We start from the raw sequence: 55,172 nt of genomic DNA on the forward strand, positions 1-55,172 counted from the left end.
CACATATGACCTTGATTCCTTCCCAGCTGATTCGCTGGCAATCTCTGGCCCCTTTTCTTGCTTGAAAAGTTCATCCATTACCGCACAAGTGGCCATCTTAACGGGATCTGTGACATCCTCTGTGATTCTACCCTGGGTTACCTGGTTAATATAGGCCGTAGCCATGGAGGAAAGCCGGATGAAATCATCAGAATTTACCAGTTTTCCTCCATATGTGGCCGTGTAGTAAGTGGAATCTACATAGGCCATGATCTTAACCTAAGATACGAACAGCCAGCTCCTGATACATGGTTTTGTAACCATAGAGCACGTCCATGGAGATCGTTTCTTTCTTATATTTGATGTCGTATCCCTTAACAACACGCATTGAAACGCCGTTGTAAGAAACTACATAAGCTTCAACCCCAGAAGGCAATGTCAGCGGACGGGTAACAAATGCAAAAGCCTGTGGCGCAAAACCGAGGTTTGCAGTATGGCTTGCAGCCACGGTGATGACATCAGTCACAGCCAGTGCTGGGAGAGCTGGGTAAACAGTAACAGCCAATTCATCTGATGCAGCTGTCCCGCCAGTTACGACAGTGTAAGTTTTCCCTTTAATTGTCAGGATATCGCCTTTGACCAGGGTCCCGGTTAAAGTTGGGCTGGTTCCACCGGTTACCGCCAGGGTCAGGCCGGTAGCTCCTTCAGCGACGATGGCTTTAGGAACAATCTTAGGAGTCGTTCCACCGCCAACTGCTAAAGTTCCCGCGGTGTGGGTTTTGATCCCCTGTGCCATAAAGTTATTGAATGAATACAGACGGCCTAATTCACCTTCGCGAAGGGCATCTGTGCTTGCTGATTTTTCAGCATGGGCAACCGCATCCAAAGTGCTTAGTGATGCTTCTGCCTCTGGGTCCCACACAGCAACGCGCCCAGCCAGCGGCACCTTATTGATATTCAATGCTTTTCGCGCGTCGGCGATCACACTCAGTGAGGCAGGGGTTGTCCCGGCAGCGCCAGCGATGTAAGGGATATCCTTGTACAGGAATAAACCATCACTATTGATCTTTTCAGCGAGCGCCACCGCCGAAGGTTCGATAAACAACCGGTTAAGATCGTCAATGCTGGTTGCTCCTGCGATTGCTCCCCATTCTGCATCGACCGTGGCCAGCTTATCCAGGGTTACTTCTACACTGGACTCTTTAATGTCCTGTGCGGTAACGCCGTTTGTTTCGTCGAAATCTTTCGCTTCCAAAACTACTGGCTTTTTAACCTGGATCTTTGCACCTTTACCGGGTTGGAAATCGTTCGAGAAGTCTCGATAGATCAGGTTTGGAAATACCATGTTTTCAATTAACCGCTGCAAGGTTAGTCTTGCGATTACTTTTACATCTAAAAATTCATTTGCCATTTTTTATTTCTCCTTATAAATTTAAAATTATTTTTTTGCGAATGCCATTTCAAAGAACTGATCATCTGAGATAGCATTGTGATCGACGGTTCTAATGCCACCGCCATGGGTGCCACCGGTGTTTACAACAACACCCGGGGGCTCTGGTTCGGGTGCTTTGTCAGCTACAAACGCCGCTGGATTACTTGCTTTAAGGGATGTGATATAATCATCAGCCCCTAAGAACTTTCCTTCTTCCAGCTTGAAGCCTTTGTCTTTGAACTCTGAGAACACTGCTTTCTTTGCCAGTTCTGAACTAAACTCAACGCCACCTAAAAACTTATCTACTGCAAATTCATACTCTTTTGTAGACATTTGTGTTTTAAGGGCTTCGGTGTCCTGTTCGTATTTCGTTTTCCATTCTTCAGCTGCTTTTTTAATCCCTTCAACATCCAATTCTTCAAAGCCTTTAATCGCCGTGTTGGCTTCTCCTAGTTGGGTTTTCACGCCTTCCAGTTCTTCCTTGGCTTTAATTACTTCCTGTTTCTGCTTTTCAACGTCCGTTTTGTACTTCTCGATATCGGTTCCATTAAGCGCAAATACGCTCTTAATCTGGTCTTCTGACAACCCCAGTGCTGTTAAGTCTTCGGTTTTCATGGTTCTTATCCTTTCCCACTAAGCGTTTTAGGTGGTCGCTGTCACCCATGGTCCTGCTTTCATAGGCTTGCAGGATAGCCGATATTTAGGTACTAAAAATAGACCGTTTAACGACTTATCCAGGTCGCACCTTAACCCCGGCGCGGGGAGATTATCGACCACTTCCTTTACTCAAGATTTTGGGCAATAAAAAAGCACCGGTTAGGGTGCGGTGCTACTTCTTGATGAACAGAAATTCCTCAATGAAAATCGGGACGCCGATCATTTTAAGATCATCATCATACTTCCCGCACACGTAATCAACTTTGTTCTTCACGTTATCGTTAATGATCATTTCTTTAGTTCCGTCGGGCATTCTGATCCCTAAGATAACCTTACAATTCTCTGCACCATTTGCGGCGTTTACAAACAATTCTTTTAATGTCATGTTATTAATCTCCTTTCAAAGTTCTGCCCAGTTGTTTTTCTTTTTCAACTTGTATCCGTTCCGCCATATCATTGACGTCAAAAATACGTTTTAAGAAATTCAAACTCATCTCCACATTTACCATCTTTTCGATAAGATCATCAGCCATCTTAGTTTCTCTTTGAATTTTATTTATCAGAATAATAAGCTCCGCAAGATTTCCAATAGCCTCATCAACTCTTGGCACCATTCCTTCAACTTCAAGAACTTCTGAATACATCCTCTTTTGAGATCCAGTCATATTATTTTTCTCCTTCTCTCTGGCAAAAGCCATTCTCGCTACTAAACTTTCATAAAAATCTTACCGCCACGATCAATAAACTCGGGTTCACCATATCCCATTCGGATATCGACGCCATCTGCTTGAATTGTTTCGCCATCCGTCAAATTAATGAAACCAATCACTTCGCCTGTATCGCTATCGGTAACAGCAACATAATTTAATCCAACATCAGCCATTTTAAACCTCCTATGGAATCACTATCTTTCGCTGCAACAAGCAAAAGCTCCAATTTAACAAATTAATCTGAACCCACGCAACCGCATAATGCACGCCGTCTTCCCAGTATTTTGTAATGTAATGATGCATCTTATCCCCTCCTTATACTTTTTTGACTTATACTTTGTCCAAACCCTACCACCTGGTGCCGCTCATTCTGCAACGCCAACCCGGTTTCCTTGCTAAACTCTTTATAAAACTGCTTTTGTCGCTGAAGCTTTATACTGGCAATTGTAAAGGCCTCTTTATCGCCCATCGCATCATAACCGATTAATTCGTTTTTGCTTTGTCGTATGGCTGTTTCAATCTGCCGTTGCTTTTGGGTGGCTTCGTAATGGTTATAAGACTTGCCTTCATACTCGAATGGATCCGGGTCAATGCTTTGCAGCTCTTTTTCGGAATATGTCGGGGTTGATATCCCAGGGAAGAACGCATAGTAATTATGCCTGCAATTCCAACCGCAAAGACCGGGACCGGTGCCAAGTCCCGTTGTCGCTGCCAGATTCGGATATCCTTTTGCACTGCCATGAATCTTAAACACCTTGCCCTGCCATTCAGCATGATCAGGCCTTGCCCCTGAATGAGCCGTTACTTCCACATAATCAGCGTCCAGATCTTTTGCAACCTGGTCATTCATCTTACTCGACATCTGATTAACGCCGGTCATCACCGCCCGTCTGGCAGCCACATCAACCCGGTTATGCCAGCCAGATTCATAATCTACCCAGCGTAAACCACTTTGAGCGATCTGCTTAACCGCATTCCGGGTAGCGGTATCGTAATCAAGAACACCAGTCGACACCTGAAATTGTGCTAGATCTAAAGCTTTGTTGTAAAACTCAAACATAGGAAGATATTCGACTTTCCCGGCGACCTTTCTGGCAAAGCCCAGCGACTTCGTCATATTAAATAGTTCACCTTTGGTTTGCTCAGTTGCGGCTGCTATGTAACTCTGCAGCGTGACTGATTTTTCGATGTTTGGTAGCTTCTTCCCCATCTGCTCAAAGATCGGCGCATCGTTGTTAAGAGACAATTCCGCGACGCTATGCATCAATGCGTCAATTTCGCTCTGAGACAGCTCCGTGACCCGTTTTATTTCTTTTTCGAGTTCAGATAAGGAGGCGCCAATTTCTTTGGCCCTGAGTGCCTGCCATTTGGCTGTTGCGGTAATTTTTCCAGCTTTGGCAACCCGCCGGGCAAAGTCTTTAATAACAAATGCTTCCAGATCTTGGTAAAGGCCGACCATACCGTCAGGTATTATCTTTAATTGTTCCGGGGTTAACATTATTCAGCACCCTCAATGATTTTTTTAGCTTCTTCTTTACTAATTCCAATAGCTACAGATATGACATTAATTGCTTGCCCTATCGTTAATTCACCAGCCGCATACTGCGATAAGATCGCAATTAATGACTGTGTTTGAGCTCCGTTTAAAGACTTCCCGGCGACATCCTCAACAGTGTCTACTACTTCTGATGTGCTTGCTTTAGGGGCCCCTTCCGTAGATACGGCATCAAGCGGGTTTGTCTCAAATAGCGAACTTGCAGCCGGCATCATCTTAAGCGCTTCTTCTTCCGTAACGCCGTATTTCTTGGCAATGTAAATTTCAGGTTTAATCAGCCCGCTGGCAACGTCTTGTTGCATGGCCAATAGTTCCGACTCCTTATCAACAATATAGCTATCATCAAAGATTACCTTTATTTCCGGTTCTTCATCCAGCGCAATCCCACAAATGTTTTTACCAGCCCACATGATCGATCTGACCAATGTTTTCAGCGACCGCTCAACGACGATATAATTCTTGCTGGCATTTTGCATCAGCTCCTGCTTATCCCCGACATACTGAGTCGCCGTGATAATGGCCCCGGCATTGAACTGATAATGCTTTGTACCAAACCCACACTTGAAACTCAGGTAATCCAATTGGGCCTGTAATCCATCGATGTTTTCCTGGACTCTTAGCGACGGGTTAAACTCTTGAATCAGCTTATTGCTACCGTTCTTATCAAGGAAGTCATCGCCGAACTGAATGAACAGCTGTTGGGCCGTATCATCCGGGGTGATTTTCTCCCCGCTGTCGGTTGTTGTCACCAACGAATCATTGATGAACACTTTCTTCCCGCCCAGCTTAAAGTCCCGATTGAAGTTGTTGTAGCACAGATCCACACCCTGCAGGTTGTCGATTGAGTTTGCGAATACCGACATCCCCAACCCATTGGCACCATCGATAGCATTGACAATGTTCGGCTTCATGATCGAAAATAACGGGATGTCTGACTGGGTCGAGAACCCTTCAATCATCCCCTCAGGTAGCGGGATCGGGTCTAATGTTCCGGCATCTTCTTTAAAATATCGGTTCGTTACCTCATATCCGTTTTCAGTCAGGATGTGAGTCTCGACATAGACATAGTTCTTGCCGCCCAGCATCACATCCGAAACAAAGGCTACATCTACAATATTTCCATATCGGATCGATAAGGGGATGATGTTTAAGGCATTTAGAAATTCAATGCGGATCTCTGTATTCTTGTCACCGATTGCTTTTTCTCCAACCAGCTTAAGGTTTTCAAAACGTAAAACAAAAGCGCCGGTGCCTGAGTAGAATGTTTTCTCAATTAACTCATTCGCCGCTTGCCAGAAATTATTGAGTTCAAAAACAGAATCAACAAAATCGTTGTTCTTATTCTTATCAACCACTATCTCAGTTTTCTCATTAAGCAGAATACTGGCCCAATCTTCACAGACTTTCTTTGCCATTTTCAATGAATAGATCTGGCGCTTTTTCGTTTTGCCGCTGTAACCAGTCTCGGTAAAATCATGGAACGGTTTATAGTACCCCTTCCACCAGTCTTCCCACTCTTGAATGTAGGTATAATAGCTGGTCGGCACGTCATAGCCGTTCGCTTTATTTAAATAATCTACTACTGCGTTTATGTTCACGGTTAACCTCCAATCAACTTATTCATAAATTTTTCGTATGAGTATTCAAAGGCGTCCAAAATGTCTATATCTGTACTAAAGTTATCCAGCCGCACGTCTTTGCCAGCATCGCTGGCTTTTTTATCCCAGACCGCCGATGACAGCCCACCGATTAAGGCAGTGCAGCAACTTAAGATCTTAATTCGTTCCCGGTTCAATAAAGTGTTGCAACATCGAATCCGCTCAACAATCTTGATCTTAGCACTGTCTCCGATCTTAATCGGCAACCCTGCATTCTTGCACGCCTTATACAATCCATTAATCAAATACTGAGCTTCATTATCGGCAAAACAATATCGGATTGGAACGCCTGGGAAAAGCTGCTCTAATTCCCGGTAAAACGTAATGAATTCTTGATTGACCACATCGCTGTCGATGTCGCCCTTCTGGCCTTTTATCGCATGATCAGCCAAAACATAGACCGATCTAAAGTTATGAGTAAAGCCAGAGGCCACGAAAGTTGTCAGGGATCTGTTCCCCCCAAAGTCCATGCCAATTGATATAAACTCTAGATCGCGCCTTAATTGCTCTTTTAATTCGTCAGTTAGTTCAATGATGTACTTACTGGGGTTGTCGGCAAATTGTCGGTATATGACACCCTCAGCTGCTTTCCATAGGCCGAGTATAAACCGTTCATAAAAAACACCGCTGTACATTGAGCGGTATCTGGCTTTTATCTTTTCAGTTAGGCTAAGATTATCATCCATTGTGAAATGGAGATAAAGATACTGCTTTTCGTCTTTCTTATCGATCCAATTGATCTTAAACCAGTGCCGCGGATTGCTCGGATTGCAGTTGAACCAGAATTTCGATCCATCCACCGAACAGCGCCCGGTAGCCTGATTGACAAACGATTCCGGCATCAGTGCCACTTCATCAAAAAAGATCCCGGCCAGTGTTATCCCCTGGATGAGATCCTGCGATCGTTCATCTTTCCCGCCGAATATATAAAAATAGTTTGTGACATCACCCCGATTTACCGTGACTAGATTATCGGCCCGATGATCCTGGACTTTATAGCCCCTGGACTTGAGCATTAGTTTCAGCCAAAACAAAACATTCCGCCGGAACGAACCAATCGTCTTTCCGCACATCCCGAAGTTTTGGTTGTTAAATGACGTCATGGCCCATATCACGAAAGATAATGACATCGACAGGGTTTTGCCCGACCGAATGGCTCCATCGGCAATGATGCCTTCTTTATCGTGCATCGGACTCTCTGGTATCCACCAAGTCAAGACCTTCATCTGTTTTTTCGAGAATGCTTTAAACTTGAAGATGGCTTGTTTTATTCGGCTTCCCATACTTCACCAATCTTTCCAGATAAAGCGTCAAGGAACCCGTCATCTTCGTATGATTCTTCTTCACCATTTATTTTTGCCACATCAGCTTTTAGTTTATCAATTCTTGCTCGCTGCTCTTCGGTAACTAGATCTGATCTGGTCAGCCCATCATACTGCTTGATCATAGATTCCAGTGTCTTCATGGCTCGCGATTGTGCCTGCATGAAATTGGAATGCTTATCCCATGCTTGCTGGATATCGTAGGAAGTCGCTAAACCATCACAGCTGATTTCCTTGGTCATATCTTCCTGATCTCTAACATACATCAGGTTTTGCGCCCGGATGATGGCGGCGTATTGCAACTGGATATTGTCCCAGAGAAGATCAATGGGGCTTGATCGCTCAATGCAATTCATGATCTCCATGGTTTCAGCGGGCAGCCATTTGGAAAAGAAGCCGTGGCGCTCTGCGTTTTTGTTTTCTTCAGGCGTGCTTGGCTTGTGTCCAACTGAATTTTTGTTTCCTGGTTGTCCGCCTTTTTTATTTGCAACGTTGCGCTTTTTTGTTTGCAACGTTGCATCCCACTGATATCTTTTTTTCCAGCTGCGAACAGTCCCTTCCGGAATGCTGAGAGCAACTGAGATTTCCACCATTTTGCAGCCTTTGTCAAATAATTCTTTTGCTTTTTCAATTTTTTCATTCGGTGCTCTTGGCAATCTCACCACCTCTCATTCGTTTCGTTTTGGAATTCCTACTTCAGCAAATACCACTCACTCTCAAAAACCCCGGGATGCCTGGTTGATAAACTCCCATCGCCTTCCCGGACAATATAATCGCCATCGTTGATCTGGTACGCTTCTTCCCCATCTGGGTTATTTAGAAACAACCTCCGCCCGGTAAAAACAAGATTGTCTCCACCCATAATCGCATCATACAACCATTCCGGCATTTTCTGGGTTACATCACCATTCCATTGATACGCTTCAATCGTTTGTGGTTTTCTCGCATAACTAGCCATGGTTTACCTCCACTTAATTTTGAACAGCATGCATTCCGGCACGGTACAAAACCATTTATGGTCATTGATCTTTCGGCACCATTTGCACTTTTTGCAGTATCGGTTTCTGAATTCACTTTCTTTCATGGCTGACCACTTTCCCCGAATACAGGATACATCCTGTTTGCTTGTAAGGATCTCTCAGACTCGCGTCTAAACACCGGCCGTCACGACAATAATTACACGCTGTGCAGTTGCACTTGGTATCCATGGCTTCTCCTTAAATTTTAAGTATAAAAAAGACGCCCTCTCGGACGCCTCTATATTTTCGGATAAATGCGGCTTAATTAGGAAACCTCCGCATTATAAATTATAGATTAGACTTTTCTATATTAACAGCAAGTCTTTAAATGTTAATTTGCTCTAAAGCCCGATTAAGCAATTCCCTTACCCATTGAGTAGAGTTATAATGCATTCTGTCCATGATTTCTTCCTGTGTGATCCGTTCAATATATGTCAACTGCAACACCGTCCGCAATTTCGGCATTGTCACTTGATTTAGATAGCTCGTGATCTCAGCCCGAACCTTGACAGATTCAACTACTTCGGCTTCAATCTGCTCTTGAAGGGGCGCCCATTTCGCCACCCAGTCGCCAACATCCAGACCGTCACCTCCCCGTGGCATGTCTGTGATGACGCTGGTGGTTTTAGTGGCCCTCGCAATTAATTCTTCCAGCTCGTTTTCCAAGCTGTGCGCCAGCTCCATCTGATACTCATATCCCCTGAGTATTTCATCTTTCCGCTTATCTTTCGGCCGACAAACCGCTTTATTTGACATCCGCTTCCCCCTCTGATAAAATAAATTTGCAGAGTATTCTATCGGGGCGAAAGCCCTTTTTTTATGCACTATTTCCCGATCCATAGGGTCTGCCTGGATTCAAGGCATACCCTGAAGCACCCGCAAATGATTATGCCGTTGATTGCACTTTCATTTCTTTTGCATGTTGCGCATCTATTTCTGTTCATTTTTAAAACCTCCTAAAATTCCCTCTATTCCCAACACAAAACATCCTTTTTCTGTAGTTTTGCTTGTAACCATAGTTCTTCATATTACTTTTCATTCGGTATTCAGCCTGATAGATTTTCTTTTTCTCCGGAAGATGATCGTCAAAGTATTCGAAAGCTATTTTATTCACAAACTCAATCGTTGGAGTTAGCGCTTTTGAAACTCTTCCCCATGCTTGGGCCACCGCTTCTGCCACTTCTTTTAATGCTTCACTTATCGAAGACGTGTCTATCTCGACTTTCCAGTCAGACCACCCAACGTCTTTCACATACGCTCGATACCACAAACAGATCATGCACTCAACCTCAAAAATCCATTATCTTTCAGCACATTCTGAACTTCACTATCTTTCCGGCATCGTTCGTAGTTCTTTTCGCCCTGGAAATTGTTGATCGCTTCTTTTTCATCCGGGGTTAGATTGTAGTATTCCTTCTTCCCGTACGCCGGCGGCAACCAGTTCCGCTTCTTGGCGACAAAGATGTTTAATAACTCAATAGCCTTTTCATTAGTGAACTCAATATGGCAGGTGCCCTTCTTGTAAAATGTGAGGTTAAAATACTCAAACTCAATATTTTTCGTCTGGCCGCCGTCTCTGGCATCCCTTAGTTTTTGTCTAATCCCAGAATCCGCGACAGTCTTTTTGCCTTTGCTCAGGTAACTCAAAACCTTCTCCATTTCAATTACTTTCTGATCCGCCTTGTAATCTGGATCAAATTGGCCACTCCACGAATCATAAGCATTCAACCAGATAATTGCTTTCTTCCCGATCTTCCAGGCCTTGTTTGTCTTCCAGGCGTCATAATAAAGTGTATTTTTCCCGTCATATGCTTTGGTGGTTACGTCGTCAAAGAACGATTCTATGCCAGCTTCGATGTTACCGCTCAAACTCTGATATAGCTGTTGCTGCAATTGCCGGATATTGAACAGCGTCACATCGTATTCTGAAAATTTTTCAATCTTGCTGTTGATGTCATAATAAGCATCGGTTGTCACAATTTCGGTAATCGCCTTTAAATTAAAGATTGTTTTCCAATACTTGTGCCGGGTCCGCTTGATGAACTTATTAATCGTCGTGGCCCGATCATCCTCAAAAGCTGGCCGCCCGTTTTCTTTTCCGACCGACAGGAGGATAAAGCACTCCTTGTTCTGAATCTCGTCCCCTGATAATAGAACCGGTGAAATTCTGAAATATTCCTCGATAAATTCAACGCCGACTTTTATTTCATATTCATACGAATCAATAATGCCCATTACTGGATCGCCGCTGATTAGAGAAGCATAATCTTTAACCAGGTCTTCATACTTCTCGGCCTTTTTCATTTTATCCAAAATCAGACTTGTGTCAGTTTTGATGATTTCAGGGAAGGTCACACTTATCAGCGCAACCTCAACCCCTGTTTTCCTTTCGGCATCGACAAAACCATCTTCGATAAAATCAATTTCAGCTTTATATTCCTCAAGCGTTCGGATTATCTTTTTTCTTAAGAAGCTATGCGGGTTTCGGATGGTTTCGGCATTTAAGATGCAAATCACTTGGCCGCCCCGTCGTTGCTGGATCTCAATAGCCTTCATGAGGTGCTTATCGCCGCATGAAAACGGCGGGTTCATCATAATGCAGTCGTAGCTTTTGAACGTCTCAAATGTCAGGAAGTCATCGTGGATCACTTTAATGTTCTCTCCCCGCAAAATATGCTGAAACTCCGTTTCCACCTCAATTGCATCGATGGTCATTGTTTTGCATCCATTTCTTGATTCGGATAACTTTTGAACTTCCTTGACGATATGACCTTTCCCGGCTGACGGTTCTAAGATAGTTAGGTATCTCTGAACTTTATTTATTTTGTGATACATTTCTTTAACCAAGTGGCTAGGCGTTGGGTAATATTCATTCATTCCTGCCCCTCCCATACTTAAACCACTCAACCAGACCAAGCCCGGCCAATGCAACCCCAGCAATCACAGCTGTGACCACTGATCCAATGGCGATGATTGTAAATGCGCCTAATGCTAAATCAGTCATTCTTTCCCTCCCGATACTTCCGCCCATACCATCCCCAAACCGAACCTGTGATAAATGCTAGGATTATGGTCATTACTTCAATTGGCATTCTCGCACCTCTCAAACTCAATCACCCAGACCCATGGGTTAGCATCCCATCTGAACTCATCAAGGTCTTTTTTCTTGATGGTGGAGTCCCATACGCCAATAAATCGTTCTTTCATTGCTATAGATATGTTTTCAGTTTCTTTATTTCTCATTCCTTCTTTGTCGTAGCTACTCCAAAACTTATCTATATCCTGCAACCGCTCCACCCGAACGTCCGTGACTTTCAGGAATATTCTGGCCGCTTCTTTCGGCATGTGGATGGGTGGTCGCCACTTTTCAACTTGCCCAGTGTTTTCAAATACTATTTTATTTTTATCTTCATCAGCTTTGTACATGTAACCATTATTCCAAGGGCCAAAACTATCTGTTAGAAGCCACGTCTCCCGCACCCAAAGAATATCGCCGACTTGATATGGCGCTTCTTTTGTCACGCCTTTTTTAGTGCAAATTGCTCCATTGTAGATTAATGCGTTCCCAAATGATTCAGGTTTTGGCTTTATCACCCGCCGCGTCACCGTCTTCCGCCCATCCAGAATAGCCTGGACCATCGCCGTATTAAACAAAATCGGCTTACTCTTCACATCTCCTTGCATGATTCCTCCTAAAATAGACTTAACTGTTCGAATTTTTCTGGTTTTACTTGCGTTTTAACCTCGGGCAAAGTTCTTTTACACCCTGCCTTTGCTATCCATTTCTCTATTTCCTTTATCAAGAGCTCTTCGGTTTTATATCGTTCATGGCTCAATGAGGTACTCCGCCCCAACGTTGGCAACGAAACATACATGCTGTACAAATTCGCATTTGCGCTATAATCAATATCGAACCTGATTTTCTCAAATGGGGCAAATGACTTTTTGGCTTTAAGGCACACATCCAAACTAACTGAAACCACTTCTTTCCATTCCTTGAGAATATGATCTTTTTCAATCTCGCTATTTGGCCGATAAAAGAAAACTCCTCCTCGGTATGGTGATAAACGCATTTCTGGATATATGCCTGGGAAAGTCGCTTCGCATCCGTACTCTTTTAATAATTTGTGGGTGTTTTGAAGTCCGTTCATATTGCCTCCTATGAAGCCATAGTTCTTTCTACTTCCACAACATTGGCCAGCACCAGTTCTCTGGCGAATACCGGTGGTACTGCATTCCCGCACCGTTTAACCTGTTCTGTCTTGGTGATCTTTTTTCCGTCAGAATCATAATCAATGATGTAATCCGGTGGAAAACCATTTGCGGTGAATAATTCCCGGGGATCCAGCATCCTCATACCGATGTCAATTATTTGATAATCCGTTCCATGGACCGTCACCAATCCAAAGCGATCATGACTTACAACTGTTCCGCATGGCTCCTTTAGATCCTGGCCGATCCCCTGACCGTAATATTTTATTAAGAACGCTCTGACTTCTCCTAGATGACCGGGGCCGGCAACAATGGTATTTACTGGATCTCTGGAATCAGTGCCGATCATGTGGTTATTCATCTGGATGATGTGTGAAGTAACCAAAGCATTATGATCAATTGCGGTGACAGTAGAAAGTGGTTCGATTAAATCCGTTCCGGCGCCCGTATAATTACCGCCGTAATGCTTACAAATAAAAGCTTGAATTAACCCATATCTAGGGCTGCCATCAATTGTCATGATCGGTTCGTCAGTATTTTGTCCTCTGACCTCATTTTTACCTGTTTCCGTATGATATTGCGCCAATATTGGAGCTATCATCATATGCTCGTTTTTAGAAACAATTGTTGTTAAAGGATCTTTCATACTTTTCGACCGATCCTGAGTGAACCCAGTATGACCAATTTGAGCAATGTATGGCGCTTCAACTCCAAATTCTTGTGATTTGATAATAAAAGGATCATCATTCTCTATTACAAACTTCTGCAAACCCCTTGCTATTCGGATCATCGTATTTTCTGCCAGCGGCCGTACTGTTCGCAACCCATGTTTTTCCATAATCTCATCCTTTGTGTCAAAAATCGATGGACACGGTTTTGAAAAATCCAGCACATCTGATACCGGTGTATAAGGTCTTAAAATCCCCATTGCCACCTCTTTGCTGTTCCTGGGTCCGTGGCTTTTCGCTGGCCATGATATCGGCAACCCATCGCACCGGGAAACCATAAAGAATCGTTTTCGTTTGGTTGGTGCCCCATAATCTGCTGCTATCAATTCCCGAAATTCTACCTGGTACCCAATTATTTTTAACTGTTCGACAAAACTATTAAAAGTCTCACCGGTTTTGTTTTTATCCGGCTGGTCGTCGTCGCCCAGCGGTCCCCATGTTTTAAATTCCTCAACGTTTTCCAAAATAATGACCGTTGGTCGAACCTGCATCGCCCATTTGACAGCTACCCATGCCAGCCCCCGAATGTTTTTATCTTTCGGTTTACCGCCCTTGGCTTTTGAAAAGTGAGTACAATCCGGCGAAAACCACGCCAAATCAACCGGCTTCCCTTCACAAGCTTTAATTGGATCCACATCCCAAACACTTTCACAATAATGCTTAGTATATGGATGATTTACTTTATGCATTGCAATTGCTCCGGGATCGTGGTTGATAGCTATATCCACTGGCCGCCCCATGGCTTGTTCAATTCCTTCGGAGGCACCGCCTCCACCTGCAAAGTTGTCAATAATCAACCCCATGTATTACCCCTCATTTTTCCTCCATCAGGCACTTAAACATACAAATTCTTATGTCCCCCGTATAATTCGAACATTCCTGGCAAATTAGTATCATCACAACCCCATACTTTCCCGCATCGTTGTGCTTTGAGCCAGTCGTTCGGTAGTGCCAAGCTGTCCATAACTAACGCCTTGTGACCTGGCTTTATTTTCCCGCTCTGCGAAACTCACTGATGGCTTTTTAACCTTCGCTTTTCTCCCAAAACGCTGGGCTTCTGTTTGACTGGAAACAGTCCGTTCCCGATGCGACTTTACCCACGCAACACTGGTATTATTGGTATTGATCCGCGAACACTCAACCGAGCATGTTTCAACTTTGTTATTTATTGGCAAGAATTTATTCCCGCAAATTTTGCAATTTTTGTACTCGTAGAATTGTTTAAATTCATCTCCAAATTTCTTTACAAACTTGCTGATCGTGTTATTTCCAACCCGCTTATCATTCACAATCCTGCTCATAGTTGCCGGATCGGTTCCAACCATCTTGGAAAGCTCAACATAAGTGATATTTTTTTCTTCAATGATTTCTATTACTTTTTCTTGTAATGTCACTTCTCATCCCTCCTGTAAATTTCTATCACATTTAAAGCCTCTTTAAAGAGTTTTTCAAGCTGACCCATATTCCCGGTCAAAACTCCGTCGTTCTTCGTCGTGATAGCCATCTCGTCCTCAAATATGATATATCTCGCGATACCTTCGAACTCTTTCGATTCAATTGGCAGCCCTTCGGCTCTGTCATTGTTATAAAATTTCTTGTTGTGGATCTTTCTGAGCCCTTTGATCATTGTCCACCTCCACGATTGTCACCAATACCCCTGGCTCTTTCTTATTCAGGCACATTCCCAGTTTCGAATTGGTTCTTTCCATTTCTCTATCTCCAAATATTTTTTCTTATCAATCAAGATAAGTTTTCCGTATTCGCCAGGATAATATTTTTTAAAGCTTTCAAGTTTCTTGATGCTTTTTTCGTTCATCCAGCCTTTAACTTCAATCCAAATATCAAACTCAGGCAGATAAAAATCAGGCGTGTATGATATGCAACCTTTTGTGAATTCATCGAAAACAAATTCATATTTTTCGTACTCCCACCTAATTTTTAAAAAGTTCATATATCTGGCAATATTTGCTTCCCACGAGCTTCTAAATAAAACGTTGCCAAGATCTTCACGCTCGCCGGCAATCCCCCTTGAGTATCGCGCTATTTTACTTTTTGTAGTATTAAGTGTTCCATTCTCAATTTTTGTTTGAATCATTTTTCTATATCTTTTATCAGCCATTTCTGGTGTAATTTCATCCCAATATTTTTTAACCCTTATCGATGTTTTAGCGGAAAATTCCGGGCTATGATGTTTCCCCAACATACCTTTTGGATGCTCATTTTTTGAGTTCCATTCCTTAAACCGCTTTGATATTCTCGCAGATTTTTGCTCTGGTTTTTCTCTGGTCCATCCATTTTTATGCCAAACGCCAGATTCATCAACAAACCCTTTTGTCGTTTCTTTTTTCTTGCAAGTCCTCTCGATCCCGAGTTGCTTTGCCAATCTACAGATGCTTGTTTTTTCTCGTCCAAGCTTATCGGACAGCTCTTTAAGATTGTGGCTTTTATAATTTTCTAGAATGAACTTTTTCTCTTCCTCGGTAAATTCATTGGTATTGGTGATCCCCAATCTCCATGCTTTGTTTCGTATTGATCCAGGCGACCTTTGAAGTATTTCAGCAATTTCACCAACAGTTTTCGCTTCTGAATAAAGATTTTTCAACTTATCCAATTCAATTTGTGACCATTTCCCCATTTCTCACCTGCTACTTTCTTTTTTCTGTCACGACCACTCTTGTCTCCTTTATGCCTTTTTTATATTCAGCCGATAAAACCAAATCAATATTGCTGAAGCTGTCATCTGAGATAACTCCAAACTGCACAAGCGGATCAAGAATCATTTTCCCTGAATAATTATCCGGATCCCGGCGTGTTTTTGTTGGAAATATATAGTGGATATGGATTTTTGCTTTTAACATCGGTCTGTCGGGGATCATTACCATCCCTGATCGCATCAGCATTGCCCACTCTTTTTTATATTTTTGATAATTCCAGCGATTCTCCCGGCCCATGAATTTATTATTGGACGGCGGCGTATCCGGCACGACAATAGTGATGCTCATCCCGCAATTCCTCCTTCAAATAAAATTCCGTACACATCAGCACCTCGGCGTTGATGCTCACACCTTGGCAGTTCCCGCCGTTATCGGAATGGTTTTCGCAGTTATGGCAGTTAACCCTATTCATGCGGTTGTCAATCAATGCCATCACTTCACCAGCTTTCTCCCGCACATTGGGCAGTAGTTTATTTTCAATTTGCCATTGTGATAGGATTCATCGCACCTCATAAGCAATTCCCCGTCGTTTAACTGCACTGAATAATCATCAAAATACTCAACATCTTCACCCCTGCAAAACTCGCACCCTTCTTTTGGCTTTGGAGCCAATCCCATGTTGCTGATGCCAGTCATCCATTTCCCCATCTTGTCATTGGCGTTTTCTTTTTTGCTCATTGTCTATCCTCCAACTCCTTCGGGAACTCCCGCCGCATATTTTCTTCGCCAATGATCGGCACCAGGATATCTTTCATGAAAACGGGGGTCTTGGTTTTATCGCATTGCTCAACAATTTCTTCAATCCATTCTTTTTCCGGCACTACCTTTTCTTTTCGATTGCCGGTTTCGGCCCCGATAATAACCCATTGTGTATTTTCAAACTCACCATACGGGTTGATATCCCACTTTTCAGTTAACGGTTCGATGCTAATAAACGTATTATATTTAGCGTTATCTTGTGCAAGCCTTACAAACCGCTTCATTCGACTGCTTGTCGCCGTACTCCCGTACCACATATTAGGTGCACTAATTATTAAGCCAGCATTTATTAATTCTGCATATCTTTCTGGATTCTTCGTCAAAAACAAATAGTTGTGCTGTGGCGCATTCGCACATGCTTTCATGACTTCATTAATCCATTCATCCGGCACCCAGTCACCAAATAGATCGGCCATGGAGCAGACGAAAATGTTTCGCCCCTTCTTCCAGTTATTGGGAATCACCAACCGTTCATTGTAAAACGTTGGTTTAAAACCAAATGGGAAAGCGCATCGATAGGTACCTTCGTATATCCCACTGGAGATCATTTCGCTGTACTCCACTTTATTTGCGAAAACTTCTGTGCTACATTTAAAACGATTTGCAATCTTTCTCGCATAGCAGTATTCACAATCGTGCAAACAGCCCGTTACTGGATTCCATGTGCTGTCGCACCATTCTATTTTTGTTTTATTCATTTCATTTCCTCCATCCTCTCAAATTTAATCTGAATCCCCATAGCACCCATAATCTTTCCAAGTGTCATCATCTGCGGATCCCGCTCATCATTTTCATAATGACTGATGCTCCGGCTTGAAACCCCGGATTTTTCAGAAAGCTGTTCCTGGGTTAATCCGCATTGTTCACGCTCTGTTTTTATTAATTCGCCGATTGTCATTCCGCCTCCAAATCCGGCCACAAATCAACAGCTGCCGTCACTTCCATTTCCTCATACGCTTTTTGGCGCTCAGGCGATGTTTCGGGCATGGTGGATTTTGCTTTGCCATTTTCGTTATTGACGTAATTACCTTCCATGATTTTTACGAAGTTCTCAGGTTTCATCACCCAGTCAAACCCCGCTTTCCACTCCTTGACCCTGCCGCAAAGAAAATCACTAGCCTCAGCTTTGTGAAATACTTCAACGATCTTCTCCATGCCAAAATCTTTAAGCCGCAATGTGATATTTTTCTTTCGTGTCGCTGTTAGGCTTTTTACTTTAGGCATACTTGGAACAATGGTATTAAATAGGTCGACAACATCTTGAATTTTGTCCGTTTTTTTTACAGGATCGCTTGACGTATCGTCATACGATTCGTTACACGATTCGTGGGGCGTATCGGTATACGATTCTTCATTCTCATTATCATTCTCATTCTCATTATCATTTATATTTAATTTAGTATAGAGGATTTCTTCAATGACTTTTACAACGGTCAGGTTGAGGTTCTTATAGTCCTTGATATGCTCAAAAACTTTTCCGATCAAATCCTTATTTTTAATTTCCCCAATCTCCCGGATCAGCAAATCTTCAACCGGCTTTCCGCCTTTTATGATCGAATATCTCAAATAATTGAGAATTGCAATCTCACTGGTTTCTTCAGATATGACCACGACATGATACTTATCTTGAAACCTATCAAGCAATACCGATACCGCCTCAACGCTGTATCCCAGTTCAAAGGCCATGATCCGCTTATTGAACTTGTAAATTCCCAATTGCGATGAATGTGGGTTTGTCATCAGATAGAGCATGAAATAACGATCTTCTGGTGTAAACTCATCAACGACTTTGTCATCCGTCCAGAATCCGGTATCGACAATTCTTTTTATTGCCATTTCATTTTAGAACCCTTACGGGGTCTTGCGACCCCGCCCTTTCGCTGGATTAATAGAATACTGGTCTTTTATATGTAAAATTTATAAAAGCTTAGAAAAGTTCATCATCGCCATCTGCCATGAGGTGAAAATCTTCGTCCAGGCCCATTGTCGACATAGGTTCGCTGTTGCTTTGCTGCTGGGTGTTGGCACTATTGCCGCCGTCCTTCTTGCTGCTCAAAAACTGGATCTCATCCGCCACAACCTCCGTCACATACCGGCGCTGGCCATCCTGTGCATCGTAACTTCTGACTTGCAGTCTCCCAGATACACCGATCTGGTTACCTTTTGATAAATACTGTCCGGCGAATTCTGCCTGTTTTCCCCATACCACGATTGGCACAAAGTCTGCTTCCTTCTGGCCATCCTTGTTTTTAAAGCGGCGGTCGACGGCCAATGTGAAGCTGGCCACTGCTTTGCCTGTTGTGGTGTTTTTGACGTCGGGATCGCGTGTTAGGCGGCCGACAAGGATGACTTTATTCATTGCTACACCTCATCATAAAAGTCGTCATCCTCATGAGCCGGGAAGGGATCAGGTTCGTCTGCGAATGGAGGAAGTTTGTCAGTGACTGGTTCATCATCGGGGATTGGGTCATTATCGACGTATTGATATCCCGTTTCCGTAATAACAGCCATATCTCTTTCGTGAGCTGTTTGCATTTCAATTGACATAATCCCCCACTTTGAAATCAGCTGTCTAAGCATCGTCTTGTACGCCATCCCGTCGAAATCCTTGTACCAAAACGATGAGTATAGCCACAAATCGCTATCTTTAACATTCCCGGCTTCAAAATCAGCGTATGACACTTTGTTATATCTAGGGTCTCTTGCTTTGACGGGGTCTTTACTAAAAGCCTGGCTGTATTTGTCGGCGTGAGCAATCATTTTAGCTTTACTCCAATACATTGCTTTTTTAAATCCATTCTCATACTCAAACATCGCGTAATATCCAATTGTCGGGGTGTTTTCGCGGTCTTCTTCATCTTCAATGAGTTGGACTTCAATTTCTTCTTCAAGGGGGTTAAAACTGATTAATTCGCCCTCTTTGATGGATAACACATTGAGTTTTCGATAATACCCTGATCGGATCGCTAACTGGATATAGCCCTTATATCCTAATAAAAACTGGGCCGTTACACTGGCGACTTTTCCGCTTTTGTCTTTCTTTTTAAATGGCACCATATAATACTGCCCCAGTTGAGGGCTAGGGGATAATTTAAGGCTTTCCCCCAACATCGCAGCCGATAAAATCGAACCCTGGTCACACTCTGCCAGTGCCGGATTCGTACTGACGGCCGATATAATTGAGGTGATAAACCGTTGCCCATCTTTCCCCCCGACAACCTCATTTATTTTCCGCTTCACACCCTCGCCGGTCATGAAATTTGAAAATGTATCGCTTGTCGGTTTTTTCGCTATACTGTTATTAACTGCCATGATTAGACTCTCCCAACTTTAATTTTATTTTCAACAAAGAACGCTCTTAGTGCTTTTTTCTGTTCTGGTGTAACTGCAACTTTAAAGATCAAAACTTCCAGCTCTGGTTCTGGATCGATAACTTGCCGGGGTGGTTCGGTTGCGGCTTCGGTTGTGTGATCACCCTGTGCAATAATCGTTACTTGATCCGGAATTACTGCTTCGGTTTCTGCATCAACCGCCGCCGCTTTAACCTGTTCTAATACGATTTTTTTGGCTTCTTCCTGTTGCTTCTTTAATTCCTGCTGTTTTTCATATTCCAGCATTTTTTCAATTTGATCTTCCCACCGTTTTTTCTCAGCCATGGCTTCGGATAAAGAAAAATTAACCAGGTATTTGTCAAGCATCTGCTGTTCACATTCCATTTCGAGGTCTTTAATAACTTTAATGTCGTTCTGAATTGTTTCGATGATTGCGGAAATTTCTTTCTTGATCGCTGATAATCGTTCGCTGGAATTCAACCACTTTTCGACGTGAATTTTGTCATAAGGAACAAGTTTTTTTAGATCGCCAATGGTTTCATCAAAATACAACTTGATTTCAGCTGCTTTCTTGTCTTTAATGGCCTGTTCATATGCCTTAACCTGCTTGTCGATTGTCTGGATCGGTTCGTCAATCATTCCGATCAGAACTTTTACTTTATCCTCAAATTCGACATACGGTTTATTCCAGTCTTTTTTGATCTCTTTTCGCTTACCGTCAATAGTATTTTTTAAGGCGTTTAGTTTCGCCCGGTCTTCTTTCGCTTCCTTGGTTGAATCCTCGGTAACGACCATGTTCTGATATTTAGTCAGGCTGATTTCTAATTCTTGCTTTAACTGGTCGAAATTAAACCCGACTGCCGCTGGTACTATGTCTTTAACTTCTTTTTCTAATATAAACTCCATTTATTTCTCCTTATATGGCCGGTAATATTAAACTTGGCCTAACTTTATTTTTAACCTGGTCCCAGAACTTAATTTCTTTTTCGATAAGATAAACCATGTCTTCCATAACGTCGTTTTTCTCGATTGTATAATGTCTCGTCGTTAACTTCACGTCTTCAAATCCGTGCTTAATTTGAGCTTTTAGGATCACGAAATCATATCCGGTTGCGATGAGCTGATGGAGACATTGAATGTAATATTGATCCGGGATACCGTCTTTCCACTTGCTCCACTGCATTGGGTTCATGATCTGTGTTGTCTTGATTTCCAGAACACCCATTCTTTCACCCTCAATCCATCCGTCAAGGGTTGCAAACATAAACGGGTATACTTTATTGCGGAACATCTTGAATTCGTCGTATTTAACCGAATGCTGAGGAAAATCGAGTATAAACAACTCTCTCAAGAGCGATTCGGCATCATTTCCGTATTTGACGACTGGTTTATTTCCTATATCCTCTGGTTCGACTTCTCCGGTCTTTTCTTGCCACAATTGAATGTTGGTCTTCCATGGGTTCATTCCCAGAATAGCGGCGGCGTCTGATGCTCCAATCCCTGATTTTCGCTCTTCTAGCCATTGCTGGCGCTTTGTATTCATACTAGAAGATCTTATCGATCAGTTCCGAAACAACCATTGCATTTAATTCAAACCCCGGGTCGTCATCCTGTCGTCGTTGAATTGCGCTGATGAACATATCGAAATACGAGCTATCAACTCCGGTAAGTTGCTCTTTTAAAACTTCGATGTTTTTCAGATCGAGATCATTTAACTGCATCGCCATTTTGACATATTGCCCGGCATTAATTGACCATCCACGCTTAATGAATTTTCTGGTTCGGATTATAGAGCATAGCGGGTATTTGCTTCCTTGGTATAAAAGTTCCTTTGCTAATATAGATTCTAATGCTCCGATATTTAGGTGTAAATCTCTATCAGAACTCAACCAATAATTTGTACAATGCACAAAATCATAATTTTTGTGAATCTCTACTGGGTCTCCATAAAAGCGAATAACAAGCTGTATTTTTCCCGTCAAGGTAATTGCGTTAGATGTAAAATATATAGCTTTGTACGAATCTTCTTCATTGCTTTCATCAGGGGTAGAATTTTTAACATCTTCATCATCGCCAACTTCACCGGTCGATGAAATGAAGCACGTAATCCTGCCAAACTCATCTTCTCTTGCATCAACTTGATTTTTGCCTTTGTGCGTACTACTAAATTGATTTGCATAATAGTTCGCAACAGCTAGGCAAGTTTCTTTGTTAGTGAAATAATAGTCATAATCATTAACTTCTTCACCGGTCAACAGGCTTGTTATCGCTCCCCCAGTGATTATTGAGTTTTTATTTACTAATTCTTTAACCGTCTCATCTTTAATTGACTCAACGAAATTTCTGTGAGTTTTTGCCAAAATTGATTTAATTGCTTTTCTATTCATTTACTTACATCCTTTCATGCTGATTCTCGTTCTTTATATTCGTCATAACGGCGATCTGGGTCAGGGTCTGAGCTCTTATCTTCCTCGGCCTGCCATTCCCATGCGTTCACCGAACTAACACAATGCTCGCACCCCAAAATGTCACCATCGCAAGAATAATAGATGGTTTCACATTCTGAGTCGCATAGTGGACAAATCGGATAGTTGGGATCTGGTGGATCTGGGCCATATAGATTCCCAAAGCTCACTTCGCACCTGCCATTCTCATTGCTTGATATACATCATGATAATGATCGTTGCCCACATAAAAAACGTGGTTACCGCCGAATGTTTCCCGGAATGTGATTTCCTTGGTTCCTGGACGATTGCAGTAATGCATATGGCCAGCCTGCCGGATATCATCAAAGCAGTATTGCTCAAGAATCTCAATCACATACTGAGTCGAATACCGCGGTTTCGCCATCTGAATAATTTGCTTTGCTTCCAGTTTTTCTGCTAATTCCATCATCTCTTAATCCTCCACAAATGTTTTCCGTGCCTGCTCGAGGCACCGAATCTCGGACTGGACGCCTTTGAGCCAGCCCTTCCAGAACCCGCCAACGACATACCATTTATCCGTTACTTTTTTAAGAACCGATTCCTGGCCAAGCAGGACAGCAATTCGCAACTCAACCTCTTTCTGATCCATTATTCTCTACCGGGCTATTCCAGCATTCACCACATATTTCCATCAGTGACCTCTCCTCGTCATCCTGACACTCATCGCATAATGGAGGGTTATAGCCATAATTAAACGGGCAGTATCTGAAGATTACACTTTCTCGATCTAAGTCAGGTTGTTTTTCAATCAAATCATCAATAATTGATTTTGCCATCATGCTGCCTCTTCCAGCACCTTGTCCTTGAGTTTTTCAAGGTATCTGACGCACTTCACAAGCTTAGCCACATCGGTATCGCTGATGTATTCGTCGAATACATAATCCGGTTTCTTGTCATAGCTCCTGCCTGTGTAATAAACATTGACCATCAGCCCGTTTACGTGGCCAGCGAAATAAATCGTCACACACGGCTTTCCGCCGATGGCAAACCGATCTTCTTCGACTCCGTTAATTTCGATGCTTAACCGCATGATCTCTTGAACTGCTTCTAATTTATCCATTTGGTTCTCCTTGTTATTCTTGATTTACGCTGTCTGCTGTGGTAAAATTTTTGTATAGTAATTTCATATTTATTTTTGAAGGCATCCGCTGTAACGGGTGTCTTTCTTTTTTTATGCACTTTTGTTTCTCTTTTCCTGTTCTTTCATAGCTGTCAAGTTTCTGCTTACCGGTGTTGTAAACGCCCTGGTGTAAAATGGTTTGTGGAACTCCTCCATCAATTGAGCGACTGTGTAGATGCCGTATCCGGCCAGTGTTTCCTTTTTAATATCGCTAATGTTTAAATCAGCGACAAGCTGCTGACAGTCTTTCTGTTTCATATATTGAAGCCCTCCTTTCATTCATGATCGAACCTTTCTTAAGGTGTAATTTCTTTTGTACTTTTGGAGGTATCGCCGTTCTATCCATAGCCGATACAGCAAAATCGATGTTAGCAAAGGTGCTTTCAAGTAATTCTTTAAGAAAAGCCCCGGCAACCTCGGTTTCGTGATCGTCAATCTGATCGTCGATAATCACCCGCCGCATTTGCCTTTCCATGCTTTGCACGTCTTCAAGCTCTGATTGGTAGTTGATGAATGCTTCGGGCAGATTTCGCGATTTCACTCCACAGAAAATGTTGCCAAAGATTTGATTGGTCTCGCAAAGATACATGATCCCCATGTAAAACTGTCGCATTTTCCGGCGGGCCGGATCGGGGTCGGTAATGTAGAGATCCATCATTTCTAATATAATCTCCTCGGGCGGCATGTTTTTCCGTGAATAATTTGAATAGGTTTCATAGTTGTAAAGGGTATGAATCGATATACTTAGTGCGCTAGCCGCTTCTTCTTGGCTGATTCCGGCACGAAGTCTGAACATTTTAAGGATATTCTTGCAATTATCGTTCATTCTTTAATATCTCCTTTCGTTGTATAATTTTAGTAAGGAAAGTTTCCGCAAGCTTTCACTTTTAACCAAATCCAACCTTCTTGCTGCTTTCTATCCGCAGAATTCTAACTCCTCTTCTCCCTCCTATAATTGTGCCGATGATGCGATTGTTATCCCCACTAACTCGCATCAGGCATTTCTATTGAATCCAACAAATGTTTCAGTTCCACGCCCAATGCATTTGCCAGCGACAGACAAATTGTGACTTTGGGGATGTACTTATTTTGCTCTACGTCGCTGATGCTCGTTTGTGGTATCCCGGTGATTTTGCTTAAATCTGCCTGGGACATATTTCTCTCAAGTCGTAGTTTTTTTAATTCAGTTCCTAACATATCTCGCTCCTTTATTAACGTTTTATCGTTAATTAATTATATATCGTTAATTTCGATAAGTCAACTATATATCGTTAATTTTTATTAAAATAATATGTTATCCTTTAGATAACGATGTTTCGGTAAGGTGGTAATTTTATGACAATTCGTGAAGCTGTAGCTAAAAGAATATTGCTCCTCTGTGATGAACAAAACATCACGATCAACAAGCTTTCTACCAAGGCTGGGGTAACCCAATCAACGGTTGACAGCATCCTCAAGGGGAAGAGCAAAAACCCTGGCGTATGTACGATTAAAAAATTGTGCGACGCTTCCGACATTACGATCATTGACTTTTTTGACCACCCTTTATTCGTGAATCTAGACATCGATTTGAATTAAAGGGAGAAACCAAATGAACCCAATTCAGTTTTTGATCTGCTTTATCGTTGTTATAATTTATAAAGCGTTTTCTAATACCTATTACTATTTTCAAAGCATCAAGCTTTCTAATGATTACAGTGATTTTCTAAAAAATGAAAGTTCAAGTGTCTTTTCTAAAAAACAAGATATCCAAAAGCTTTTTTCAAGAGCTCACATCAAAAATTCATATGTACCAGTCACTCAACCAGTAGGCTATGGTTATCTTCAGGCCGCAAATTACCCAATTATTGACAATATGTTTGTAAAGGATCAGCGTGTTGTAAGTGCTATCATTGGTATGCTTGAAGAAGCAACTGGTGTATATCGACGCCGAATATTTGAATCATTCAACCCTATTTTCTGGGTAGAAACAATTATTTATTTACCGAGATCAATCATTGCTTACCTCGGGTTATCAACGGACGTGATCGCAGTTAAGATCATCCAGGTGATCTGGTGGATCATCGCCCCGATGGCCATCATCTATCGAAATAGCCTCATTTCTGTTTTTCAAAACCTTTTCAATTAGTCTTAACAATACCTTACTCAAATAAGCATACTTTTTAGGGTCGGTTCCTTCTTCAATGCCCATCAACCGATGTGCTTCGATCATGTTTTGAAGCACTTCCTCTTTTTTAGCTTGTGCGACATTGATTACAATTTGTTCGTTCATATCGCTTTCCCTTCCAAATCTCGCTCAATCAATGGCAATATCCCCTGTTCCCTCAATTCCTCATAAAGGAACATCCGCCCGGCCTGGGTCCACTTGGTATGCATGGTGCTGTCCGACCTGCCATCGCTTCGTTTGAACGAAATTGTTTCGCTATGGACATATCCGAAGGGCTTGTACTCCCGGTATAAAATCCACTGGCCGTTGCCGCCTTTATATTGGATATGCAATTCATGAAGTATTTTGTTTAACTTTTGAGCTGACATGCCGTAATCCTGCGCGATTTGCTCAACCGTGACCAGAGATTTGTTGTTGAGGATTGTTTTGACGTAAGCTGCCAGGGGCTTGAGTTCTTCGATTTGCTTTTCTTGCATTTTGATAACACCATCTTTAAACTCGAGTTTTTTGTTGGCCATTATCAGCGCTCTGGCTATCACCTTTTCTGGCGAGTTCCAATCTTTCTCAATTTGGAGAAAATACTGCCGGGCGAGCTTCCCTTTTTCTGAACGCTGGATCATAGCAATTTCTTTTGCCATATCGAGCTTTAGGATGTGATCGGTACATGGTTGCTTGTTCTGGGGGTGCTCAAAAATGAGCGGGGTATAATCTTCGGGCTCATCGAATCCGTATTCCTTCATTCTCGGGAACCAATCTTTATATGCTGTCCCAATTTCCAAAAACGCATGTAGCTCTCTGCCACTCATTGTTGGTTCCTGATTTTCGTTTACTACTATCTTGATTAAATCGTTCATAGTTCTCCTTTCTAACTGGCTTCTGGTTTTTTTGCTTTCTTTGATTTGATACGTTTTGTATCGCTAGGTAGCAAAAAAATATCAGGGAATAATTCATCAAGAGTTTTGCCGTAATAAATTGACAATGTCTTAGCTGTTTTTACGCTTGGGTTTCGCTTGTTTTCCTCGATTTTTCTAATCGTTATCTCTGCAAGCCCAACATCATCGGAAACTTCCCTTCTGGTAAGGTTCCTTCTTTTTCTTTCTTCAATTAAAGTCATTCTCACAATATCACCTCCATTCGATACGTTTTGTATCACTTGTTGAATTGATTATACTTGATACAATATGTATCGTCAAGTGTTTTTTGATATATTTTGTATCATTACTCTTTTGTGATACTTTTTGTATCTGATTTATGGTAAAATTTGAGTGTTTAAAACAAAAGTGAGGTAGTAAAAATGTACGGTTACAGACTAAAGGAACTAAGAAAAAATTTAGATATAACGCAGGAAGAAGTCGCTACTGAATTAGGAGTAACTCGTGGCGCTTATTCCCATTTTGAAAACAATCGCAATGAGCCAGATTCTGAAACGCTTCGTAAACTAGCCGATTACTTCCTCGTCTCCACCGATTACCTCTTAGGCCGCACCGACGATCCTAACTCGACTTATTATGCCGTAGAAACCGGCAAAAGAATAAAGGAATTAAGAGACAAAAGAAATATGTTTCAAGCTCAACTAGCTAAAGCTGTTGGATTAGATGCCACTACTATTTCCAACTACGAACGGGGAGAAAATTTTCCAAGCGAAAGATCCCTGCGTGACATCTCGGAATTCTTCAATGTGTCAATCACCTACCTTTGTGGGCTTACTGACGATCCGACTCCAAACACCTCAGCCAGCCAAAAGCCCCGTCCCTACACCCTCGCTGACTGGCCTACCTTCCTGGCGCAACTCCCAGAAAACGATGCTATGCTCTACCAGAACCAAGACTACCCAGACGATCAAAAAATAGCCATCATGGAAGAAGCTGAGAAAGCAAAACATAAGAAAATGAAAAAAATAGAAAAATTCATGCAATATCCAGTTGAGGTAATCGACGATGCACTCATTTATGCAGCGTTTGATGCCGAACAAAGAAAGAAAATGAACGATGAAAATTAACAGGCTTTATTAAGGTCTGTTTTTTATTTTGTCTGCTTTCGTTGAAAGTTTGACATATGTCAAAATATTAAATCTACAGGAGGAAAACATGAGTTTTGAAGAGAAGTTGAGAGAGTTTATTGAGCGAGTAAAAAAGACAAAGGACAGCATAGCAACGGAGGAGGCCACTAAGACTTCTATAGTAATGCCGTTCTTCCAAATTCTCGGTTATGATGTATTCAACCCGACGGAATTTATACCTGAATACACGGCTGACGTTGGCATTAAAAAAGGCGAAAAAGTGGATTATGCAATCCTCTTAAATGGAGAACTCACCTTACTCATTGAAGCTAAATCGATCAATGAACAACTAGAAAAACACGATTCCCAGTTGTTCCGCTACTTTGGGACAACAGCTGCAAAGTTTGCGATATTAACGAATGGTTTGGTTTATCGTTTTTACAGCGACCTGGACGAACAAAACAAAATGGACAGCTCCCCGTTTTTTGAAATTAATTTACTTGATATTAGCGATAGTGAAATAATTGAGCTCAAGAAGTTCTGCAAAGAAAATTTTGATCTCAGCATGATTTTGGATACTGCTTCAGAGCTCAAGTACCTCGGTTTAATCAAGAAGGTCTTGAAAGATGAGTTTGCAAATCCCTCCGATGATTTTATCCGTTTCATTTTAACCCAGGGTGTATACGACGGCATGAAGACCCAAAATACTGTCGACAAATACCGACCCACTGTGAAGAAATCAATATCCCAGTATATTAATGAACTGGTCAATGACAAAATCCAGAATGCATTAAAAAGCGATGAATCATTCGAGCCCAAGGCCATTCAACAGTTTGAAGAAGTTGATGAATCTGCTCTTATCGCAAGCGTTTCCAACATCATTACTACTGATGAAGAAATCGAGTGCTTTTTCATTGTAAAGTCGATCCTGCATAATACTGTTGATTTAAACCGGATCGGTTATAAAGATACGGCCAGTTATTTTTCGATCATTATTGATGGGAAAGTTACTAAGTGGATTTGTCGCATTTTCTTAAAAGAGAATACAAAATATATTATCATTCCGAATGGTGACGCCAATGAAAAGATTGTCTTAGATAAACTAGACGATATATATGCCTATACTGATCAGCTGGTCGCACGCCTAAACAACCTGATCGGTTGATTAAAACATCGTGAATTTAAGATATTCAATATTTCACGCGCGCCATACTTTTGATGCGTTTTAATAAATCATGAGGATCATCCCTGAATTTTGCACGATATATCGATTTACAGTTCTCGGGAAACCGGTATATACTTTAAGTAAATACTATTAGGAGGAACAAATGAAAAGAAATCTACCTCTTATTTTGATGTCGGTCTTGGTTGTGATTATGCTGGCTGGATGCAGCAGTGGAGGTGGCGGATCCGCCGCAACTGAGACAAGCCCGAAAGTTGACATCGCAAAAATGTCTGCCGAGGAAATTGTCCAAACATTTCAGGATGCCGGATTCCCGATCGAGAACATTCAAGTTCTAACGGCCGAAACCGATAAGGGCGAACTGTTGGGACGTCCCAACCAGTATACAAGCAAAGTGATATTTGAAGATGCTCGATCCGACAGCCCAGCCGCTGGTTCAGCAACAGAAGGAACGGCCGGCGGGTCGGTTGAGGTCTTCGACAACGCCAAAGATGCACAAGCGAGGTATGACTATATCCAGCCAATAACTGAAAATGCAATGTTTTCACAATATCTTTACCTATATGAGAATGTATTCCTGAGAATTGATGGAGCCTTAACCCCAGATCAAGCCGCCCAATACGAGGCTGCGTTTATATCATTACAAAATGGCGTTCTTCCAGAACAATTTTCTGAAACTGCAAAGTAATACTTAACATCAGCTAGCAATAACCATATTTTACCCGGGGAGATTCACCACTCCCCTTCTTCCATTAACGATCTTCGCAAAAATTTACACTTAATTATTCATCCGTCAATCCTACATTCGTGCTAGAATAGAACAAATGTACTATTTATAGGAGGGCTGATGTATCATTTCGAATTAAAACAATCCAATACAATTCACAAAAAATATAGAATAGACTCATTCCCTATCCAACTATGGCAAATCGAACAAGTTATCATAGATCGTGGTTATGATATCATTATTTCTAAGAAAATAAGTTCAACTTCCGTTTTGGGGCGGACTATCTACTTGCCTGTTGTCTGCGATTCACACGCACGGGTTTATCTATCGCATGAATTGGGGCACATTTTAAGCCACAGTTTTAACTCATACACTGCGAAAAACATTAATATATCCAAATGTGAATGCCAGGCGAATGCCTTTTCAGCCTACTTCTTGATGCCTCATGTACTTTTTGAAAGCGATGCACAACATCTCGATGCATGGGAATTATCAGAAAAGTATGGCGTTCCTGTCGAATGGGTGCATAAGCGGTTTAACCTTTGCCAGTTAGGAGGGCTTAGAAATGTCCAATAAAAAAGCAGCACTCTACATCCGGGTATCTACTGTAATGCAGGCGGATCGGGACAGCCTGCCCTTGCAGCGAAGTGATTTGGCAAATTATGCAAAGCTCGTACTTAATGTTGATGATTACGAGATTTTTGAAGACGCTGGTTTCTCTGCCAAGAACACCGACCGGCCAAAGTACCAGGAAATGATGACCAGGGTCCGTAATCGTGAATTTTCTCACATCCTCGTCTGGAAGATTGATCGGATCAGCCGGAACCTGATTGACTTTTGCGAAATGTATGAGGAAATTAAGAAGTATGATACCGCCTTTATTTCGAAGAATGAACAATTCGATACCAGCAGCGCCATGGGCGAAGCCATGCTTAAAATCATCCTGGTGTTTGCGGAGTTAGAAAGAAAACTGACTGGTGAACGGGTCTTATCTGTTATGATCGACCGGGCATCTAAAGGTCTATGGAACGGCGGGTTCGCTCCTTTTGGTTATGAATCCAAAGAAGATGATCCCTTCCCTTCCATCCACGCTGAAGAATCAATCTTGGTTCGCTATATTTTTGATCTTTATGAGGAACTTGAATCATCGGTAGCAGTTGCGCGAAATCTACACGAAAGCGGCCATCGTACACGAAACGGTAACATATGGGGATGTGAAGCGGTATACCGTATCTTGAGAAATCCTTTTTACATTGGCACATATCGTTATAATTACCGTAAAGGTTCGGATATTCCCCGCCGAAAAAAAGAAGCTGGTGAGTGGATTGTTGTTGAAGATAACCACCCCGGGATTGTTGAAAAAGAGCAGTTTGACAGGGTTCAAGCAATTATGGAAGCAAACCACAAAGGAGGGAGCCAGGCTCACCGCAAAAGTTCCGGCAAGCATATTTTTTCAAGCATGTTGTTCTGCGATATATGCGGCGGGAGATACAAGCCCACTAAAGGGCCAAAACGAAAAGATGGCCTTGATTCATCAAGATACAGCTGCTCAGGTTATAGCAGCGGTAACGCCTGCAGTGGAACCATTGGAGATATCATCATAATCCCTTTTGTGTTCGGCTATCTAGCCAACTACTTTAAACTGGCCGATCGCATTACAACCGGTACGAAAAACAAAACAATTGAAAAGACGCTCCTAAAGGGTGATATCTTTTCCTTTGTCACTGGAATTGATGACAATACAATTGAAGATATCCGGTACCACCTAATAAATGACCCGTTGGCCGAAAACAACGACGCAATCAAGTTTGAAGAAGCTCAATCCAAAACTGTAATACATAAACTACCTGATGCTTTTGATGGGGAAATAAAAAAATATCAAACCGCCATTTCCCGCCTAGAAGAACTTTACCTATTTTCAAGCGAATCAATGAGTCAAAGTGAATTTATAATAAAAAAATCCCAATTGCAAGAAAAAGTCGATGAATTGAGAAATAACAAGGAATTGGTGAATGAGGAAGAAAATACCGATGTCGCATCAGATCAAAGCGATTTCATAGTTGGGACAGTCATTTTTAGAAAAATGATGGAAGAATACGGAACGTCTTGTGACTATGAGGATTTAATGCGTAAAATTGGGAAAGATGCTTTGAAAAATGTTTTTCCCAACCTCATATCGAAAATCTACATTCGCAACAATGTTCCTGTTAAAATTGTGTTTAAAAATGGACTGATTCATAATTTTATTTGGGAGCCAGGCAAAAGAAAAGTAAAATCAAGAATCGAGGTATTTCTAAAAACGCACACTGACGATATTAATTCTCTTTTTCAAAGCAATGGGTCTATAACCCATCGTGACTTAAGAGAAATGGGTGACCTTAACAAATCACAAGCGGCTCAAATTATAAGAGCACTGGTTAATAGAAATGTAATCGAGCAAGCACCAGAGCTTGGAAAGGGCTGTTATAAATTAGTTTCTGAAAACATCTTTGATCGGCATGGCAATGCGTGATGCAACCGTCTAATATCATAATGTTTTTACTTTAACGAGACCACCCCCCGGCTCCGGTAAGACGATGCTGGCCAAGGGTTTTCCTTCCATCCTACCAGATTTGACTCTTGATGAAGCCCTGGAAATCACGAAGATCCATAGCATTTCGGGATTATTAAAAAATAATGCGATCATGAGCCAGCGGCCGTTTCGCTCCCCTCACCACACCATTTCCAAGGTTTCTCTGGTCGGCGGCGGTCGAATCCCTAAACCTGGAGAGGTTTCCCTGGCGCACCTGGGGGTGCTGTTTCTTGATGAACTGCCGGAGTTCCAAAAATCAGCCCTGGAAGTTTTGCGTCAGCCCATTGAAGATCAGGAGGTCACCATTTCCCGGGTCAATGCTTCCCTGACCTTTCCGGCCAGTTTTACCCTGGTCACCTCGATGAACCCCTGCCCCTGCGGTTATCTCACCGACCCAGCCCACGAGTGTATTTGCACTCCCCAGCAGATAAAAAACTATCAGGGCAAAATTTCCGGCCCACTGATGGACCGATTGGATATTTTTGTGGAGATCCCCAGTACCAGCTACGATGAACTCCAGACCAAACCCAAGGGGGAAACCTCGCACACCATCAAAAAGCGGGTGGACGCTGCTCGTGAACGCCAAAATCAACGCTATCAGGATCTGGATATCTTTTATAATGCCCAGCTCACACCCAAGCTGATGGAGACCTTCTGCCATCTTGGTCCGGCCGAAGAAAACCTGATGGAAAAGGTCTATTCCAAGATGAAGCTCAGTGCCCGGGGCTTTCACCGAATTTTAAAGCTAGCTCGTACTATTGCTGATTTGGATGCATCTGAAACCATCCAGATCGCCCACTTGTCTGAAGCGATTCAGTACCGGGGCATGACCAGGTTGTCATAACAACTATTGCCTGGAGCAATTTTCCCTCACGACAAAAAAGACTGTCAGTATTTCGCTGACAGTCTTTTTGATTGTTTCTAAATTATTTACGCTTAGTTATTTTTTTAGTCAACGAATTCGTAAATCGCTCTTCGTTTTTGCGCAGGTACCAGAGACCACCGATCCCTACCACCACCAATGCCAGGCTGATCAGTTGGGCTGTTCGTAAACCCATAAACATCAGACTGTCAGTTCTCAGCCCTTCAATGAAAAAGCGACCGACAGAATACAGACCCAGGTAAACAAAGAGTAATTCGCCGTCGACCTTCTTAATTTTATCTTCATAAAAAAAGAGAAAACCAAAAATCAGCACATTCCAAACTGATTCATAAAGAAAGGTCGGGTGTACCTTGATGATTCCCAGGGCGGCATCGTTCACAGTGATAGCCCAGGGCAAATCGGTTTGTGAGCCATAGGCTTCCTGATTTAAAAAATTCCCCCAGCGCCCAATCGCCTGCCCTAAGGGCAGCGCCGGAATTAACACATCCGCCAAAGCGAAAAAACTGATCTTCTTGACCCGACACAGAATCAATGCCACAATCACGCCGGCAATAATACCACCGTGGATAGCCAGTCCGCCATGCCAGGTCGCAATGATTTCGTCCGGATGAGCCACATAATAGTCAAGACTGAAGATGACGTAATAAAGCCTGGCCCCGATGATCACCGCTGGAGTCATATACAAAAAGAAATCCATAATGATCTCCGGGTCAATCCCGTATTTAGGCGCCCGTTTTATCGCTATGAACAGCCCAATCAGTAATGCCGAGGCAATTAAAACCCCATACCACCTGACTTCAAGGCCAAATGCGGTAAATGCTATCGGATCTGGCACAATCATAACTAAATGATGCTTGCGATTTGACCGTTTTTAGCTCCGGCAGCATTTCCTTCTTCAACATCAAGGTGCATATCCAATTTGAAATCTGGATGAACTCGAACCAGTACGTTGTCAAATGTCAGACCTCGGGGGCCATCCAGTTTAACACAAACAACATCCTTATCTTTTAATCCGTAGGTTGCGCCTTCTTCAGTACTCATATGAATATGTCGGGCAGCAACAATGGCGCCTTTAGAAATTTCAACTTCTCCGGCCGGTCCAATTAATTTAACACCAGGGGTGTCAGCGATGTCTCCTGAATTACGAAGTGGCGCTTTGATTCCTAAACAGAAACCATCTCCGATTGAAACTTCTACTTGGGTTTCTGGTCGAACTGGTCCCAGAATTCGGATCCCTTTCAATGTCCCTTTAGGACCAACCACGTCAACTTTTTCTTCAGCGGCATATTGTCCTGGCTGTGATAAATCTTTCATCGGTGTTAATTGGTAACCTTTACCAAATAATGTTTCTAAATCTGCCTGGGATACGTGAATGTGTTTGTTAGATAACCCAATGGGTACTTTTCTTTCCAATTTATATCTCCTTAAATAAATAAATTTTTAACAATCTTTATTTTATCCAATAACCAACGAAATGTTAAGATAATATTTTGTCATCTTTACTTTTTTTTGTTTTTTTTATCTTTTGGCTTAACTCCAACATTTCCTGGGCATGCTCCCAGGTTTTTTGGGTCACTTCCGCACCGCCCAGCATCCGGGAAAGTTCCTCTTTTTTACCCTTTTCATCCAAGGGCATAAAACTAACCTCTACGCCATCATTTTGAGTGCGCTTTTCCACCATAAAATGTCGGTCTGACATGGCCGCAATCTGGGGCAGATGGGTAATACAGATAATCTGCCGACCTCGCGGCGGGGTGACACTAAGAGCTTGAATCTTCTCGGCCACCACCTGGGCAGTTCTGCCGCTGATCCCCGTGTCGATTTCATCAAACACCATCGTTTCAATGGCGTCGAGACTGCCGAAGATGCTTTTTAAACTCAGCATTATTCGCGATATCTCGCCTCCAGAGGCAACCTTCCCAAGCGGTTTTGGCGCCTGACCGGGATTGACGGAAATTAAAAATTCGACAATATCCTGGCCATGGGCAGCCACCCGGTCGGAATCATGTGCCACTAAAATTTCAACCTGAACCTTTTCCATGGCCAACTCTCCCAATTCTTTTTCAAGATCGGTTTTCAATGCCCCGGCGGTTTTTAGACGTAATTGATAAAGATTATTACTAATCGTATAATATTTATCTTGAAAACCGCTTAATTCCTGATAGTAGCTTTGCAGACTTTCATCCCGGTTCAATAAACTTTTTAAGCGGATACTGATTTCCTCGGCGTAGGTCAAGATCTCAGTAATATCATGACCATATTTCCGCTTAAGCCGGGCAATGACGCTCAACCGGGTTTCGATTTCGTCCAAATCACCCAAACTGTACTCCATGTCTTCCAGATAGGAGCGGATCTCAAAAGAGAGGTTTTCCGCTTCACTTAAAATGCCATTGACCGTTTCCAGTTTATCCTGAAAGCTGCTGTCGATTTTGACAATTTCGGCTAGGCTTTCAACCAGCAAACTCAGGGCATCAAGAATCGGGTTCTGCTCAGAGTTTTCGCCTTTGAGCAGTTCATAAGCCTGGCTAGTGTGTGAAAAAAGACGTTCCCGATTTTCCAGAATCCGCTTTTCCGCTTCCAGTTCTTCATCTTCGCCGATAATAAGGGCAGCGGTTTCAATTTCATTGATTTCAAACTGCAGGGTTTCTTTTTCCCGTTCCAATTCCCGTTCGTTAGTTTCCAGCTCGGTGATCAGATCCTGAATCCGTTTGATGTCACTTGCATAGGCGGCCGTCTGTTCCCGGTATTTTCGGCTTTTTTCACCGCCAAAGGCATCCAACAACCGGCGATGATTCTCTCGTTTGAACAGCGATTGATGCTCATGCTGGCCATGGATATCGATCAGTTCATCCCCGATTGTTTTCAGTTGGGCGACGGTGATAATTAAACCATTAGCACGGCAGATATTGCGACCGCGATCATCCATTTCCCGAATCAGGATCAGCTGTCCATCCTCCATCGGGATGCCATATTCCAGACATTTTTCAATCAGACTTTTCTGTTCACTGATATCAAAAAGTCCTTGCACCGTCATCTTGTTTTTTCCCTGACGGATGTTTGTTTTATTGCCCCGATTCCCCAGAACCAGCGTCAATGCATCAATAACAATGGATTTTCCGGCTCCGGTTTCCCCGGTGATCACATTAAGTCCCGGATCGAAATCCACCGCCAGATGATCAATCAGCGCATAATCGTTCACAACGAGATTTCTCAGCATAGAGCCCTCCCTATTTCATCAACTTTTTAAATTTACCGACAATTTCACCCACCATGTCGCGGTTGCGGACGAGCACGAAGATCGTATCATCCCCAGCGATGGTTCCAACAATTTCACACCAGTCCATCGAGTCGATCGCCAAGGCTGCTGCCTGAGCCATGGCCGGAAGGGTTCTCAGCACAATGTTATTTTCAACATAATCAATGGTTAAGACCGATTCTTTAAATACGGCCGTAACCCGTTCAATATAAATAGTGCCAATATCCTTAAGAGGGGCATAGTGTTGCACCCCTTCATGACTGCTCACCTTGATCAGTTTCAACTCTTTGATATCCCGGGAGATCGTTGCCTGGGTCACCGGAAAACCGGCGTCTTTCAAGGCCTGAGCCAGCTCTTCCTGGGTTTCGATGCGGTTATTTTCGATGATTTCAATAATTTTTAATTGTCTTGATACTTTCATGTCTTTTCCTTCCTCTTCCTATGCTAAGTTAAGATCGCTGCGATGCTGTTATGTTTGTATTTTTCTGTCGCTTGCTCATTTTTCTAATATTCACTAGAAAGTTTGATTCGTAGCCGATCATAGCTGCTCATGTGATTCAACCGGATCAGCCGGGTACAGTAGGTGGCTTTTTTAACCTTAACTGCATCTTGAGGCGTAATGGAAACCGTCGTCTGTCCATCGAAGGTGACCATAATATCTTGTTCGCGATCACCGAATTCCAGGTTGATCACCTCGTCCTCCGGCAAAATGTAGGAGCGGTCATGCAGTCGATGGGGACAGATGGGATTGAGAATCATCACGTTAGCCTGGGGTGACACCACCGGTCCACCAGCAGCTAACGAATAACCAGTGGAACCGGTGGGAGTGGCAATGATCAACCCGTCGGCTCGAAATTTGTCAATCGTTGAACCGCTGGCTTTGGCCTCAATATCCATCATCCGGAAGCCCCCACTTTTGACCAGAACATCGTTTAAGGCCATATAAAAACAGGCGCTTTCATTTTCTTTTTTGATACTGCAGCTTAACATCATCCGTTCTTCAATGTAATAATCTCCCGAACTTAAATTTTTCAGGGTCTCTTCATAATTACTGGCCTCGCCTTCGGTTAAAAATCCCAGCTTACCCAGATTGATTCCGAAGATTGGAATCGAATAAAAACAAACCTTACGGGCAACAAACAAAAGTGTGCCATCCCCCCCCAGAACCAGAATACAATCCGGTTTTCGATAGAAAAGGTTTTTCGGATAATAAATAACGCATTCATGGGAATATTTAATCTGACCTTCCAGCAGGGCTATTTTAAAGCCGCAACGGATTAAATAGTCGATGCATTTTTCAGCCAGAGCTGGGCTGTCCGGCTTATCCATATTCAGATAAATGCCGATTTCCTTAAAGTTTCTTAATTCAGCTTCCAATCTTACTCACATCCTATTCGTCCAGAGGTTCTTTCTTTTTTTTGCAGCTTTCATGGGCAATGGTTACCACCGTGTGAATCAATGCTGCCCAGTTTTCTTCAGTCTCCGGCTCGGTATTTTCAACAAAAACTAAAAACTCAATGTTACCCTTGGGTCCCTGAATTGGTGAAAAGTCCAGCCCTTTTATTAAAAAGCCCTGATTTTCGATGGCAGTCATCACTTCAAATAAAATTGACTCATGAACTTTTTTGTCACGGATGACGCCGTTCTTACCGATTCTTTCCCGTCCGGCTTCAAACTGTGGCTTAATCAGCCAGATCCCCCGGGCTCCGGGTTTCATAAACAATTTGATGGCTGGGATCAGTTTGGTTATTGAAATAAACGAGACATCCATAACGGTACCGTCGACCATCTCGGTAATGTTTTCTGCTGTCAGATACCGAAAATTAGTCCGTTCCATGGAAACAACCCGGGGATCATTTCGTAACTTCCAGTCCAGTTGTCCGTAACCCACATCGACTGCATAAACCTTTTCAGCGCCGTTCTGCAGCAGACAATCAGTAAAGCCGCCGGTGGATGATCCGATGTCGATAAAGGTTTTCCCCGCCACTGTCAGATCAAAGACTGCCAGCCCTTTTTCCAATTTTAAACCACCGCGGCTGACATAGGGCATATCACTGCCCTTAACCAGAATCGTTGCCTCGGTGTCGACCAGATCTCCGGCCTTGTCCTTGACCTGCTCATTGACCTGAACCAGCCCCGCCATAATGGCTTTTTTTGCCCGTTCTCGGGTATCAAAATAATTCCGGCTCACTAATAATTTATCTAAACGTTCTTTCAATTTTTCCTCTTTTCATGGGTCCATTTTCATTTTTTTAGCAACTGTAAACCGCCGCCTTTATTTTCGGCGACGACAGATATAGCTGGCCAATTCCTGAAGAAACGCCGTTCGCTCACCGATCGGTTTAAGCATTTCGATGGCTTCTGTTTCCAACTCATCAACCCGCAGTTTTGAAGCATCCAGACCATAGAGCGACACAAAGGTAGATTTATGATTTTTTTCGTCACTGCCAATGGGCTTACCGAGATCCGCTTCGTTACCTTCGATATCCAAAATATCATCAACAATCTGAAAAGCCAGGCCAATCCGATGACTATAGCTGATCAGCCGTCCCTGGGTAGCCGGTTCGGCGCCAGCGATGATGCAACCGCACTGGACACAGGCTTCCAGCAGAGCAGCAGTCTTGTGTAAATGGATATAGTCCATTTCATCGAGACCGATGACCTTATCTTCACTAAGCATATCCGCCACCTGGCCACCGATCATGCCCCGGATGCCGGATGCCCCCATGATGCTTTTCATGGCACAGAGATAGTTCGTCAACATCGTTCCAGTAAGACCCTGGGCTCCCTGGAGCATCGTTTCAACCGCATAGTTCAAGAGTCCGTCTCCAGCCAAAATGGCCATCGCATCCCCATAAACCTTATGATTGGTGGGTTTTCCCCGGCGCAGATCATCATTATCCATAGCCGGCAAGTCATCATGGATCAATGAATAGGTATGGATCATCTCAATCCCCATAGCCAGCGGTTTGATTACCTCCGCATCACCTTCCAGGGCCCGGCAGGTTTCCATCATTAAAATCGGCCGGAGCCGTTTGCCGCCGGCAAAAAGGCTGTATTTCATGGCTTCAATAATCACTTCCGGGGTATCTAAATTTTGCTGAAAAACTTTTTCAAGCTCGCCATTAATTGCGGCCACCCGGTCAGCAAACTGTGTTTTGAATGCATTCATGCTTCCACACTCCCTTCGAATTCCTTTTCTTCACCATCAATCATGATCGTTATTTTTCCTTCAAGAGTGTCCAAGTCGGCACTGCACTCGTTGATCAGTTTCATTCCCTCTTCAAACAGTTTCATCGATGCCTCGATTTCCTGATTGTCTTCTTCCAGTAGTTCGGCGATAGTCTCCAGACGACTCATTTTAGTTTTCAGTTTCTTAACTGCCATTATTTATTCTCCTTCGTGGATTGAATGCTTGCCGCTGCCTCACCATCCGCAAAATGGAGGGTTACCAGCTGATCGACCGTTAAACCAGTCACCGACGCAATGGCCAAGCCATTTTTATCCGTCACCCGAACATAGCCTTTTTTCAGCGCATTCACAGGACTCATGGCTTCGATTCGGGTCTTAACATTGATCAATTGCTGTCGCTCATTTTTAATCTGGTTATTCAGTGCCCGGATCATCCGATCATTGATGACATCGAGATGCAGCCGCATTTCTTCGATTCGTTCTTTGGGACGAAACCGCAGAAATTCTTTTTTCATCCGCATTAAGGCCTCACGGTTGTTACCAATTTTAGCTTCCATGACCTGAATCAGACGACTTTTTTGGGTAATCAGCTCCCGAATCATACTCAGAGTTTCTTCAGCGACCAGTTCGGCTGCTCCAGAAGGGGTAGGTGCCCGCAGGTCTGCCACAAAATCGGCAATCGTATAGTCAATTTCATGGCCTACGGCTGAAACGATCGGCAATTCCGATTCAAAAATAACTTTTGCCAGATGCTCATCATTAAAGGCCCACAAGTCTTCAATGGAACCGCCGCCCCGACCAATGATAATCACATCCACTGACTGAGCGGCATTAAAGGCCCGAATCCCTTTGATTATATTCCCGGCCGCTTCATCCCCCTGAACCAGGCTGGGATAAATAACAATATCGATCAGCGGATTCCGTCGTTTGATAATGGCAATCATATCCTTGACCGCCGCTCCGGTGGGCGATGTGACCAGTCCCACCCGACTGATGATTTCCGGCAGTTTTTTTTTGTGATCACGGTCAAAATAACTTTTAGCTTCCAGCTCATCTTTTAACACCAGATAAGCCTGGAATAAATCCCCCAATCCCTGGGGTTCCATCGACCGGACTGTAATCTGATATTGACCGCTAGGCAGATAGATGCCTAAACTCCCCCGCAACGTCACCTTCTGGCCTTCCTTGGGTAGGAATTTGAGCCCAATGGCGGCATTCTTAAACATCACACAATCAATTTTACTACCGGCATCTTTCAGGGAAAAATACAAATGTCCCGATGCCGCCCGTTTGACGTTGGAAAGTTCTCCCTGGATCACCAGATGTTTAAGGAGACTATTGGATTCCAACAGCGTTTTTAGATACTGGTTAAGCTCAGATACACTGAGAATTTTTGCATTTGTCACCGACCGCACCTCATGCTTTTATAATAATCCATTCCCATCAGGGCATTTCCCGCAGCATTATCCCGGGAATATTCGCCGGGCGAAAAATAAAGATTCAGTCCAGTTGCCTTCAGTTCATGCTCCACAATTTTTTTGATAATCAGATTGGACATCACCCCGCCGGAAAAAAGCACCGACTGAAAAAGATATTTTTTTTGCAATCCGCTAATCGCTTTTGACAGGGTTTTAGCAATCGACTTGAGTACCAGATAGGCAACTATACCCCGATCAGTCCCGGCTTCCAAAAGTCTCTGAGCCTGGTTTTCCTGGCCGGAAAAATGGAAATCCACGCCATCCATGGTGGTTGAAATAACCAATTTGCTATCAATGGATTCAGGCATAACCTGGTTTGCCAGTGTTTCCAGCGCTTTTCCCGCCGGAAAATCACATCCCATCAGCACCCCAATCCGGTCAACCAGTTGTCCGGCATTGAGATCCCGGGTTGCGGCGATGATTTCGCAATCAAAACCGATCGATTTCTTTTTTACCAGCAGAATTTCTGATGTGCCTCCCGAAAAATGAACCGCCGCAAAGGTTTCTTCCAATTCCGGAGAGCCGCTGCCATAAATGGCCGCCCGGAGATGATTCTCCTGGTGACTCACTGCTAATGGTTTGGCACCTAATATCGCGGCCAAAGAACAGGCCATAGACTCCCCCGAACGAAAGACCGGCATATAGGAGTCACGCAGCGGCCGTGGCCGTTCCGAATAACAGATGACTTCAATTTCCCGTCCCCGGGGCAGCTCCTGAAGTAACAGTGGTAAATGATGCACATGCTGAAAAAGGGCATCCGATTGACGAAGTCCTTTTTCTCCTGACTTCACTTCCAATAGGATGCCCTTGTTATAAATCATGTTTTCATTTTCGTCTACTAAGGCAACCGAAGTTGTATAATTACTGGTATCAATGCCAAGACTAAGGGCACTCATTGAGTTCGTCCTTAACTATTTTATTTAAAATACCATTAACGTAATTTTTTCCATCCTCGTCTCCGAATTTTTTCGTCAGCTCAATTGCCTCGTTAATGACAACTTCAAATGGTACTTTTTCATCCATATATTTCAGCTCGCAAATTGCCAAACGCAGAATTGATTTTTCTACCTTTGGAATTCGATCAATTTTCCAGGTGCTTTTAAGATAGTCATCCAGGATATCATCTATTTCCGGAAGATGAGCTTCGGTGGTATCGATTAAGGTTTTTCCATAGGTCAGATCCAGCTCATTATCCTCTAAAAAATATGCAATACTATCGGTAAAATCTCCTGGTTCCGGATGAAAGTCTAATTGAAATACACCTTTTAACGCATATTCCCGTTCTTTTTTTCGACTCATGCGCTACTCCTTCAGATTCTATAATTCTATAAAAGGGGCTTGCGCCCCCTATTTGCCTGAACCTTCAATTCGGACATTAACCACAGCTACCTGGAAACCCGCCATCGATTCCACCGCAACCTTGACTTTTTTCTGAATTGCTTTTGAAACCTTGATAATATCGACCCCGGGTTCGGTGATCACATAGACCCAAATCATTAAACCGTCGGGATCTCTGGCAATCTTGACACCTTTTGTTGTTGATGCCAGATAGAGCTTATCCATGATTTCATCGGTGATTCTCAATGAAATACGCGTCACACCGTTAACGCCAGTAGCCGCCAAGCTGACAATTGAAGCAATCATTTCGTCATTGATATTCGGGGCCTGATTGTTTTTCATTTCTATTTTCATCTTAATTACCTAAGTTCTTTAGATTTCCTGATGACAGTCGCAACCATCTTCGCCGCAGCATGATGCAACTTCTTCATTTAATTTAAATGGAGCGCCACAATCGGGGCAGACGACAGAGTTGTTTTCAAAAGCTTCAAATTCAGTGATATAAATATTTCCGCACTCGGGACAAATGATTTCGTAATAATCTTCTTCATCAAACTCGAAATCTTCATCATCGCCGTCGAAATCTTCATCCAAAATAAATTCTTCCAGATCTGAAAGATCATCATCAACCATTTCTACATATTCTTCCAGTTCTTCCTGAGCTTCGGTAATGCCATCAAGGGCATCGACAATGTCTTCAAGAATATCCAATACCTGAACGAGAACCTTGCCTTCGTTGGAAGCCAGATCTAATTCCAGACCATCTACCAGGCCTTTGGTATAAGCGACTTTTTCATTAATATATTTCATTTTATACCCTTTCCATGTAATCGCCCGTACGGGTATCGATTCGAATCTTATCACCTTGTTCAACAAACAGTGGCACAGTGATAATTGCTCCGGTTTCAACAGTTGCTGGTTTATTTGCACCGGTTGCGGTGTCTCCCTTGAAGCCGGGATCTGTTTTAACAACTTCCAGCTCGACAAAATTAGGAGCCGCTACCGAAAAGGCAATACCTTTTAATGATTTCACGGTGGCAATATCATTTTCTTTCAGATATTTTAATGCTTCTTCGACCTGGTTCAAGTTAAGCGGAATCTGCTCATAGGATTCCAGATCCATGAAGTAATATAAACCGCCGTCTTCATATAAGTATTCCATTTCGCGGGTTTCAACCTGTGCTTTAGGATAACGTTCCGTCGGGTTGAATGATTTTTCAACCACTGCTCCTGTAATTACATTTCGAATCTTTGTTCGAACAAAGGCCGCACCCTTACCTGGTTTTACGTGTTGAAATTCAATGATGGTAAATGTATGACCATCCATTTCAAACGTTACCCCTTTTTTAAAATCTCCTGCTGATACCATATTTACCTCCGATATGCATATGTTAATTTTTTCTTCTCATTCAATGTTATTATTCTATCACAATTCTTGAGAGCCGTCATCCCAATTTATTATTATCGCCGGGCTTGATGCTGGATAATTTGCCGGTGAGACACCGTATCTGTCCGCTCAGATCCTTGATCGTCTGAATCTCCTGATAGCCGTCATTCGCTAATAAGTCAATCACCTCGGCGGCCTGATGATCCCCAATTTCCAGTGCCAGAAGACCATCATTTTCCAAAAACAGATGAGCCTCGGCAATGATCCGGCGGTAAAAATCCAGACCAGATTCTCCGCCGTCTAGTGCCAGATGGGGTTCATACGCAATAATGTCCCGAGCCAGCCCACTCATCTCTGCCCGCCTGATATACGGCGGATTGGAGACGATCACATCAAAGCTTTCGCCCTCGGGAATGGCGGCAAATAAATCGCCTTGATAAAGGGAAAGATCCCCTTTAACCAATTGGCTAGCATTAATTCTTGCCACCGTCAGTGCCGCCTCTGAAAAATCACTGAGACTAACGATTCCCGGTTTAAAGTATTTCTTGATCGAAATGCCAATGGCTCCGCTACCAGTACACAGATCCAGAACTTTAGCCCCGTCCGGGTAGTTGTCCTGTAAATACTCAAGCAGATGCTCCACCATCGGTTCAGTATCTGGTCTGGGGATTAAAACATCGCCATTGACAAAAAAATCCAACCCCATGAATTCTTTTTTTCCCAGAATGTAGGCGACTGGTTCTAATTGGCAGCGTCTTTTGATGGCACTACGATAGATTTCTGTTCGTTCCAAGTCCACCACTTCCTGTGAATGGGTATAGAAATAGACCCGATCCTGATCCAAAATCCGACTGAGCAGAATCTCAGCCTCTAAACCGGGATACTCGATTCCAGCCTGAGTAAGTATCTGCCGTCCAAAATCCAAAATCTCTTTGATGGTCATTTTTCCTACCTCAACTTAAAACTATAAACCCATTTTCGCATCTGAACAAGAAAAAAGCCGGTTACAAGAACCGACTTCTTTTTTATTCTGCTGACTCGTTTTTAATGCCGTATTTTTTATTAAATCGATCAACACGTCCACCAGCATCAATAAGTTTTTGTTTCCCTGTGAAAAATGGGTGACATACTGAACAGATTTCCACTTTTAATTCTGGTTTGATAGAACCAGTTTCAAATGAATTTCCGCATGCACATTTAACTATTGATTTGCCGTAATTTGGATGAATGCCTTCTTTCATCGAATCCACCTCGTTTCTTATTTATTTAATTGCTAATTGTTATTTTATCAACCGTGATATTATATCAAACATTTCTTAAAAGATCAAATATTTTGTGCGTTATATTTATTAATAAATTTTTTCATAAAAGCTTCGTTATCTTTGGTGCGCTCTAGAATTGAAATAATCTTATCGGTGAGGTCATAAACCGTGGTTCCCTTGTAGAGTTTGCGAATGTCGAAACTGACTTTCAGCTCTTCGGCGGTTAAAAGTTTTTCCTCCCGACGGGTGCCGGAACGGTTCAGGTTAATAGCCGGGTAGATCCGCCGCTCGGCCAATTCTCGTTCCAGATGCAGTTCCATGTTACCGGTACCTTTGAATTCTTCAAAAATGATGTCATCCATCCGGCTGCCGGTATCCACCAGAGCCGTGGCCAGAATAGTCAAACTGCCACCTTCCTCGACGTTTCGCGCAGAACCAAAAAACTTTTTAGGAAAAAACAACGCCTCTGGATCAAGACCACCAGACAGAGTTCGACCCGATGGCGACACTACCAGATTGTTTCCCCGCGTCAGCCGGGTTAAACTATCAACCAGGATAACCACGTCTTTCCCCTGTTCAACCAGCCGCTTACCGCGTTCCAACACGATTTCGGCCACCTTAATATGATTTTCAGGCGGTTGATCAAAGGTCGAATAAACAATATCCGCATCGATCGATCGTTTCATATCGGTGACTTCTTCCGGCCGTTCATCCACCAGCAGGATAATCAGTTCGATTTCCGGATGGTTAGTAGTAATACCGGTGGCAATTTCCTTTAACAGAATCGTTTTGCCGGCTTTCGACGGCGCCACAATCAGCCCCCGCTGGCCTTTTCCCATCGGTGAAAAGAGATCAATCATCCGGGTTGACACAACATCCTGGGTTGTCTCCAGAGTGATCCGTTCTTCTGGAAAAATCGGTGTCAGCCGTTCAAAGCGAGGCCGATTGGCAATTTTTTCAGGAATGTCACCGTTGACCTTTTCCACATAAAGCAAAGCGTCAAATTTTTCATTTTCGCCGGACATCTTAATCTTTCCGAGGATTTTATCTCCGGTACGGAGATTAAACCGGCGGATCTGGTTAGCAGCCACGTAAATGTCGTGGTCACCGGATAAATAATGATTGGTTCTCAGAAAGCCAAACCCATCCGAATTGACATCCAGAATCCCTTCCTGGGAATTTTTAAAACGGTCCAGATCCTTTTTATCATCCACATAGAGCATGCTGTTGATCTTCTGGATAATATCCGCTGTTTTGGTGCCGTTGACCTTTTCCAGAAACAGCATGGCTGAATATTTTTCGCCGGTTTTGGGCGGGCGCACCTTGCCGCTTAAGACATCACCCGTTTCGAGCTTGAATTTTTGTATTTGCGAGCCAGAAATATAAACAAATTCCTCATTGGATTTCATTTCTTTGTTTTTGACAAAGCCAAAACCCTCCGGCAGAATTTCCAGATTTCCTTCTACTACAGACGTATTTTCCATGGGGTCTTTAAGTTTATAATAGGGCGAACGGGCGCCGTTTCCATTTGATCCATTAGTGATCCGCGAATTGATTTGACCCGGCTGTTTATCCAGAGTTTTTTTTTCAGCTGGTATTTTTTCCGGTATTTCTTTATCATCCGTCAATGATTCTTTTTTCTTTATCTCATGATGATGCTCGTGCTGATGATTCTGATGAGCAGATTGATCTGTCGAGGTCTCCATTTTTTCTTCAATGGCCTCAATGAGTTCAATTTTTTTAAGTCGGCTTGTTTTTTCGATACCCAGACGCTCGGCCTGTTTACGCAATTCAACAACCGTTAAATCTTCCAGTGATTTCTTTTCCAATATGTGCCTCCATGGGTTTTAGATGGTTTTAGTAGTTGATCTTAGAATGAATTTTTCGATTTTATTTTACTGAATATTATGCTTCAATTCGCAGAATAGTCTGAAGGTTTGTTTAATGCAGATACCTTAATCTACCACAAATATCCATTCTTGTCAAAAAAACCAGGTGACGCATTACTATTTGCTATTTTTTCTAACTAACGTAGTACCGACAATTGTTACATCATGTTGTACGCATCGGAGCGAACAACAGATTAACAATTGGTCGGTACCGTAGTCCAAGCCAACCCTAACAGCTTATTCCTGTTCGCCTTCGATAATTGAAATCATAATGGCGTTTTCGACCCGCCGCCGCTCAATTTCGCAGCTGACAAAATGGGGTTTCATAATCGTACCGTTAAAGTTATAGGCATTGGCATGGCAGCCGCCGCCGCAGAAATATTTAGCCCAGCAGGTTTGACAGTCTTCTTTTTCCAGCAGGTTACCGGCATCAAAGATTTTTTTGATCTCACCGTTGGTGATACCGTTGTTTACATCGCCCATTTTAAAGGCTTCATTGCCGACAAACTGATGACAGGGGTAGATGTCCCCTTCTGGTGTCACGGCGACATAATCTTTACCAGCTCCACATCCTGACAGACGTTTGTAAACACAGGGGCCATGATCCAGATCAACATTAAAATGAAAAAAGTTATAGTCGAGCCCCGCTTGACGGCGCTTTAAATAGGACAAGGCCAGCGCATCATATTCTTCCATAATCGCAGGTAGATCCGACTCGGTCAAGGCATAATCGTGAGTCGCTTCAGCCACCACCGGTTCCACTGAAATGCTTTTAAAACCCGCTTCAGCTAAAAACTGAACATCCTTGGCAAAATCAAGATTATGATGGGTATAGGTTCCGCGGACATAATGATCTTTGTCGCCACGCATTTTTGCCATCGCTTTGATATTGTCGATAATCACATCAAAGGAGCCCCGATCATTGACCGTTTGCCGCATCTGGTCATTGACTTCTTTACGGCCATCCAGACTGAGGACAATATTGTCCATGGTTTCATTGAGATATTTGCGGGTCTCCGCATTGAGCAAGACCCCATTGGTGGTCATCGTAAATTTGAATTGCTTATCATGTTTGGCGGCCATTTCATTGCCATATACCACCAATTGTTTGACCACATCGAGGTTCATCAGCGGTTCTCCACCAAAGAAATCCACTTCCAGGTTTTTCCGGTTTTTGGACTGGACGATGATAAAATCAATGGCTTTTTTTCCTACCGCCAGCGGCATCAGCAATTTTTCGCCGTCAAAGTCGCCCTGAGCAGCAAAACAATAGGAACATTTCAGATTACAGTCATGGGCGACATGAAGACAAAGAGCCTTAATCAGATCTTCATTGGCATAGTTTTCCCGTTGATAGTCTATTTCCCGGAATAACAGCCCGGCAGCTTTGACACCATCCAATTCATCCAGGCATTCATTGAGTTCCGTTAATGGATATTTTCCTTGATAACTGGCAATGATTTCGGCTCTGCTTTTGCTTTCATAGTGATCCAGCAATTCATAGGTCAGTTCGTCGACAGTCAGTACCGTGCTGGTATCCACATCCAAAACAATATTGAGACCATTCTTTTTATATTTATGTATCATTTTTTCTCCCATCATGAAAAAAGGGACTATCTCTTACGAGACAGCCCCTTTCAGGCTAGTTTATTATTTTTCAGTCGTTTGTTTGCATTTTTGATTTCCGACGGTGCAGGATGTTTTACAGGCTGATTGACAGGAAGTTTGACATTCCCCGCACCCTCTGTTTTTTACGTCAGTGAGTTTACCTTCTTTAATGATTTTAATGTGCTTCAAATTGTTCACTCCCTTCAAAAATTTATTTCTAACCGACGATGGCCGGCGCTGACCTGATAATTGCCGGTCAGCCAATCGCAGGTCTGCTCTTTATTATTTTTTTTCTTCGTCGATTTCTTCAAATTCCGCATCGACGATAACTTCTTCATTATCCAGATCTTCCAGTTCTTCAAAATTGTCTTCTACTGTTTCTGCAACAGCATCCCCAACACTGACAATTCGAGCAATGGCCGATTTTGTAATCAATGCCTTATTGTAATCTGGCAATAATTCAATGGTTACATTTTCTTCACCAATCGCATAGACGATTGCATAAAACCCGCCAATTGTAACAATTTCATCCCCTGGTTTCATACTTGATCGCATTTCTTTAACTTCTTTTTGTTGTTTTTGCTGTGGTCTTAAAACAAAGAAATAGAAAAATACAAGTACTAAAATCAAAGGGAGAATTAATGTAAAATCAATTCCAAACATTCACATTCTCCTTCATCTTATTCAGCGATGCCGAATTTTTCAAAGAAAGCTTCTTTATAGGCTAATAAATTGTCATCCATTATGGCCTGTCGAATTTTCTTCATTGTTACAAGTGTAAAGTATAAATTATGATATGTCAATAACCTGGCTCCTAAAATTTCATTGGTTTTAATGAGATGGCGGATGTATGCCCGGGTGTAGTTTCGACAAACGAAACAATCACATTCCGGATCAACCGGCGAAAACTCTTCTTTGTAGGTGGCATTGCGAACCACGACCTTGCCATGACTGGTAAAAGCAGTTCCGTTTCTGGCGATCCGGCTTTGGAGCACACAGTCAAACATATCGATCCCCCGAATTGTGCCTTCAAAAAGCGCATCCAGCGAGCCAACCCCCATTAAATAGCGGGGCTTATCTTTGGGCAGCAGCGGTGTGGTGACATCCAGCATCCGGTACATCACATCTTTGGGTTCGCCCACACTGAGTCCGCCAATGGAGTATCCCGGAAAACCAATGTCGGTGAGCTCCTGGACACTTTGGGCGCGCAAATCAGCGAACATGCCGCCCTGGACAATCCCAAACAAGGCCTGATCGGCTGGCCGCTTATGAGCATCCTTACAGCGTTTGGCCCAGCGGGTGGTCATTTCCATTGATTTTTTAGTATACTCATAATCGGCACCAGCCGGGGTACACTCGTCAAAGCACATAATAATATCTGCGCCGATGGAATTCTGCATGTCAATGGCTTTTTCCGGGGTCATGAAATGTCGGGATCCATCCAGATGTGAAATAAATTCAACACCGTCTTCGGTGATCTTTCTTAAATCATTTAAAGAAAATACCTGAAATCCGCCACTGTCGGTGAGCACCGGCCGATTCCAATTCATAAACTTGTGGATGCCGCCGGCCTTGTCCATAATCTCCTGGCCAGGTCTCAAATAAAGATGATAGGTATTGCCCAAGATAACATTGGCATCCATCTCCACCAGGTCTTCGGACGACAGGGACTTCACCGTCGCCTGGGTTCCCACCGGCATAAAAATCGGGGTATTGATAACGCCCCGCTTGGTATGGATCTTTCCGAGTCTGGCTCCAGTGTCTTTGCACTCCTTAATCAATTCATAACGAAATTCGCTCATTCTTTTCTCCTGATTTTTTATATAGTTGTAACTTCAAATGCTTCAAACAAAAATTGCTTTGCTGCTGTGCAAATGACGGGTCTTTTTTACTCAATAAACAAGGCGTCCCCAAAGCTGAAAAAACGATATTTCCAGTCGATGGCGGTTTGGTAGGCTTTCATAATCGCTTCCCGGTTATAGAAGGCCGATACCAGCATCAGCAAGGTCGATTCCGGCAGATGAAAATTCGTGATCAAGGCGTCGACCACCTCCCATTCATAGCCGGGGTAGATAAAAATATCGGTTACTCCGGTGTAAGGGGTTACCACGCCATCATGAAGCTTGGCATTGCTTTCCAGGGTTCGCACCGAGGTGGTGCCCACGGCGATGACCCGACCGCCTCTTTCCCTGGTTCGCTTAATGGCTTTGGCGGTTTCCTCCGGCACCTCATAATACTCTTCGTGCATATGGTGTTCTTCGATCACGTCGCATTTTACCGGACGAAAGGTGCCAATCCCGACATGAAGGGTAACCTCGGCAATTTCCACCCCCATCGCTTCGATTTTCTGCAGTAGATCCGGAGTGAAATGGAGCCCGGCCGTGGGCGCTGCTGATGAGCCTTCCCGTTTAGCATAAACGGTCTGATAGCGGTTATTGTCCTTCAGGGTTTCATGGATATATGGCGGTACTGGCATCAGGCCAATCTCATCGATGATTTCCTCAAAAACACCGGAATATTCAAAACTGATAATTCGTAGCCCACCCTGGGTGGTTCCGGTGATTTCGCCCTTAAGCTCTGAGCCAAAAACAATCCGGGCGCCAACCCGGGCGCGTTTTCCCGGTTTGACCATGATTTCCCAGTCTTTTTGAGACAGATGTCGCAGCAACAGGATTTCCACTTTACCTCCGGTATCTTCGCGAGTGCCGAACAACCGTCCTGGTAAAACCTTGGTGTTATTCATCACCAGCAAATCTCCGGGACGTAAATAATTAGTCACTTCAAAAAAGCTATGATCTTCGATCGTGTGCTTTTCACGATTGAGAACCATTAACCGCGAATTGTCCCTTTTTTCCAGGGGACATTGGGCGATCAGTTCCTCCGGGAGATCATAATAAAAGTCAGTTTTATTCATCGATATCTTCCTCATTGTCATAAAAATTTATTTTTAATTGTTGAGGATTGAGTGCCTCATTCATTAATACCGCTAATCCCAGATGGGCATAACCACGACTGGTGATTACCCGACCCCGGGGTGTTTTAGAAAGGAACCCCAGTTGAATCAGATAGGGTTCATAAACCTCTTCAATGGTGTTTTTTTCTTCGCCGATGGCAGCGGCCAGAGTGTCAATCCCCACCGGTCCGCCGTCAAATTTTTCGACAATGGTCCGGAGCATGATCCGATCAATCTCATCCAGACCGACCGCATCGACTTCAAAAAGTTCCAGGGCTTCCCGGGTAATCTTGAGATCAATGACACCACGGCCTTCAATTTCGCAATAATCGCGGACCCGCTTTAACAGCCGATTGGCAATTCGCGGCGTGCCCCGGGAACGGATGGCCAGTTCAACGGCACCTTCATCATCCATTTCAATCCCGATAATGCCCGACGAACGACGGATAATCGTGGCCAACTCCTCAGGATTATACAGCTCCAATCGTTGGATCACTCCAAAGCGATCCCGTAGCGGTGAGGTCAGCAACCCCACCCGGGTGGTGGCGCCGATCAGGGTAAAGGGCGGCAGCTCCAGTCGAATCGAGCGTGCCCCCGGACCCTTACCGATGATGATATCCAAGGCATAATCTTCCATGGCTGGATATAAAACCTCTTCAACCGCGCGTTGCAAGCGATGGATTTCATCAATAAAGAGAATATCCCCTTCTTTTAAGCTAGTCAGAATGGCCGCCAGATCCCCAGCCTTTTCAATCGCCGGGCCAGAGGTGGTTTTTATCCCGACCCCCATTTCCCGGGCAATGATATTGGCCAGTGTTGTTTTACCCAACCCCGGCGGGCCGTATAAAAGCACATGATCAAGGCTTTCATTTCGTTTCTGGGCGGCTTTGATAAAGATGCCCATCTGTTTTTTTACCTTTTCCTGACCAATGTATTCATCCAGACCCTGGGGTCTTAGATTTTTTTCTATTTCAACATCCAATTCCGTAAAATCGGAGGTGATGATTCGTTCCTTCATGTGTTACCGTCCCTTCAACGGATTGGCCGAGCGGAGTGCCCCGGTGATCAACTCTTCAATGCTGCTCTCAGGCGCATAAGCCCGTGATACCATTTCTGATGCTTCAGAGATACTATAGCCCAAGCCCACCAGTCCATTGATCGCTTGGGTGGCATTGTCGTCTTTTCCCCGCAACTCAACTATCTTCAGATCTCCCACTGACACATCCTTATAGCGATCCTTCAACTCCAGAATAATCCGGCTGGCGGTTTTAATCCCGATTCCCGGAGCTTTAGCAATGCTTTTGGGATCATCGTTGACAATATGTCCAATCAATTCGTTGCGGCTGAACTGAGACAAGAGTCCCATTGCGGCTTTTGGCCCAATCCCGGAAATTCCGATCATGGTTCGAAAAATTTCCCGCTCATCAGTGGTGGCAAAACCATAAAGCGAAACCTCGTCCTCTTTAATAACCTGATGAAGATACAGCTTTACCTCCGAATGCAGATTTGGTAGCTCATTCAATGTGTTGGTGGACACCTTTACCTTGTATCCCATGCGGTTTAGATCAATGACCACATAATCCATGGCTTGTTCTTCCAAGCTCCCGATCATATATTCGTACATAAGCCCTCCTTCAAAATTTAAACATGCTTTACCTATTATACCAGAACATAAAACATACAACCACAAAAAAAGCACCCTTAGGTGCTATCCCAACGTGTCGTACTCCATTTTTGACGCCCTAGCGAAAGCTAGGTGGGTGTCTTGTCTCTAGTTTCTGTTTTCCACTGAAAAAACGAGGCCTAACATCTGCTAGCGAACAATCAGACTCCCTGAGTATTGATGTAGGTTCAAAAATAAAGTAAAACGAACACTTTGGGATAATCTAATTATACACGGTTTTCCCCAGAAATCAAAGGATAAATTTTTGCTGGTAACTAGCAGTCAAATCTATTCGTCTCAATCCGCCTGATTCCTACAGCAAAATGTCCAGGGCGGAGCGAATATTATCCACCGGGAGAATCTCCATTCCGGCCACCTTCAACCCTTTCTGGTTGCCTTTAGGAATAATGCAGCGCTTGAAACCCAGTTTTTTTCCTTCGATCAGTCGTTTTTCAATGTGCTGAATGTTTCGCACCTCACCGGTTAATCCCACCTCACCCAGAATCATCAAATCTCCGGGGATCTGAAAATCCCGGAGGCTGGAATAAAGCACCGCAATCACACCAAGATCCAAAGCCGGTTCGTCAACTTTGATGCCGCCCACCACATTGATGTAAGCATCCACCGACTGCATCTGAATCCCCAGTCGTTTTTCCATAATTGCCATCAGCAACACCATCCGGTTATAATCCATGCCTGTGGCCATCCGCCGGGGATTTCCAAAACCGGTGGCCGAAACCAGACCCTGAAGCTCAATCAGCAGCGGCCGGGTACCCTCGATACAGGGAACCACCACCGACCCGCAAGTATTCTTGGGGCGGCTGTCCAGCATCATTTCGGATGGATTGACCACCGGTTGCAGACCATTTTCGGTCATTTCAAAAATACCGATTTCATTGGTCGAGCCAAAACGGTTTTTAACCCCCCGCAGCACTCGATAGGCGTGATATTTTTCACCCTCGAAATAGAGCACCGTATCCACCATATGTTCTAGTACCCGGGGTCCGGCAATGGCCCCATCTTTAGTAACATGCCCCACTAATACCATCGAGATATTGTCTTTTTTGGCCAATTGCATCAGGGCTCCGGTATTTTCCCGGATCTGGCTGACGCTTCCTGGAGCTGAGGTGATATCTGGGCTGTACATTGTTTGAATCGAATCGATGATCACGATATCCGGCCGTTCTTCTAAAATAATCGTCAGCAGATAGGGAATATTGATCTCTGATAAGAAGGAAATGTTTTCGGATTTAACATGCATCCGTTCTCCCCGCATCTTTAATTGCTGTTCCGACTCTTCGCCGGAAATATAGAGAATTTTATAACCCTGATTACCGAGCGCCTCGGTGGTCTGCAGCAACAGCGTCGACTTCCCGATGCCCGGATCGCCGCCCAGCAGAATCATCCCCCCGGGGACAATCCCGCCGCCCAGCACCCGGTCAAACTCTTCGTTGCAGGTGGGATACCGGGTATCTCCGGTATAGGTAATCTCTGCCAGTGATTTGGGACGGGAATAAATGCCGCGTTCGCGGGTATTTTCCTTGCTCCCCATTTTGGAAAGATCCAGTTCCTCCACCATCGTATTCCACTGATCGCACTCAGGACATTTGCCCATCCATTTGGGTGACTCATAACCGCAGTTCTGACAAACAAAAATACTTTTTTTCTTAGCCATGTTTCCCCCTTAATTTTCTACTCGATCCATTTGTAAATCAGATAGCCAATCAAACCACCAATCAGGTTTAAGATGATATCATCGATGTCCGCCCGGCGGCTGGCTAAAAACAAATACTGGATCAATTCGATGGTACAAGTGGTACCTAATATCACCACAAAGGCATGAAAAAATTTCACCTTATTTTTTCTGGATAAGGGATATAAGAAACCCAGCGGCATCAACAAAATAATGTTTCCGGCCAAATTCTTAAATGA

72 protein-coding genes, 1 other RNA gene and 2 pseudogenes (1 of these 75 running past the window's edge) are annotated in these 55,172 nt (G+C 43.3%); 8 read left to right on the top strand and 67 right to left on the bottom strand.

The features are described from left to right. The 38 genes and pseudogenes from Q7J41_RS11325 to Q7J41_RS11510 all read right to left on the bottom strand — a co-directional run. A pseudogene (locus Q7J41_RS11325) lies at positions 1-249 on the bottom strand (hypothetical protein); the annotation flags it as partial. A 4-nt stretch (positions 250-253) separates the two neighbouring features. Beyond that, a complete protein-coding gene (locus tag Q7J41_RS11330; RefSeq protein WP_304888147.1) occupies positions 254-1,390 on the bottom strand; it encodes a P22 phage major capsid protein family protein in 1,137 nt (378 codons plus the stop codon). 27 nt (positions 1,391-1,417) lie between these two features. Continuing rightward, a complete protein-coding gene (locus tag Q7J41_RS11335) occupies positions 1,418-2,026 on the bottom strand; it encodes a phage scaffolding protein (RefSeq protein ID WP_304888149.1) in 609 nt (202 codons plus the stop codon). Positions 2,027-2,240: 214 nt separating this feature from the next. Then, positions 2,241-2,453, bottom strand: a complete 213-nt coding sequence (locus Q7J41_RS11340) for a hypothetical protein (RefSeq protein WP_304888150.1) — start codon at positions 2,451-2,453, stop codon at positions 2,241-2,243. Between the two features lie 4 nt (positions 2,454-2,457). Beyond that, on the bottom strand, positions 2,458-2,733 hold the full coding sequence (locus Q7J41_RS11345; protein WP_304888151.1) for a hypothetical protein: 276 nt from the start codon (positions 2,731-2,733) through the stop codon (positions 2,458-2,460). Positions 2,734-2,774: 41 nt separating this feature from the next. Continuing rightward, positions 2,775-2,951, bottom strand: a complete 177-nt coding sequence (locus tag Q7J41_RS11350) for a hypothetical protein (protein ID WP_304888153.1) — start codon at positions 2,949-2,951, stop codon at positions 2,775-2,777. Positions 2,952-3,082: 131 nt separating this feature from the next. Then, positions 3,083-4,276 (bottom strand): phage minor capsid protein, encoded by a 1,194-nt coding sequence (locus tag Q7J41_RS11355; RefSeq protein WP_304888154.1) that lies wholly within the window; start codon positions 4,274-4,276, stop codon positions 3,083-3,085. Further along, on the bottom strand, positions 4,276-5,931 hold the full coding sequence (locus tag Q7J41_RS11360) for a phage portal protein (protein WP_304888156.1): 1,656 nt from the start codon (positions 5,929-5,931) through the stop codon (positions 4,276-4,278). The genes Q7J41_RS11355 and Q7J41_RS11360 overlap by 1 nt, the downstream gene beginning before the upstream one ends. A 2-nt stretch (positions 5,932-5,933) precedes the next feature. Next, positions 5,934-7,274: a PBSX family phage terminase large subunit gene (locus Q7J41_RS11365; RefSeq protein WP_370651013.1), complete on the bottom strand. Its 1,341-nt coding sequence runs from the start codon at positions 7,272-7,274 to the stop codon at positions 5,934-5,936. Next, entirely contained in the window at positions 7,259-7,969 is a 711-nt protein-coding gene (gene terS / locus Q7J41_RS11370; RefSeq protein WP_304888160.1) for a phage terminase small subunit, read from the bottom strand. Before terS ends, Q7J41_RS11365 begins: the two co-directional genes overlap by 16 nt. Before the next feature lie 35 nt (positions 7,970-8,004). Continuing rightward, on the bottom strand, positions 8,005-8,271 hold the full coding sequence (locus Q7J41_RS11375; protein ID WP_304888162.1) for a hypothetical protein: 267 nt from the start codon (positions 8,269-8,271) through the stop codon (positions 8,005-8,007). Positions 8,272-8,656: 385 nt separating this feature from the next. Further along, positions 8,657-9,088: a DUF1492 domain-containing protein gene (locus tag Q7J41_RS11380; protein ID WP_304888164.1), complete on the bottom strand. Its 432-nt coding sequence runs from the start codon at positions 9,086-9,088 to the stop codon at positions 8,657-8,659. A gap of 190 nt (positions 9,089-9,278) precedes the next feature. After that, on the bottom strand, positions 9,279-9,584 hold the full coding sequence (locus Q7J41_RS11385) for a hypothetical protein (protein ID WP_304888166.1): 306 nt from the start codon (positions 9,582-9,584) through the stop codon (positions 9,279-9,281). A gap of 23 nt (positions 9,585-9,607) precedes the next feature. Further along, positions 9,608-11,209: a DUF4942 domain-containing protein gene (locus tag Q7J41_RS11390; RefSeq protein ID WP_304888168.1), complete on the bottom strand. Its 1,602-nt coding sequence runs from the start codon at positions 11,207-11,209 to the stop codon at positions 9,608-9,610. Next, the gene (locus Q7J41_RS11395; protein ID WP_304888169.1) at positions 11,202-11,336 is read right to left on the bottom strand and encodes a hypothetical protein; all 135 of its coding nucleotides are present in this window, start codon (positions 11,334-11,336) and stop codon (positions 11,202-11,204) included. The genes Q7J41_RS11390 and Q7J41_RS11395 overlap by 8 nt, the downstream gene beginning before the upstream one ends. 77 nt (positions 11,337-11,413) lie before the next feature. After that, the gene (locus Q7J41_RS11400) at positions 11,414-12,016 is read right to left on the bottom strand and encodes a hypothetical protein (protein WP_304888170.1); all 603 of its coding nucleotides are present in this window, start codon (positions 12,014-12,016) and stop codon (positions 11,414-11,416) included. An 8-nt stretch (positions 12,017-12,024) separates the two neighbouring features. Next, positions 12,025-12,483 (bottom strand): hypothetical protein, encoded by a 459-nt coding sequence (locus Q7J41_RS11405; protein ID WP_304888172.1) that lies wholly within the window; start codon positions 12,481-12,483, stop codon positions 12,025-12,027. Between the two features lie 8 nt (positions 12,484-12,491). After that, positions 12,492-14,075, bottom strand: coding sequence for a DNA cytosine methyltransferase (locus Q7J41_RS11410; protein ID WP_304888174.1), 1,584 nt, complete (start codon positions 14,073-14,075; stop codon positions 12,492-12,494). A gap of 93 nt (positions 14,076-14,168) precedes the next feature. Next, positions 14,169-14,666 carry a helix-turn-helix transcriptional regulator gene (locus Q7J41_RS11415; RefSeq protein ID WP_304888176.1) on the bottom strand — a complete coding sequence of 166 codons (498 nt, stop codon included), beginning with the start codon at positions 14,664-14,666 and terminating at the stop codon, positions 14,169-14,171. After that, complete coding sequence (locus Q7J41_RS11420; RefSeq protein WP_304888178.1) at positions 14,663-14,899, bottom strand: hypothetical protein; 237 nt, start codon at positions 14,897-14,899, stop codon at positions 14,663-14,665. The genes Q7J41_RS11415 and Q7J41_RS11420 overlap by 4 nt, the downstream gene beginning before the upstream one ends. 45 nt (positions 14,900-14,944) lie before the next feature. Beyond that, positions 14,945-15,907, bottom strand: a complete 963-nt coding sequence (locus tag Q7J41_RS11425; RefSeq protein WP_304888180.1) for a hypothetical protein — start codon at positions 15,905-15,907, stop codon at positions 14,945-14,947. 10 nt (positions 15,908-15,917) lie between these two features. Beyond that, positions 15,918-16,274, bottom strand: coding sequence for a hypothetical protein (locus Q7J41_RS11430; protein WP_304888182.1), 357 nt, complete (start codon positions 16,272-16,274; stop codon positions 15,918-15,920). 144 nt (positions 16,275-16,418) lie between these two features. Beyond that, a complete protein-coding gene (locus Q7J41_RS11435) occupies positions 16,419-16,664 on the bottom strand; it encodes a hypothetical protein (RefSeq protein WP_304888185.1) in 246 nt (81 codons plus the stop codon). Then, on the bottom strand, positions 16,661-17,443 hold the full coding sequence (locus tag Q7J41_RS11440) for a DUF5131 family protein (RefSeq protein WP_304888187.1): 783 nt from the start codon (positions 17,441-17,443) through the stop codon (positions 16,661-16,663). Before Q7J41_RS11440 ends, Q7J41_RS11435 begins: the two co-directional genes overlap by 4 nt. Next, entirely contained in the window at positions 17,440-17,643 is a 204-nt protein-coding gene (locus Q7J41_RS11445) for a helix-turn-helix domain-containing protein (RefSeq protein ID WP_304888189.1), read from the bottom strand. The genes Q7J41_RS11440 and Q7J41_RS11445 overlap by 4 nt, the downstream gene beginning before the upstream one ends. Then, positions 17,640-18,581: a hypothetical protein gene (locus tag Q7J41_RS11450; protein WP_304888190.1), complete on the bottom strand. Its 942-nt coding sequence runs from the start codon at positions 18,579-18,581 to the stop codon at positions 17,640-17,642. The genes Q7J41_RS11445 and Q7J41_RS11450 overlap by 4 nt, the downstream gene beginning before the upstream one ends. A gap of 91 nt (positions 18,582-18,672) precedes the next feature. Beyond that, on the bottom strand, positions 18,673-19,104 hold the full coding sequence (locus Q7J41_RS11455) for a single-stranded DNA-binding protein (RefSeq protein ID WP_304888192.1): 432 nt from the start codon (positions 19,102-19,104) through the stop codon (positions 18,673-18,675). Between the two features lie 2 nt (positions 19,105-19,106). Continuing rightward, on the bottom strand, positions 19,107-20,057 hold the full coding sequence (locus tag Q7J41_RS11460) for a recombinase RecT (RefSeq protein ID WP_304888194.1): 951 nt from the start codon (positions 20,055-20,057) through the stop codon (positions 19,107-19,109). A 2-nt stretch (positions 20,058-20,059) separates the two neighbouring features. Next, positions 20,060-20,983 carry a DUF1351 domain-containing protein gene (locus Q7J41_RS11465; protein WP_304888196.1) on the bottom strand — a complete coding sequence of 308 codons (924 nt, stop codon included), beginning with the start codon at positions 20,981-20,983 and terminating at the stop codon, positions 20,060-20,062. Between the two features lie 10 nt (positions 20,984-20,993). Further along, positions 20,994-21,620 carry a YqaJ viral recombinase family protein gene (locus tag Q7J41_RS11470; RefSeq protein ID WP_304888198.1) on the bottom strand — a complete coding sequence of 209 codons (627 nt, stop codon included), beginning with the start codon at positions 21,618-21,620 and terminating at the stop codon, positions 20,994-20,996. A gap of 1 nt (position 21,621) precedes the next feature. Beyond that, positions 21,622-22,464 (bottom strand): hypothetical protein, encoded by an 843-nt coding sequence (locus tag Q7J41_RS11475; RefSeq protein ID WP_304888200.1) that lies wholly within the window; start codon positions 22,462-22,464, stop codon positions 21,622-21,624. Positions 22,465-22,708: 244 nt separating this feature from the next. Further along, positions 22,709-22,972, bottom strand: coding sequence for a hypothetical protein (locus Q7J41_RS11480; RefSeq protein WP_304888202.1), 264 nt, complete (start codon positions 22,970-22,972; stop codon positions 22,709-22,711). 3 nt (positions 22,973-22,975) lie between these two features. Next, on the bottom strand, positions 22,976-23,131 hold the full coding sequence (locus tag Q7J41_RS11485) for a hypothetical protein (RefSeq protein ID WP_304888205.1): 156 nt from the start codon (positions 23,129-23,131) through the stop codon (positions 22,976-22,978). Between the two features lies 1 nt (position 23,132). After that, positions 23,133-23,342, bottom strand: coding sequence for a hypothetical protein (locus Q7J41_RS11490; protein ID WP_304888207.1), 210 nt, complete (start codon positions 23,340-23,342; stop codon positions 23,133-23,135). Next, positions 23,339-23,623 carry a hypothetical protein gene (locus Q7J41_RS11495; protein ID WP_304888209.1) on the bottom strand — a complete coding sequence of 95 codons (285 nt, stop codon included), beginning with the start codon at positions 23,621-23,623 and terminating at the stop codon, positions 23,339-23,341. Before Q7J41_RS11495 ends, Q7J41_RS11490 begins: the two co-directional genes overlap by 4 nt. Positions 23,624-23,734: 111 nt before the next feature. Continuing rightward, positions 23,735-23,941 carry a hypothetical protein gene (locus tag Q7J41_RS11500; RefSeq protein WP_304888211.1) on the bottom strand — a complete coding sequence of 69 codons (207 nt, stop codon included), beginning with the start codon at positions 23,939-23,941 and terminating at the stop codon, positions 23,735-23,737. After that, positions 23,907-24,509 (bottom strand): helix-turn-helix transcriptional regulator, encoded by a 603-nt coding sequence (locus tag Q7J41_RS11505; protein WP_304888213.1) that lies wholly within the window; start codon positions 24,507-24,509, stop codon positions 23,907-23,909. Before Q7J41_RS11505 ends, Q7J41_RS11500 begins: the two co-directional genes overlap by 35 nt. A gap of 158 nt (positions 24,510-24,667) precedes the next feature. Next, positions 24,668-24,880, bottom strand: a complete 213-nt coding sequence (locus Q7J41_RS11510) for a helix-turn-helix transcriptional regulator (RefSeq protein WP_304888215.1) — start codon at positions 24,878-24,880, stop codon at positions 24,668-24,670. A 138-nt stretch (positions 24,881-25,018) separates the two neighbouring features. Between Q7J41_RS11510 and Q7J41_RS11515 the strand changes: the two genes are divergently transcribed. After that, positions 25,019-25,261: a helix-turn-helix domain-containing protein gene (locus Q7J41_RS11515; RefSeq protein WP_304888217.1), complete on the top strand. Its 243-nt coding sequence runs from the start codon at positions 25,019-25,021 to the stop codon at positions 25,259-25,261. Between the two features lie 13 nt (positions 25,262-25,274). Continuing rightward, positions 25,275-25,811 (top strand): hypothetical protein, encoded by a 537-nt coding sequence (locus tag Q7J41_RS11520; protein ID WP_304888220.1) that lies wholly within the window; start codon positions 25,275-25,277, stop codon positions 25,809-25,811. Positions 25,812-25,951: 140 nt separating this feature from the next. On the opposite strand, the gene Q7J41_RS11525 is transcribed toward Q7J41_RS11520, so the two are convergent. Both Q7J41_RS11525 and Q7J41_RS11530 read right to left on the bottom strand, forming a co-directional pair. Continuing rightward, positions 25,952-26,704: a phage antirepressor KilAC domain-containing protein gene (locus Q7J41_RS11525; RefSeq protein WP_304888222.1), complete on the bottom strand. Its 753-nt coding sequence runs from the start codon at positions 26,702-26,704 to the stop codon at positions 25,952-25,954. Between the two features lie 11 nt (positions 26,705-26,715). Then, complete coding sequence (locus Q7J41_RS11530; RefSeq protein WP_304888224.1) at positions 26,716-26,964, bottom strand: helix-turn-helix transcriptional regulator; 249 nt, start codon at positions 26,962-26,964, stop codon at positions 26,716-26,718. Between the two features lie 180 nt (positions 26,965-27,144). Between Q7J41_RS11530 and Q7J41_RS11535 the strand changes: the two genes are divergently transcribed. The 6 genes and pseudogenes from Q7J41_RS11535 to Q7J41_RS11560 form a co-directional block, all read left to right on the top strand. Beyond that, on the top strand, positions 27,145-27,849 hold the full coding sequence (locus Q7J41_RS11535; RefSeq protein ID WP_304888226.1) for a helix-turn-helix domain-containing protein: 705 nt from the start codon (positions 27,145-27,147) through the stop codon (positions 27,847-27,849). An 88-nt stretch (positions 27,850-27,937) separates the two neighbouring features. Continuing rightward, the gene (locus Q7J41_RS11540; protein WP_304888228.1) at positions 27,938-29,014 is read left to right on the top strand and encodes a type I restriction endonuclease; all 1,077 of its coding nucleotides are present in this window, start codon (positions 27,938-27,940) and stop codon (positions 29,012-29,014) included. A gap of 163 nt (positions 29,015-29,177) precedes the next feature. After that, complete coding sequence (locus Q7J41_RS11545; RefSeq protein ID WP_304888230.1) at positions 29,178-29,720, top strand: hypothetical protein; 543 nt, start codon at positions 29,178-29,180, stop codon at positions 29,718-29,720. A 159-nt stretch (positions 29,721-29,879) separates the two neighbouring features. Beyond that, positions 29,880-30,335, top strand: a complete 456-nt coding sequence (locus tag Q7J41_RS11550) for an ImmA/IrrE family metallo-endopeptidase (RefSeq protein ID WP_304888232.1) — start codon at positions 29,880-29,882, stop codon at positions 30,333-30,335. Further along, entirely contained in the window at positions 30,325-32,271 is a 1,947-nt protein-coding gene (locus Q7J41_RS11555) for a recombinase family protein (protein WP_304888234.1), read from the top strand. The genes Q7J41_RS11550 and Q7J41_RS11555 overlap by 11 nt, the downstream gene beginning before the upstream one ends. Positions 32,272-32,299: 28 nt before the next feature. Beyond that, positions 32,300-33,175, top strand: a pseudogene (locus Q7J41_RS11560) (YifB family Mg chelatase-like AAA ATPase); the annotation flags it as partial. A gap of 82 nt (positions 33,176-33,257) precedes the next feature. On the opposite strand, the gene lgt reads toward Q7J41_RS11560, so the two are convergent. The 27 genes from lgt to Q7J41_RS11695 form a co-directional block, all read right to left on the bottom strand. Continuing rightward, positions 33,258-34,055 (bottom strand): prolipoprotein diacylglyceryl transferase, encoded by a 798-nt coding sequence (gene lgt / locus Q7J41_RS11565; RefSeq protein ID WP_304888236.1) that lies wholly within the window; start codon positions 34,053-34,055, stop codon positions 33,258-33,260. A 2-nt stretch (positions 34,056-34,057) separates the two neighbouring features. Further along, positions 34,058-34,627 carry a phosphate propanoyltransferase gene (gene pduL, locus Q7J41_RS11570; protein WP_304888237.1) on the bottom strand — a complete coding sequence of 190 codons (570 nt, stop codon included), beginning with the start codon at positions 34,625-34,627 and terminating at the stop codon, positions 34,058-34,060. Positions 34,628-34,691: 64 nt separating this feature from the next. Then, positions 34,692-36,431 (bottom strand): DNA repair protein RecN, encoded by a 1,740-nt coding sequence (gene recN / locus Q7J41_RS11575; protein ID WP_304888239.1) that lies wholly within the window; start codon positions 36,429-36,431, stop codon positions 34,692-34,694. A gap of 10 nt (positions 36,432-36,441) precedes the next feature. Beyond that, positions 36,442-36,891 (bottom strand): arginine repressor, encoded by a 450-nt coding sequence (locus Q7J41_RS11580; protein ID WP_304888241.1) that lies wholly within the window; start codon positions 36,889-36,891, stop codon positions 36,442-36,444. Positions 36,892-36,974: 83 nt separating this feature from the next. Beyond that, a complete protein-coding gene (locus Q7J41_RS11585; protein ID WP_304888243.1) occupies positions 36,975-37,847 on the bottom strand; it encodes an NAD(+)/NADH kinase in 873 nt (290 codons plus the stop codon). 13 nt (positions 37,848-37,860) lie between these two features. After that, positions 37,861-38,688 carry a TlyA family RNA methyltransferase gene (locus Q7J41_RS11590; RefSeq protein WP_304888245.1) on the bottom strand — a complete coding sequence of 276 codons (828 nt, stop codon included), beginning with the start codon at positions 38,686-38,688 and terminating at the stop codon, positions 37,861-37,863. 57 nt (positions 38,689-38,745) lie between these two features. Continuing rightward, positions 38,746-39,642: a polyprenyl synthetase family protein gene (locus Q7J41_RS11595; protein ID WP_304888246.1), complete on the bottom strand. Its 897-nt coding sequence runs from the start codon at positions 39,640-39,642 to the stop codon at positions 38,746-38,748. Next, positions 39,639-39,857, bottom strand: coding sequence for an exodeoxyribonuclease VII small subunit (xseB, locus tag Q7J41_RS11600; RefSeq protein WP_304888248.1), 219 nt, complete (start codon positions 39,855-39,857; stop codon positions 39,639-39,641). The genes Q7J41_RS11595 and xseB overlap by 4 nt, the downstream gene beginning before the upstream one ends. Continuing rightward, positions 39,857-41,068, bottom strand: a complete 1,212-nt coding sequence (gene xseA, locus Q7J41_RS11605; RefSeq protein ID WP_304888250.1) for an exodeoxyribonuclease VII large subunit — start codon at positions 41,066-41,068, stop codon at positions 39,857-39,859. Before xseA ends, xseB begins: the two co-directional genes overlap by 1 nt. Then, positions 41,065-42,036 (bottom strand): peptidase M22, encoded by a 972-nt coding sequence (locus Q7J41_RS11610; protein WP_304888252.1) that lies wholly within the window; start codon positions 42,034-42,036, stop codon positions 41,065-41,067. The genes xseA and Q7J41_RS11610 overlap by 4 nt, the downstream gene beginning before the upstream one ends. Continuing rightward, a complete protein-coding gene (gene nusB / locus Q7J41_RS11615) occupies positions 42,023-42,439 on the bottom strand; it encodes a transcription antitermination factor NusB (protein WP_304888254.1) in 417 nt (138 codons plus the stop codon). The genes Q7J41_RS11610 and nusB overlap by 14 nt, the downstream gene beginning before the upstream one ends. Before the next feature lie 48 nt (positions 42,440-42,487). After that, entirely contained in the window at positions 42,488-42,832 is a 345-nt protein-coding gene (locus Q7J41_RS11620; protein ID WP_304888256.1) for an Asp23/Gls24 family envelope stress response protein, read from the bottom strand. Positions 42,833-42,850: 18 nt separating this feature from the next. Beyond that, positions 42,851-43,288, bottom strand: a complete 438-nt coding sequence (locus Q7J41_RS11625; protein ID WP_304888258.1) for a CD1247 N-terminal domain-containing protein — start codon at positions 43,286-43,288, stop codon at positions 42,851-42,853. A 1-nt stretch (position 43,289) separates the two neighbouring features. Next, on the bottom strand, positions 43,290-43,847 hold the full coding sequence (efp, locus tag Q7J41_RS11630) for an elongation factor P (RefSeq protein ID WP_304888260.1): 558 nt from the start codon (positions 43,845-43,847) through the stop codon (positions 43,290-43,292). 76 nt (positions 43,848-43,923) lie between these two features. Continuing rightward, on the bottom strand, positions 43,924-44,808 hold the full coding sequence (gene prmC / locus Q7J41_RS11635; protein WP_304888262.1) for a peptide chain release factor N(5)-glutamine methyltransferase: 885 nt from the start codon (positions 44,806-44,808) through the stop codon (positions 43,924-43,926). A gap of 82 nt (positions 44,809-44,890) precedes the next feature. After that, on the bottom strand, positions 44,891-45,106 hold the full coding sequence (gene rpmE, locus Q7J41_RS11640) for a 50S ribosomal protein L31 (protein ID WP_304888264.1): 216 nt from the start codon (positions 45,104-45,106) through the stop codon (positions 44,891-44,893). Positions 45,107-45,189: 83 nt separating this feature from the next. Next, the gene (gene rho, locus Q7J41_RS11645; protein WP_304888267.1) at positions 45,190-46,956 is read right to left on the bottom strand and encodes a transcription termination factor Rho; all 1,767 of its coding nucleotides are present in this window, start codon (positions 46,954-46,956) and stop codon (positions 45,190-45,192) included. Positions 46,957-47,253: 297 nt separating this feature from the next. Further along, a complete protein-coding gene (scfB, locus tag Q7J41_RS11650) occupies positions 47,254-48,603 on the bottom strand; it encodes a thioether cross-link-forming SCIFF peptide maturase (protein WP_304888269.1) in 1,350 nt (449 codons plus the stop codon). A gap of 63 nt (positions 48,604-48,666) precedes the next feature. Beyond that, positions 48,667-48,813: a six-cysteine ranthipeptide SCIFF gene (gene scfA, locus Q7J41_RS11655; RefSeq protein WP_083837856.1), complete on the bottom strand. Its 147-nt coding sequence runs from the start codon at positions 48,811-48,813 to the stop codon at positions 48,667-48,669. 93 nt (positions 48,814-48,906) lie between these two features. Further along, positions 48,907-49,287: a preprotein translocase subunit YajC gene (gene yajC / locus Q7J41_RS11660; protein WP_304888274.1), complete on the bottom strand. Its 381-nt coding sequence runs from the start codon at positions 49,285-49,287 to the stop codon at positions 48,907-48,909. Positions 49,288-49,304: 17 nt separating this feature from the next. After that, on the bottom strand, positions 49,305-50,426 hold the full coding sequence (gene tgt, locus Q7J41_RS11665; RefSeq protein ID WP_304888275.1) for a tRNA guanosine(34) transglycosylase Tgt: 1,122 nt from the start codon (positions 50,424-50,426) through the stop codon (positions 49,305-49,307). An 86-nt stretch (positions 50,427-50,512) separates the two neighbouring features. After that, entirely contained in the window at positions 50,513-51,538 is a 1,026-nt protein-coding gene (queA, locus tag Q7J41_RS11670; RefSeq protein ID WP_304888277.1) for a tRNA preQ1(34) S-adenosylmethionine ribosyltransferase-isomerase QueA, read from the bottom strand. Next, positions 51,531-52,595, bottom strand: coding sequence for a Holliday junction branch migration DNA helicase RuvB (gene ruvB / locus Q7J41_RS11675; protein ID WP_304888279.1), 1,065 nt, complete (start codon positions 52,593-52,595; stop codon positions 51,531-51,533). Before ruvB ends, queA begins: the two co-directional genes overlap by 8 nt. A 3-nt stretch (positions 52,596-52,598) precedes the next feature. Next, positions 52,599-53,201, bottom strand: a complete 603-nt coding sequence (ruvA, locus tag Q7J41_RS11680; protein ID WP_304888281.1) for a Holliday junction branch migration protein RuvA — start codon at positions 53,199-53,201, stop codon at positions 52,599-52,601. Between the two features lie 82 nt (positions 53,202-53,283). Next, a non-coding RNA gene (ssrS, locus tag Q7J41_RS11685) (6S RNA) lies at positions 53,284-53,463 on the bottom strand. Between the two features lie 90 nt (positions 53,464-53,553). Then, complete coding sequence (radA, locus tag Q7J41_RS11690; protein WP_304888282.1) at positions 53,554-54,915, bottom strand: DNA repair protein RadA; 1,362 nt, start codon at positions 54,913-54,915, stop codon at positions 53,554-53,556. A 17-nt stretch (positions 54,916-54,932) separates the two neighbouring features. After that, a protein-coding gene (locus Q7J41_RS11695) for a VanZ family protein (RefSeq protein WP_304888284.1) crosses the window boundary here: on the bottom strand, positions 54,933-55,172 show its 3' end. 249 nt of this gene lie beyond the right edge of the window; the window shows 240 of its 489 coding nt (coding positions 250-489); its start codon lies beyond the right edge, outside the window; the stop codon is at positions 54,933-54,935.

This window comes from Acetobacterium sp., from assembly GCF_030652775.1.
Lineage (GTDB): Bacteria > Bacillota > Clostridia > Eubacteriales > Eubacteriaceae > Acetobacterium.

What these genes read in the sequence shown, in the direction of transcription:
- Q7J41_RS11330 (WP_304888147.1), bottom strand. Translation starts at nt 1,390, where the DNA reads ATGGCAAATGAATTTTTAGATGTAAAAGTAATCGCAAGACTAACCTTG.
- Q7J41_RS11335 (WP_304888149.1), bottom strand. Translation starts at nt 2,026, where the DNA reads ATGAAAACCGAAGACTTAACAGCACTGGGGTTGTCAGAAGACCAGATT.
- Q7J41_RS11340 (WP_304888150.1), bottom strand. Translation starts at nt 2,453, where the DNA reads ATGACATTAAAAGAATTGTTTGTAAACGCCGCAAATGGTGCAGAGAAT.
- Q7J41_RS11345 (WP_304888151.1), bottom strand. Translation starts at nt 2,733, where the DNA reads ATGACTGGATCTCAAAAGAGGATGTATTCAGAAGTTCTTGAAGTTGAA.
- Q7J41_RS11350 (WP_304888153.1), bottom strand. Translation starts at nt 2,951, where the DNA reads ATGGCTGATGTTGGATTAAATTATGTTGCTGTTACCGATAGCGATACA.
- Q7J41_RS11355 (WP_304888154.1), bottom strand. Translation starts at nt 4,276, where the DNA reads ATGTTAACCCCGGAACAATTAAAGATAATACCTGACGGTATGGTCGGC.
- Q7J41_RS11365 (WP_370651013.1), bottom strand. Translation starts at nt 7,274, where the DNA reads ATGGGAAGCCGAATAAAACAAGCCATCTTCAAGTTTAAAGCATTCTCG.
- Q7J41_RS11375 (WP_304888162.1), bottom strand. Translation starts at nt 8,271, where the DNA reads ATGGCTAGTTATGCGAGAAAACCACAAACGATTGAAGCGTATCAATGG.
- Q7J41_RS11380 (WP_304888164.1), bottom strand. Translation starts at nt 9,088, where the DNA reads ATGTCAAATAAAGCGGTTTGTCGGCCGAAAGATAAGCGGAAAGATGAA.
- Q7J41_RS11390 (WP_304888168.1), bottom strand. Translation starts at nt 11,209, where the DNA reads ATGAATGAATATTACCCAACGCCTAGCCACTTGGTTAAAGAAATGTAT.
- Q7J41_RS11395 (WP_304888169.1), bottom strand. Translation starts at nt 11,336, where the DNA reads ATGACTGATTTAGCATTAGGCGCATTTACAATCATCGCCATTGGATCA.
- Q7J41_RS11400 (WP_304888170.1), bottom strand. Translation starts at nt 12,016, where the DNA reads ATGCAAGGAGATGTGAAGAGTAAGCCGATTTTGTTTAATACGGCGATG.
- Q7J41_RS11405 (WP_304888172.1), bottom strand. Translation starts at nt 12,483, where the DNA reads ATGAACGGACTTCAAAACACCCACAAATTATTAAAAGAGTACGGATGC.
- Q7J41_RS11410 (WP_304888174.1), bottom strand. Translation starts at nt 14,075, where the DNA reads ATGGGGTTGATTATTGACAACTTTGCAGGTGGAGGCGGTGCCTCCGAA.
- Q7J41_RS11420 (WP_304888178.1), bottom strand. Translation starts at nt 14,899, where the DNA reads ATGATCAAAGGGCTCAGAAAGATCCACAACAAGAAATTTTATAACAAT.
- Q7J41_RS11425 (WP_304888180.1), bottom strand. Translation starts at nt 15,907, where the DNA reads ATGGGGAAATGGTCACAAATTGAATTGGATAAGTTGAAAAATCTTTAT.
- Q7J41_RS11430 (WP_304888182.1), bottom strand. Translation starts at nt 16,274, where the DNA reads ATGAGCATCACTATTGTCGTGCCGGATACGCCGCCGTCCAATAATAAA.
- Q7J41_RS11435 (WP_304888185.1), bottom strand. Translation starts at nt 16,664, where the DNA reads ATGAGCAAAAAAGAAAACGCCAATGACAAGATGGGGAAATGGATGACT.
- Q7J41_RS11440 (WP_304888187.1), bottom strand. Translation starts at nt 17,443, where the DNA reads ATGAATAAAACAAAAATAGAATGGTGCGACAGCACATGGAATCCAGTA.
- Q7J41_RS11445 (WP_304888189.1), bottom strand. Translation starts at nt 17,643, where the DNA reads ATGACAATCGGCGAATTAATAAAAACAGAGCGTGAACAATGCGGATTA.
- Q7J41_RS11450 (WP_304888190.1), bottom strand. Translation starts at nt 18,581, where the DNA reads ATGGCAATAAAAAGAATTGTCGATACCGGATTCTGGACGGATGACAAA.
- Q7J41_RS11455 (WP_304888192.1), bottom strand. Translation starts at nt 19,104, where the DNA reads ATGAATAAAGTCATCCTTGTCGGCCGCCTAACACGCGATCCCGACGTC.
- Q7J41_RS11460 (WP_304888194.1), bottom strand. Translation starts at nt 20,057, where the DNA reads ATGGCAGTTAATAACAGTATAGCGAAAAAACCGACAAGCGATACATTT.
- Q7J41_RS11465 (WP_304888196.1), bottom strand. Translation starts at nt 20,983, where the DNA reads ATGGAGTTTATATTAGAAAAAGAAGTTAAAGACATAGTACCAGCGGCA.
- Q7J41_RS11470 (WP_304888198.1), bottom strand. Translation starts at nt 21,620, where the DNA reads ATGAATACAAAGCGCCAGCAATGGCTAGAAGAGCGAAAATCAGGGATT.
- Q7J41_RS11475 (WP_304888200.1), bottom strand. Translation starts at nt 22,464, where the DNA reads ATGAATAGAAAAGCAATTAAATCAATTTTGGCAAAAACTCACAGAAAT.
- Q7J41_RS11480 (WP_304888202.1), bottom strand. Translation starts at nt 22,972, where the DNA reads ATGATGGAATTAGCAGAAAAACTGGAAGCAAAGCAAATTATTCAGATG.
- Q7J41_RS11490 (WP_304888207.1), bottom strand. Translation starts at nt 23,342, where the DNA reads ATGATGGCAAAATCAATTATTGATGATTTGATTGAAAAACAACCTGAC.
- Q7J41_RS11495 (WP_304888209.1), bottom strand. Translation starts at nt 23,623, where the DNA reads ATGGATAAATTAGAAGCAGTTCAAGAGATCATGCGGTTAAGCATCGAA.
- Q7J41_RS11500 (WP_304888211.1), bottom strand. Translation starts at nt 23,941, where the DNA reads ATGAAACAGAAAGACTGTCAGCAGCTTGTCGCTGATTTAAACATTAGC.
- Q7J41_RS11505 (WP_304888213.1), bottom strand. Translation starts at nt 24,509, where the DNA reads ATGAACGATAATTGCAAGAATATCCTTAAAATGTTCAGACTTCGTGCC.
- Q7J41_RS11510 (WP_304888215.1), bottom strand. Translation starts at nt 24,880, where the DNA reads ATGTTAGGAACTGAATTAAAAAAACTACGACTTGAGAGAAATATGTCC.
- Q7J41_RS11515 (WP_304888217.1), top strand. Translation starts at nt 25,019, where the DNA reads ATGACAATTCGTGAAGCTGTAGCTAAAAGAATATTGCTCCTCTGTGAT.
- Q7J41_RS11520 (WP_304888220.1), top strand. Translation starts at nt 25,275, where the DNA reads ATGAACCCAATTCAGTTTTTGATCTGCTTTATCGTTGTTATAATTTAT.
- Q7J41_RS11525 (WP_304888222.1), bottom strand. Translation starts at nt 26,704, where the DNA reads ATGAACGATTTAATCAAGATAGTAGTAAACGAAAATCAGGAACCAACA.
- Q7J41_RS11530 (WP_304888224.1), bottom strand. Translation starts at nt 26,964, where the DNA reads ATGACTTTAATTGAAGAAAGAAAAAGAAGGAACCTTACCAGAAGGGAA.
- Q7J41_RS11535 (WP_304888226.1), top strand. Translation starts at nt 27,145, where the DNA reads ATGTACGGTTACAGACTAAAGGAACTAAGAAAAAATTTAGATATAACG.
- Q7J41_RS11540 (WP_304888228.1), top strand. Translation starts at nt 27,938, where the DNA reads ATGAGTTTTGAAGAGAAGTTGAGAGAGTTTATTGAGCGAGTAAAAAAG.
- Q7J41_RS11545 (WP_304888230.1), top strand. Translation starts at nt 29,178, where the DNA reads ATGAAAAGAAATCTACCTCTTATTTTGATGTCGGTCTTGGTTGTGATT.
- Q7J41_RS11550 (WP_304888232.1), top strand. Translation starts at nt 29,880, where the DNA reads ATGTATCATTTCGAATTAAAACAATCCAATACAATTCACAAAAAATAT.
- Q7J41_RS11555 (WP_304888234.1), top strand. Translation starts at nt 30,325, where the DNA reads ATGTCCAATAAAAAAGCAGCACTCTACATCCGGGTATCTACTGTAATG.
- lgt (WP_304888236.1), bottom strand. Translation starts at nt 34,055, where the DNA reads ATGATTGTGCCAGATCCGATAGCATTTACCGCATTTGGCCTTGAAGTC.
- recN (WP_304888239.1), bottom strand. Translation starts at nt 36,431, where the DNA reads ATGCTGAGAAATCTCGTTGTGAACGATTATGCGCTGATTGATCATCTG.
- Q7J41_RS11580 (WP_304888241.1), bottom strand. Translation starts at nt 36,891, where the DNA reads ATGAAAGTATCAAGACAATTAAAAATTATTGAAATCATCGAAAATAAC.
- Q7J41_RS11595 (WP_304888246.1), bottom strand. Translation starts at nt 39,642, where the DNA reads ATGAATGCATTCAAAACACAGTTTGCTGACCGGGTGGCCGCAATTAAT.
- xseB (WP_304888248.1), bottom strand. Translation starts at nt 39,857, where the DNA reads ATGGCAGTTAAGAAACTGAAAACTAAAATGAGTCGTCTGGAGACTATC.
- Q7J41_RS11610 (WP_304888252.1), bottom strand. Translation starts at nt 42,036, where the DNA reads ATGAGTGCCCTTAGTCTTGGCATTGATACCAGTAATTATACAACTTCG.
- nusB (WP_304888254.1), bottom strand. Translation starts at nt 42,439, where the DNA reads ATGAGTCGAAAAAAAGAACGGGAATATGCGTTAAAAGGTGTATTTCAA.
- Q7J41_RS11620 (WP_304888256.1), bottom strand. Translation starts at nt 42,832, where the DNA reads ATGAAAATAGAAATGAAAAACAATCAGGCCCCGAATATCAATGACGAA.
- Q7J41_RS11625 (WP_304888258.1), bottom strand. Translation starts at nt 43,288, where the DNA reads ATGAAATATATTAATGAAAAAGTCGCTTATACCAAAGGCCTGGTAGAT.
- efp (WP_304888260.1), bottom strand. Translation starts at nt 43,847, where the DNA reads ATGGTATCAGCAGGAGATTTTAAAAAAGGGGTAACGTTTGAAATGGAT.
- prmC (WP_304888262.1), bottom strand. Translation starts at nt 44,808, where the DNA reads ATGACCATCAAAGAGATTTTGGATTTTGGACGGCAGATACTTACTCAG.
- rpmE (WP_304888264.1), bottom strand. Translation starts at nt 45,106, where the DNA reads ATGAAAGAAGGCATTCATCCAAATTACGGCAAATCAATAGTTAAATGT.
- scfB (WP_304888269.1), bottom strand. Translation starts at nt 48,603, where the DNA reads ATGATACATAAATATAAAAAGAATGGTCTCAATATTGTTTTGGATGTG.
- yajC (WP_304888274.1), bottom strand. Translation starts at nt 49,287, where the DNA reads ATGTTTGGAATTGATTTTACATTAATTCTCCCTTTGATTTTAGTACTT.
- tgt (WP_304888275.1), bottom strand. Translation starts at nt 50,426, where the DNA reads ATGAGCGAATTTCGTTATGAATTGATTAAGGAGTGCAAAGACACTGGA.
- queA (WP_304888277.1), bottom strand. Translation starts at nt 51,538, where the DNA reads ATGAATAAAACTGACTTTTATTATGATCTCCCGGAGGAACTGATCGCC.
- ruvB (WP_304888279.1), bottom strand. Translation starts at nt 52,595, where the DNA reads ATGAAGGAACGAATCATCACCTCCGATTTTACGGAATTGGATGTTGAA.
- ruvA (WP_304888281.1), bottom strand. Translation starts at nt 53,201, where the DNA reads ATGTACGAATATATGATCGGGAGCTTGGAAGAACAAGCCATGGATTAT.
- radA (WP_304888282.1), bottom strand. Translation starts at nt 54,915, where the DNA reads ATGGCTAAGAAAAAAAGTATTTTTGTTTGTCAGAACTGCGGTTATGAG.